Raw genomic sequence first — 57,671 nt, 5'->3', positions numbered from 1 at the left:
TTGGAGGTTTTTTATACGGAAATATGGTTATGCTTACAGGTGGTATTCTAGTAGGCTCTGCGGGCACCATATTAACATTTGCCATGTGTGATGCCATGAACAGATCCTTGGTAAATGTCATTTTTGGAAGTTTTGGAAGCAGTGGCGATGTCTCAGCTAGTGATGGTGCTTCTGAAACCATGAAAGGTTCCATTAAAAAAACAACAGTTAGTGATGCCGCCATTTTAATGAACTATTCCCAAAGAATCATCATTGTTCCAGGATATGGCTTAGCCGTAGCCCAAGCACAGCATGCTATTCATGAATTAGAACAATTGTTAGCCAGCAAAGGAATTGAAGTTAAATACGCCATACACCCGGTGGCAGGACGCATGCCTGGCCACATGAACGTACTTTTAGCTGAAACCAACGTGGATTATGATAAGCTCGCCGAAATGGAAGACGTGAATCCCGAATTTAAAAACACGGATGTGGTTTTTGTGGTTGGTGCCAATGACGTTGTTAACCCTGCCGCACATACAAATCCTTCAAGTCCAATTTTTGGAATGCCTATTCTGGAAGTTGAAAACGCTAAAAACATCATCATAAACAAACGAAGTATGAACCCTGGCTATGCGGGTATTGAAAATGAATTGTTTTACAATCAAAAAACCTCAATGCTGTTTGGAGATGCCAAATCCGTCATTCAGTCCCTAATATCAGAATTAAAGGGCATGTAGGCACTTAAAATCTTAAATTATGTTAAAGCCGTTTCATATCCTGAAATGGCTTTCTTTATTTGTGCACTAACTTTATTTTTTTTTCTATTTTTGTGGTAATAAAAAAACTATGACTTTAAAATTAAAAGGAGATAAAGAAATCAGTAAGATTCTGACTATCAAGCAGAAATCCTTACAAATAAACCTCAATGAAAACATTTACGGAACGTTTGCCGAAATAGGTGCCGGACAGGAAACCGTTCGTAATTTTTTTCGTGCAGGAGGAAGTTCTGGAACCATAGCCAAGGCCATGTCAGCCTATGATAAGGATTTTAGTGACGCCATTTATGGGGTTGAAAGTGATAACCGTTACGTAAGCGAGTCCAGGTTGCGAAAAATGCTTAACCATGAAGTCCGATTGGTTGAAGACCGCATTTCAAGAGAAAAACATCCTGATAAGTTGTTTTTTGCATTTGCAAATACCGTTGCCACAATTGATTTTACCAAGAAATTTAAAGGACATGGTTGGGTTGGCATCAAGTTTCAACTAGACCCATTAGAAGATTACAACGAAATCATTTTGCACGTTAGGTTTAAACAAACCAATGCCCAGTTACAACAAGAAACACTTGGTGTGCTTGGTGTAAACTTGATTTTTGGAGGGTTTTACATGCATGATGATCCCAAGGAAATCGTGAAATCATTGTATGACAATATTGAAAAGGATCAGATTGAAATTGATATGATCAACTTTTCCGGTTGCAGATTTATGTATGTGGATAACCGACTGATGAGTTTGCAACTGGTAAAAAACGAGATGACCGAAGCGGTTATGTTTGGGCCGGACGGTATGAACCTGCTTCCCTCTCAAGAGCTTTACAAAAAAAACATTTTGGCCTTGCGTGGTAGTTTTAGACCGGTCACCAAGGTTAATATGGATATCTATGAAAAAGCCAAAAAATTATTTTTAGCAGAAAAAACCGTAAATAAAGACAATGTTCAAATTGTTTTTGAAATAACCTTAACCAATCTGCGTGCTGAGGGTAAAATAAACGAGCGCGACTTTTTAGACAGGGCTGAATTGTTATGTTCTTTAGGACAAACGGTCATGATTACCAATTTCCAGGAATATTACAGATTGGTGGAATATTTTGCGCAATTCACTAAAGCCAGAATGGCATTAGCCATGGGCGTATACAATCTCATTCAAATTTTTGATGAAAAATACTATCGTCAATTAAGTGGTGGTATTTTAGAGGCATTCGGTAAATTATTCTTTAAGGATCTAAAAGTGTATCTCTATCCACTTAAAAACCATGACACAGGTGAATTTTATACCAGTGAAAACCTAAAAGTCCATCCACGTATGAAAGAGTTGTATAAATTCTTTAAATACAATGGTAAACTAATTGACATTAAAGATTTTAATCCTGATATTTTAGATATCCTGTCACGGGAAGTACTAAAAATGATTCAAGATGGTGAAGAAGGTTGGGAAGACATGTTACCTGAAGGTATTGCCCATATTATAAAAGACCAACGTTTATTTGGGTACACATCGCGAAGAAGGCTTAATAAGCTTTCTTAATCATTATCAAGTATTTGCGCTGCATGGTCTTTGGTTTTGACCTTATCAATTACTTTTGATATGATACCTTGTTCGTCAATGACAAAAGTCGTTCTATGAATGCCATCAAAGGTACGTCCCATAAATTGTTTTGGACCCCATACTCCAAAAGCCTGAATAACTGATTTATCCTCATCCGCTAATAATGGAAATGGAAATGCATACTTATTTTTAAAATTTTCTTGCTTTTTTTGACTATCAGCACTAACACCAAGCAGTTCATAACCTTTTTCTTTTAGCACTTTATAATTATCTCTTAAATTACATGCTTCAACTGTGCATCCGGGTGTATTGGCTTTTGGGTAAAAGAAAACAACCAACTTTTTCCCTTTGTAATCAGACAATGAAATGGTTTGTCCTTGTTCATCTAATCCTTTAAAATTTGGAGCTTTATCCCCTACCTTTAATGTTGTCATAATTTTTAACTTTGTGACCACTAAAATACAATAAATGTCCAAGAAAGAAAACGTTGATTTTGTTATTTCAACGCTTCAGGATTTATACCCTGAAATACCAATACCGTTAAATCATCAAGATCCTTATACTTTATTGATAGCAGTACTGTTATCGGCACAAAGCACCGATGTGAGGGTCAACCAAATAACACCACTGTTATTTGAAAAAGCTGATAACCCGTATGACATGGTAAAACTTTCGGTTGAGGACATAAGGGATATTATAAAACCTGTTGGCTTATCCCCTATGAAAAGCAAGGGCATTCATGGGCTTTCCAAAATTTTAATTGAACAACATGGCGGACAGGTGCCTAAAAGTTTTGAGGCTCTTGAGGCGTTACCAGCAGTTGGTCATAAAACGGCCAGTGTGGTGATGTCGCAAGCCTTTGGGGTTCCGGCCTTTCCCGTAGATACACACATTCACAGATTGATGTACCGATGGAACTTAAGCAACGGAAAAAATGTGGTTCAAACCGAAAAAGATGCCAAGCGGTTGTTTCCAAAAGAACTTTGGAACGACTTGCATTTGCAAATTATTTGGTATGGCAGGGAATATTCTCCTGCACGCGGCTGGGATTTGGAAAAAGATATCATTACAAAGACAATTGGGCGCAAGTCTGTTATTGAGGACTATTATAAATCAAAAAAGTCCTGATGACTAACTATCAGGACTTTTTCAAAGTTTAGTTGAGAAGTGCTTCAAACTTCATCTTATTACAATTAATAACACTTAAAGCCTTAGAATAATTTAGAAGAAAATTAACCGTTTCTTCCTTCGGTTTTAAATTGTTCAATTTTTCAATAGAATCATTAGTGTAAAGTTTTGCCATTAGTTATAATTTTAAGTGAATTAAAATAGTAACGCAGCAAAATTTAATTTATTGTCTAATTCGTCAAAACTATATTGTGTTTTTCTATTATTTTTCTCAAATTGATGAGCGCATATCGCATTCTTCCCAGAGCGGTATTGATACTAACACCCGTTTTATCTGAAATTTCCTTAAAGCTCATATCATTATAAATGCGCATCAACAATACCTCTTTTTGATCCTCAGGAAGCTCATCAACCAAACGTCTTACATCAGTTTCAACTTGATCTTTAATGATTTGTTTTTCTGCATTCAAAGTGCTATCACTCAAAACAGAAAAAATACTGAACTCGCCACTGTTATCAAATTTGGGCATTCTGTTGTTTTTTCTAAAATGGTCAATCACCAAATTGTGTGCTATACGCATGACCCATGGTAAAAACTTACCTTCTTCGTTGTAAGAACCGCGTTTTAATGTACGTATGACCTTTATAAAAGTATCCTGAAAGATATCTTCGGTAATATCCCTATCATATACTTTTGAATAAATAAAACTATATATTTTTTGCTTGTGCCGCGTGATGAGTATTTCTAAAGCACCTTCATCACCGTGAATATAATTGGTCACTAAAGCAGCGTCTTGTAAAATTTCGTGTTGCATATTCATTACTTTAATGCAGAGAAGCTAGCTTCTTTGCTTGGGGTTATCTGTTTAAAAGTAATGTTCTGCTATAGGCGAGAATTGTTTTGATTATATGTCAAATATAACAACAATCATTCCTAAAAAACAAAAAATATGTGTTTTTTTTAAATTATAAATAGCTAACAACGTAATTTTTAGATGCAATTATCGTTAAAATGCTTTTGTGGATTTTGAAAACAAATATATTTACATAGATTAATTACTTGTAGTATCTTTGCAAGATTATTCCTTAAAAACTTATGGCAACAACTCTTTCAGACGTAAATCCAAAGCAAAATATAATTATAAAAGGTGCCAAATTGCACAATTTAAAGAATATTGATGTGGTGATACCAAGAAATAAATTGGTTGTCATTACAGGGTTATCTGGTTCTGGAAAATCAAGTTTAGCATTTGATACATTGTATGCCGAAGGCCAAAGACGCTATGTTGAGAGTTTGTCCAGTTATGCAAGGCAATTCTTGGGCAGACTGAACAAACCAAAGGTTGATTACATAAAAGGCATTGCGCCGGCCATAGCCATTGAACAAAAAGTGAACTCTACCAATCCACGTTCAACCGTAGGGACAACAACCGAAATTTATGATTACTTAAAACTGTTGTTCGCAAGAATTGGCAAAACGTATTCACCAATCTCTGGAAACGAGGTCAAGAAAGACACAGTTTCAGATGTATTGAATTACTTAATGGGCTTTGAGGAAGGTGAACGATTGCTTCTCCTGGCTCCTATCCATTTAGAGACTGGACGCGAAATGACCGATAAATTAAAGGTTTTGCAACAACAAGGCTATGCAAGGATTAAAGTAAAAGATGATGTTATGCGGATTGATGAATCACTGGATATTGATGAATCCATACATGATATCTATTTGGTTGTTGACAGGATTATCATAAAAAATGAAGAGGATTTTCAAAACAGATTGGCAGATGCCGTTCAAACAGCTTTTTTTGAAGGCAAGGGAGAATGCATCATTGAAACATTAAACAGTAATTCCCAACGGCATTTTAGCAATAAATTTGAACTGGATGGGATGACGTTTTTAGAACCAAACGTGCATTTATTCAGCTTTAACAATCCGTATGGCGCCTGCCCAAAGTGTGAAGGTTACGGCGATATCATAGGTATTGATGATGATTTGGTTATCCCTAACACCAGTTTGTCCATTTATGAAAACGCCATTTTTCCATGGCGTGGTGAAAGCATGAGTTGGTATAGGGACCAATTAGTTAATAACTCACATAAATTTGATTTCCCCATTCATAAACCCTATTTTGAATTAACTGCTGAGCAAAAACAATTGATTTGGGATGGCAATCAATATTTTGAAGGCTTAAACTCGTTTTTTGCCGAACTGGAAGCCAAAGCTTATAAAATCCAAAACCGTGTTATGTTATCACGATATCGCGGTAAAACAAAATGTAAAGTTTGTAATGGCAAGCGATTGCGACAAGAGGCTAATTATGTAAAAATAAATGGAGCCACCATAACAGACTTGGTAGAAATGCCCTTAAGTAAATTGGCTATGTTTTTCAGCCAACTGGAGTTAAATGACTATGACACGCAAGTGGCAAGCCGGCTTTTAAAGGAAATTAATAACCGATTGTCCTTTCTATCCAATGTAGGATTGGATTATTTGACATTAAACAGAAAATCCAATACACTGTCTGGAGGTGAAAGCCAACGTATCAACCTAGCAACATCCTTAGGAAGTAGCTTGGTAGGTTCCATGTATATTTTAGATGAGCCCAGTATTGGTCTACATCCTAAAGATACCGAGCGTTTGATTTTGGTTTTAAAACAACTACGTGATTTAGGAAATACAGTCATTGTAGTTGAACATGATGAAGATATTATGAAAGCGGCCGATAGCATTATTGATATTGGTCCCGAGGCAGGCACCTTTGGTGGTGAAGTGGTGGCACATGGTAACTATAATGATATTCTTGCATCAGAATCCTTAACGGCCAAATATCTTAATGGCAGTTTACAGATTGAAGTTCCCAAAAAACGAAGAACATCAAAATACCACGTGGATATTATTGGAGCCCGGGAAAATAATTTAAAAAATATTGACGTTAGCTTTCCATTAGGAATGTTAACTGTAATTACAGGCGTGTCCGGTAGTGGAAAGAGCACCTTGGTCAAAAAAATACTCTATCCGGCCTTACAGAAAAAATTAACAGATTTTGGTGATAAACCCGGACAGTTTACAGCTTTGGAAGGGAACTTCAGCAATATAAACCACATCGAGTTTGTGGACCAAAACCCGATTGGCAGATCCTCGCGCTCAAACCCTGTGACCTACATAAAAGCCTATGATGATATTAGAGCCTTATACTCCAATCAGAAATTAAGTGCTATAAGAGGCTTTCAAGCCAAACATTTTTCATTTAACGTAGATGGCGGACGCTGTGAGACTTGCAAAGGCGAAGGTGAAGTAACCATTGAAATGCAATTCATGGCTGATGTGCATCTGGAGTGTGAAACCTGTAAAGGCAAACGCTTTAAAAAAGAAGTGCTTGAAGTGATGTTCGCCGGTAAAAACATTGATGATATTTTAAATATGACCATTGATGATGCCATTACTTTTTTCGATACGAATAAACAATCAAAAATCAAGCAGAAGTTACAACCCTTACAGGATGTTGGTCTTGGCTATGTCACGCTTGGTCAGAGTTCTTCTACCCTTTCCGGTGGTGAAGCGCAACGTATTAAATTAGCGTCTTTTCTAGGAAAAGGAAACAATAAAGAGAAAGCACTCTTTATTTTTGACGAGCCAACCACAGGCCTACATTTCCATGATATTTTAAAACTGCTGAAATCGTTTAACGCTCTTATAGAAAAAGGGCATTCCATCATTGTTGTGGAACATAATTTGGAACTTATTAAATGCGCCGACCATATTATTGACCTAGGTCCTGAAGGTGGAGAAAATGGTGGACACATTGTTTCTAAAGGCACACCAGAAGATATAGCTAATGACAAAGCTTCTGTAACAGGTCACTATTTAAAAGAGAAACTCCAATAATTTCTCTTCTTACATCTATTTAATAAAACATAAATGCCGTAACACCCATGGTAACGATTGCCAATGGAATTACAAAGCATAAAAATAAGAACGAAATGGCACTGCTTTTAATAAAGCTCAAACCGAAGCCTTGTTCATAAAACCGTTTTACAGCCAGAAGCAAATATAAAAACGTTGATAGTATCACCAAACTTATCGAACCGGCGGACAATTGGAAAAGAAGGTTAGCCAGAATTAAAATGCTAAATACCATAAATAAAAATGAAAAAAAGTAAAAGGTAAATACTAGATGGTATGCAAATGGTCCCTTTCTGTAATAAAACAGCTTTAGCAATAAAGCAAAAATAGGAAGCAACACAAACATAGCTATAGGAATACTGTCATAAAACATTTGTAAGATGGAGCCGCCATTGCGCTGTCTGTATAGTTTAAGACCCTGTGCATATAATTTTCGTTTCACATATCCCGCATCATCAGGCAACCCCATGGCTTTATAAATTTCTGCATTTGGTGCATCTATGGCTATGAGTGAATCCACTTTTTTGGTATTGAAATCAAAAGCAGTAGAGGCGTTCAGCTTTTTTTTATCAATTGAATTTGCTAAAGAATCCAACGTGTTAACATCAATATTTTTATTTGGAATAGCAATGCCATTGTCTTTTAGTTGTTGTGCTAATTCCTTTATTTTAATAGAATCTATAGTGTTTTTTGCTGCTAAAGAATCTGAAACTTTAGATATGTTCAAATCCTGCTTGAAGGCCTTATCAACATTCTGTATTTGGTCTCTGCTAATGATTGAAAATAAAAAGAAAAAAATCACGGAAATAAACAGATACATCTGCGCTGGATGCAAATACAACAACCGTTTCCCTTGCACGAACTGCTTGGCCAAATAGCCTGGTTTAACCATCAAAGGGATGTAGCTTTTAAAAAAGCGCGCATCAAAGGAAAAATAATTGCTTATTGTATTATAGAATAAGACACCAAGCGTGAGTTCGTCATCTTTTTTTTGTCCACAATGCGGACAAAATTGAAACCCTTCTTCATAATCCTTTTCACAGTTTTTACAGGTAACAAGCTTTTGTTTCATTGGAGTTAGTCAGTTTGATATAAAAATATAAAAAACCAACCACATTTCAATAAATGTAAATATTCTGATTTTTAAACACTTATGTTTTTGGCACGCAAATTGAATTCTTATAGCAATAGCGGAAGCCGAAAAGCTAAAGAGTAGGCATCTTTTAAAATTCTATGATTATGAAAACACTACTACTTTTTATGACCAGTTTGTTATTGAGTATAACAACGATATCAGCATCAGATATAAAGCCTAAGAAAAAAGAAGTTCATAAAGAGCTTACAAAACAGTATCGGTTTGTACAACCCATTGTATTTGTAGAACGCGGTATTGAGTTCTCACTATTTCCTGACGGCAGTTTTGATTTTGAAATACAACGAAAACTGTACAACAACTACTCAAATTCAAGAAGAACCACGGTTAATGCGGTTTATGCCACAAGAGGTGTGCAAGTGAAATATACGTCAAATCGTTTTAGAGAACCAATGGTTTTTAAAGACAGATTTGGAAAAATAATCCAAATAGAAAGCACGCCTATTTACTATGACCGTATGGGACATGTTACCCGAATAGGTTCTGTAGATATTGACTACAATAGAGGAACCCGATTGATCTCAAAAGTTGGAGGTTTACGGGTTAATTATAACCATTGGGGACAAATTGTAAATATCAAAGGTTATGTAAATCCTTTAAACAGGCATTTAAATAGTTATTATGCTGCAAACAATGATATGTTTTATGACAACGATTATGACGATAGCTATTTCTACTACAAAAAAGGACACGAACTAAAAAAGTTTAAAAAGAACAGGCATTAGTTTTAAATTGATAGTTAATTGAAAATCCCAAAGCTATTAATTGGTTTTGGGATTTTCAATTTATTTTGAAACCATTTTTCCATCAATAAATTTATGACAGGTACAATTTTTGTTACCATACAAACCCAATAAGTGCAATCTGTACTTTAAACTATCAATAAGTCTATAAAACAACATATCCTTTAGGAGATATCCAAAATTATTTACACTGATAGATACATCGAGTGATTTCACATAATGCCACCATCCCTTAGGTATAAATAAAGCATCTCCAGGTTTTAAAACAACAGAATGAATTTCTGCAGATTTAAATTTAGGGTGTTTATTTTCATCATAATTATTAATATCAACTTCACTAAAAACAGAAGCAGCGTCGTACTTTTTACTTTTATACATGTTTTTGTTGTATTGAGGAGATACTAATAAAACTAATTTTTCACCTTTTATTTGGGCTAATATATTATTTTGTGTATCCCAATGAAAACCTGAAATAGTTCCTGATGGTCCAATCCATGCAAACGTATTGTTTTTTTTAGTAAATTTTGTGAATATAGAAAAATCTATATCTTGTTTTAACTTAGGAAATGTTTTAAAAACGTTAAACAAAGACAAGTAGGTTTTAGTTTTAACTTTAGTTTTTTCTTCCTCTTTTAATTTTTCTATATAAGAAGACAAATCATCTTTCACAAAATGTGTTTCATTTTGAAAGATATTTCCAACTTCTAAAGTGACTTTTGTATTATTTAAATTCGAAAAAAAATCTAAATTCCATTTCCGTTTGGCTTCCCAATTATTTGCATAGCCTTTGAGCACTATTGGTTTTTTTTTACTAAGGTAATTGGTTTTAAAATTTTCAGGATCGAAATTTGTCGTTTCGGGCAAACTTTTGCTCCTCAACAAAATGTCTTCTAGTATATCCATGGTTTTGGTGGTTTATAAAACTAAATTATAATTATTCATATTAACTCACAATAATTCAAAAAGAATTACGATAAATGACATGAAAACAAGGACAAATAAATAATTTACATATACTTGGCAATCAGAACTTTTTAACAACGATTATGACGATAGTTATTTCTACTACAAAAAAGGACACGAACTAAAAAAGTTTAAAAAGAACAGACATTAGTTTTAGTTTGAGTTAGTTAATTGAAAAAATCTCAAAGTCATTAATTAGGTTTTGGGATTTTTGTTATGAATAGTTATTTCCCTTTATTATCAATTCATACCTTAATTCTGTGTCTAAAATTAGTTTTATAAAATCTGTTTTAGTAATTGAAGATAAATGTTTAAACTAATTGAGTTATTAAAATAGTTATCAACTTTTAATTTAAACTGATTATCAATCACTTAATTAATGCTGCTGTTTTTTGGCACGCTGTTTGTAAATAGTAGACTGTACAACAATTAAAATTTACAGTTATGAAAAGAATATTGATATTAGCAGGTTTAATCTTCGCAGGATTAACAGCTTCGGCAACCACAACCAACACAATCAACAACACGATTAATACATCTACTTATATAAATGGTTATGGAAATTCTTTCATATTTGTAGAAGGTGGCATTGAATTTTCAGTGTTTCGTGACGGCCAATTTGATTTTAACATTTTAGGAAATAACAGATCAAACGTTAGTGTTAGCATTGGGTCACCAAACGTAAACTTTAGCTTTAATTCTGGATATGATTATAACGCCTATGTGCAATATGATGAGTACGGTGCCATTATTCAAATAGAAAATGTGCCTATTTATTATGATTATTATGGACGCATCAGTCAAGCCGGAAACGTAAACATTTATTACAACAGTTTTGGATATGTATCTAGAGTTGGTGGATTATACGTTCACTATAACCCATACCACCAGTTTTCATACTGTACAGGATATATTAATATCTATAACAGACATTATGTATACAGACCTTGGCATAATTACTACAGAGTGCCATCAAGAGATTATTGTGTAGTGTACAACAGACCTTACAGACGTTATTATGAGCCCGTGCGTTATAAATACACAAGGCCATACTATAATAATCACAGACGAACCACTGCCGTTGCCAGCAGACGTGGAAGTGCCGTAGTGAGAAATAGAAATTATGCAACTGTTTACAGAAGCAACAATGATAAACGAAGCCATGATTCTCAATTAAGAACGAATACCAGTACTAGACGCGATTACGCTCAAGCTGATAACGCAAGACGCATTGCGAGTAATAATTCAGTAAACAGAACAGCTACAAATCGTAATTATTCAAGTTCTACTATAAACAATTCCCAAGTGGACCATACTAGAAGAACGCAAGAAAACGTTAACAGAACATACAAACCGAACACAGATATAAGAAATCGTGAAGTTATAAGACAGCAAAATAATCGGGTTTCTCAAAAACCAAATCCATCAAATGTTCGTACATATAATAAAGCAAATAATACTAGAAGTTCTCAACAAGTGCAACGGCATACTGAAAGTAGGCAACATGTAGTGCAACCATCAAAAGCACGTACTGCCCCAAGTAAAGCCAGAGCCACAACAAGTAGAAACAATTCTAGTCACAATACAAGATCGGCTAATACAAGAAGACGGTCATAACAATTTTGGTTGGTTAGTTGGAAAGCCCTGCGATACGTTTGCCTCAAAGCAACATCGTGGGGTTTTCTTTTTATCTTATATAAGACAGTAGTTTGTTGATGATAGAAGAGATATCATCCGACAGCTTAAAAGCATACACAACAAAACCATAAAACACACTAATTAGCAATGTTTTTAAGGTAATGTTTATGATAGGGTGAAATGGAAATTCCCAAAAATAAAACATACCAACACTTATCAAAATAAGACCCAAGGTTTTGAGTGTTGCCATAGTAAAAGGTGTCATATTAAAAGCAAACTTAACAAATAGTATTTTAGCAAGGTTATAGGCTAGCACCGCAATGAATGTCGCCAATGCTGATCCGTTGATACCATATAATGGAATAAAGACCATATTCAGTAAAACCGTTGAAATCACTAAAAAAACACCCAACAACAACACCATTCTGTAATAATCACTATTAAACAAAATAGCATTGTTATTTCCCAATAGATTATCAATAACCTTAGCGGTACCAATTAAAATGACAATCAATAATCCACCACCAAACTTATCAGGAATGAGTAAGTACAATTCATTGATATTCAGAATAATCAACAAAAAAATAAACCCACTGATTATAAATAAATTCAATGAAGTCTTTTTATATAAAGCCTTTAACTCAACTTTATTTTTTTCATTTAAAAGCTTGGCCGTAATTGGGCTTATAATTTGGTGCAGTGACCGCAAAGGCACGCCAATAACACTGGCTATATAAATGGCCACACCGTAATACGCCACTTTTTCGATGTCAACATAATAACCAAGCATAAACTTGTCAATTTCCAAAATAAGATTGGCAACAGAGCCTGCTATGATAATCAACGCAGTATATTTTAAAACATTGGGCAGACTTTTAAACTTATTGAATCGTATTACGGGCTGTTTTAAACCAAACGCATAAATGGCCATAATAATCATTCTTAAAAAGTAAACACCCACAATACCGTAAATTAATTGCTCAACATTTAAAAAACCGAAATACAATGCAAATAACAATACTGTGGTGCATAATCTGTGGAAAACTTCCTTCATGAAATTTCCCAAAACACTCTGAAACTGTACACGACTCCAAGCATAAAACACTTCAAAATAAGCAAACGTAATGGCTGAAAAATAAATCAGCCAGACGTAATCCTTGATAATTGGATTTTTTTGTGATAACCAGTCACTGATGGTCTCAAAAGCCAAATGACCAATAAGCCCTACCGGAATGATGACTACCAAAGGCAAAAACAGCATCAACGTTAAAAAGCTATTTTGGGATTGTCTGGTCTTGAATATGGAATAAAACTTGATAATGGTATTATTAGTGCCAAATGCCATTAAAGGCATCATGATATTGGCTGTGGAAAGCATGAAGGTTATCAGGCCAAAATAGGTGTCACTTATAAAATTGGTAAATAAAAACAGAACATTAATGGCGCCAATACCAAATCCTAGATAAGTTGTAATGGTGTTTTTAATAGATTGCGAAGCGACTAGACCCATTATGTTTTTAAAAATTACAATGCTAAAATACTAATTTAAAAAGGAATTAAGCATACCAAATATATCGGTATTTGTATGTTTTACAAGAAGCAATTCATCATAATATCCATCTAAATTAATGTGGACAATTGTTTGGTCAATGATTTTCTACTATACTTTTGTAAACCAATAGGATGCGATTGCAAGGCTTTCCTTTGAAAAGCATCATAATGATTTAAAAGTACCTGCTTAAGCGATTCATAATCGTCATAATAGAAGTAGTTACCTGTGTTGGTTTCTTTTATGATCGTCTCCACATCGGATTGTTTTGGGCCCAGTGCAATAATGGGTCTGTTGGAAACCATGTATTCAAACAACTTACCTGGGATAACGCATTTTGTGTCTTCAGAATCTATTTCAACCAATAATAATATTTGTGATTTTTTTTGATATGTAATTGCTTCTTCATGTGAAACATAACCTACATTATTGATATAATCACTTAAATTATACTTTTGAATAGTCGCCTGTACATTATCACTTAGCAAGCCAATAAAATTAAGTTGCAAATCGTTTGAAAATTGCTTGTATTCATTAACCATCTCCGATAATACCCGCCATAAAACCTCAGGATTCCGCTTGGATAACATTGAGCCTATATGCGATATGGAAAACTTGGTATCCAATTCAATGTTAGACATAGATTCAACATCATAACCGTTGGTAATGACTTCAATGGGCTTATTGGTTATGCTTTGAAATTCTTTTTTAGTTGTTAGACTGGTCACAATAATTTGATCACAAGTATTCAAAACCTGCTTTTCTAAGATCTTGTGTTTTAATTCAGACTTTTTGGTCAGTTTTAATTGTTTATGATACCCGATACTAGTCCAAGGATCTCTAAAATCCGCCAGCCACTTCACTCCTAGCCGTTCCTTTAGCTGCAACCCGATTAAATGCAAGCTATGTGGTGGCCCAGTGGTGATTATGGTTTCAATCTGTTCTTTTATAATGTAATCTGAAAGAAATGCAACTGACGGTTTTACCCAACCGATCCTGGCATCAGGAATAAAAAAGTTTCCTCTTATATAAAGCAATAATTTATCAATCCAACTTTGCTTTTTCTTGTCAGGAATGATACCCTTGCTAATAGTTTTTGATTTATTTTTTGAGAATATGCTTGCAAGCTTATAGGGCTCTGATATAGGATGTTTAATGATTTTTAGGTCTTGTGACACTTCGCTTGATAAGGTGTTATCAACGATGGGGTAATTGGGGTTTTCAGGAACGTATACAATGGGTTCTATCTCAAAATCAGGAAGGTATTTTACAAATTTCAACCAACGCTGTACACCAGGCCCACCTGCTGGTGGCCAGTAATACGTTATGATTAGCACTTTTTTACGTACGTTCATTTACTATTTGTCTAATGCCAAAAACAAGTCCCAGAACAATTAAGACACATACTAAAATTGAACTGGCCAACGCTATTGTACTACCAGTATGCACAACTTTTGGGTCGAATTTAAACTCAATAATATGTTCTCCTGAAGGCACTTTCACACCTCTTAATACATAATCCACATTGCTGATATTTGCCGGAACACCATCAATATATGCATGCCACCCATGTGGATAATAGATTTCAGAAAACACTACAAACCCGTCCTTCCTATTGTTAGACTTGTACTTTAAGTAATTTGGTTTATGATTTATTAATGAAATGTTTGCAGTTGAATCAACAGTGTACTCCAATGAATAATTTTCGCCATGAATCCACTTGCTATTTATAACAGCGGTCTGCTTGGTGTTTAAACTGTCCAAAGCCAGAATTTCCTCATTAGCTGTTTCAACAGGCTTCAATTTTGACACAAACCAAGCATTGCCATTGGCATCTTTATTGGTGTAAGGAAAAACCGTTCCATCTTTGTCTTTGACAATAACATACTTGGTATTTAGCATATTAAGAACATTCATATTATTGTTTGCTACATAAAAATCAAACAACTCACTATACCGTTTTAATTCGGCAGCATTATAACCATTTAGTGAATTATGAAAGTATGAAGGTTTTGAAGGCCCGGAAACCAAATCAAAAACCCTATAATAAGTAGTATCTTTTAAAATCTCTTTGTCAGCTGCATTGGCCTGAAAGGGTTTATTGACTTGCAATGCTGATACAAAATCATCATCGTTCACATACCGTTTATCTACAGAAATCAAATCAAACAAAATCAAACACCCTAAAACAATCAAGGCGGTGTTTTTCTTTAGTTTCTGTTTTAAGAACAAGAAAATAGTTCCCGCTGAAAGCAACACTAAAATCAGTGTTCGTATGGTATCGCTAACAAATAGAGTTTTACGGTCTTCCTTTACGGCATCAATGAAATCCTGACCGTAGTTTTGACGATAAAAGCCATCATTAATTCCCGCAAAATCAAAAGAGGACTTGAAAACCAAAAATAACAAGGCAATGCCACCGGTAATTAACACAGAATACTTTAAGGCACTGAGTGTATCTTTATTATCGTCAGAATGCTTAAAAAGTTTTGAAAGACCAAGAACAGCCAAAACGGGAATACACAGCTCTAAAATAACTTGAATGGATGTAACCGCTCTAAATTTATTGTATAGCGGTACATATTCAATAAAGAAATTGGTTAGAAATCCTAAATTCTTTCCGTAGGACAGCAACAACGAAAATAATGTACCAGCCACCAGCCACCATTTTAAGCGACCTTTAACAAGAAATAAGCCTAAAACAAACAAAAACAAGACAACTGCTCCTATATAAGCCGGCGCTTCTACTATGGGTTGGTCGCCCCAATACATGGGCGCATGCTTTGACTCTTCAAGAGCTTGGGCAGGCGTAGCTCCTAATTTCCTAAAAGCGGTATATGTCATTGAGTCCTTACCAACATCCTCTCCATTGCCCCCACCCATAAATCGTGGGATATATAAGTTAAAGGTTTCCCAAAAGCCATAACTGAATTGCGTAATATAATCCCTATCCAGACCCGAGGTCACCTCTTTAGGAGTCCCGTCAGGATTGATGGTCAACTCGCTTTTACCACGGGTACTTTCCTTAACATATTCTTGTGTTGCCATTATATTGGTGGCGTTGAGTCCAATAGCCAGTATAACGGCAGGAATTAATATCCCAATAGATTTGAAATAATCCAGCAACGCTTTCTTTTTATAAGCATCAATAAAATAAACAATTCCTAAAATAATGACCAAAAACATCAAATAATAGGTCATTTGAAAATGATTGGCAACAAGTTCCAATCCCAAAGCAATGGTAGTGAGTATAAACCCAACAATATATTTTCGTTGGAAAACCAATAAAATACCACTTAAAACCAATGGCATATAGGCAATAGCATGGGCTTTACTGTTATGCCCCACTCCAAGTATGATAATTAAATACGTAGAAAAACCGAAGGCTATGGCACCTAATGCCGCCAATTTAAAGTCGACATTTAAAACCAACAACAGAACATAAAAACTTAACAAATACAGAAATAAATAATCGGCAGGTCGTGGTAAAAACCGAAGTGTTAAATCCAATGATTTGATATAGTTATGTGGATATTTGGCTCCTAACTGATACGTTGGCATTCCTGCAAAAGCGCTATTGGTCCAATAGGTCTCTTCACCCGTTTCAGCACGAAAATCATTTTGTTGCTTGCTCATGCCAATATACTGCATGATATCGCTTTGGAACAATTCCTTTCCTTTTAAAACTGGACTAAAATATGCTAAAGACAGAATGATAAAACCTACAAGAACCAGTAGATGTGGTAAAACTCTTTTTATAGAAAATTGCATGAATTTGTATTAAAAACAATGATTCCGAAAATTAATCAATTTCTTCGTAATCAATATAGTCTCCAACATTTTTATTTGAAGATTTTGTATTTGGCATTTTGTCAATGGTTACCTCTCCCTCTTTTTTTGGAGGTTCTTGCTTGTATTGCGAGCCAAATTGACCTCCAAAATGCTCTTCAGCTTTTTTAGCGACAAATTTTATAAGAAATGGTGAAAACAATCTGGATAAAATCTTAACCCCAAAATAAATTGCTAAAATTATTAACAGCGTTCTAACCAGTCCCGTAGCCGATGCGAATTGCAACATAAAAATAGTTTTATGCAAAAATACAATTCTATGCGTTTAAAAAGGAGCCAAAAATGATAAAAAAACTATAAAATCTCTATATTTGATTTCCCTTTAATGTGAAAATAATGAATAGTCTCACGATTTTACAGTGTTATCAAAATCCAAAACATTAATTATGAAACTCATCAAATCTACTGCATCCATCCTATTATGTTTACTATCAATACATAGTTACAGCCAATACACAGACGTTATCAATTCCAACAGACCGGGCGTATCGCGCAGTGCCTTTTCAGTTGGCACTAATGTGGCTCAATTTGAAGTTGGCCCCTATATCATCAATGAAAAGCGTACACCTGCATTAAAAACAGAGGTTTCAGGTTATGGAATCGATTTTGCGGCACGCTATGGCCTTTTATGGGAACAACTGGAACTTAATATTGAAGGAACCTACCAAAATGACACTAAAACCTATTATTCAAGTATTCCGTTTGATGATAAGCGTTCCAACTTTAAATACCTGACGCTTGGCGCTAAATATTTGATTTATGATCCATATAAGAATTCAGAAGATGACAAGCCAAATCTTTACAGCTGGAAGGCTAACCATAGATTTAAATGGAGCGCCCTAATTCCTGCTGTTTCAGCGTATGCAGGTGTAAACTATGACACCAAAAACAATCCATACACAGCACCTGGCATTGATGGGTTTAGTCCTAAAGTTATGCTCATAACACAAAATAATTTTAATGGTGGTTGGGTATTTGTCATGAATTTAATTAAAGATAGAATTGGCACAGACCAGTCTGATTTTCAATACATACTTACACTTACACATTCCTTTAGCCCCAAATGGGTGATTTTTGGGGAAACACAAGGTATACAAAGTGATTTTTATGCAGACAATCTCTTTAGATTTGGCGGAGCCTATCTTTGGGGAAAGAATTTCCAATTAGATACAGCGCTCACATTCAATACCAAGGATACGCCATCGGTATTTAGTGTGAATTTTGGAGCGTCCTATCGTTTGGATTTTCATCAAGACAAAGAAGAAAGTATTGATAACGGAAATTCCATTAAGGGAACAGGAAAGCGACAATCAAAAAGAAACAAGAAAACCACAGATGTCATTGAAGAATACAACAAAAAGCACAAGCGTAAAGCACAAGATTTTAATTAAATACAAAGACCTATCATTTTAATATGGTTACAATAAAAGAAGTAAAGACCAAGAAAGACTTAAAAGCTTTTGTTAAGTTTCCGTTTAAATTATATAAAGACTCCAAGTTTTGGGTGCCTCCTATCATAAGCCAGGAAATCAAGACATTCAACAAAAAAGAAAATCCTGTTTTTAATGATGCCGATGCGCGTTTCTTTTTAGCCTACAAAAACAATGAAATAGTTGGCCGGGTTGCGGCCATTATCAACTGGTTGGAAGTTAAAAACCAAAATCAAAAGAAAATGCGGTTTGGCTGGTTTGATTTTATTGATGATTTAGAGGTTTCTAAAGCACTCTTTGATACTGTTGAAACCATAGGAAAAGAAAATGGTCTGGAATATACCGAAGGTCCCGTTGGATTTTCCAATCTGGACAAGGTTGGTGTTATGACTGAAGGGTTTGAAAGCATAGCCCCCATGATTACGTGGTATAATTACCCTTATTATTCAAAACATTATGAAGCCGCAGGTTATGAGGTTGAAAAATCATATTCCGAAAGCCGGTTTGCGTTTTCAAACGTCAATCCAGAAACCTTTCTCAAAGCGCAAGAGCTTATTAAACGTCGGTATCAACTAAAGGCGCTGTCATTTACCAAAACATCTGAAGTGATGCCCTATGTTGATAAGATGTTTGATCTGTTTAATAAAACATACTCATCTTTGGCATCCTTTGTTGCTATAACTGATATACAAAAAGAATATTTTAAAAAAAAATTCATAAGCTTTGTCAATCCAGAATATATCAAATTTGTAGTTGATAAAGATGATGAATTAATTGGTTTTGCCATTGTGATGCCGGCTTTCGCTAAGGCGCTGCAGAAAGCCAATGGGCGTTTGTTCCCTTTAGGTTTTAGATATATCCTTGATGCCAAAAAGAATAGTAAAGATGTTATCTTTTATTTAATTGGGATTCACCCGGAATATCAAAACAAAGGCGTACACGCTGTTATTTTTGATGAGTATTACAAGATTTTTAAAGAAAAAGGCATTCAAACTTGTTTTAGAACTCCTGAATTGGAAGATAATATAGCCATTCATCAAATATGGAAACATTTTTCGCCAGAAGTCTATAAAAGACGAAAAACATTTAAAAAACTGCTATAAAAAAAAGCCTCTTTATTTAAGAGGCTTTTTTTTATAAGATTGTGTCATTATTCACCCATAGCTGCCATGACTGCGGCAGATAAACGTTGATAGGTTCCATTTTCAAGTCTTGATCTAATAGCTTCAAAGGCATCTAGCGTAATTTGAACATCTTCCAATGTATGGGTTGCTGTTGGAATTAATCTCAATAAAATCATTCCTTTAGGAATTACTGGATACACAACTATAGAACAGAAAATCCCAAAATTTTCCCGAAGATCTTTTACCAAAGCCATAGCTTCTGGAATACTTCCTTTTAAATAAACCGGTGTTACACAACTTTGTGTGGTTCCAATATCAAAACCTCTTTCTCTAAGTCCGTTTTGAAGAGCATTGGTGTTTTCCCATAACTTGTTTTTAAGTTCTGGCATGGTTTTAAGCATTTCCAAACGCTTGCGAGCACCAACAACCAATTGCATTTGCAGTGATTTAGCAAACATTTGGGAACGGAGGTTGTATTTTAAATAATCAATAATTTCTTGGTCTGCAGCTATAAATGCACCTGTGCCTGCCATAGATTTGGCAAAGGTTGCAAAATACACATCAATATCATCTTGTACACCCTGCTCCTCGCCTGTTCCAGCCCCCGTTTTACCTTGGGTTCCAAAACCATGGGCATCATCCACTAAAAAGCGGAAGTTATATTTTTTCTTTAGTGCAGCTATTTCTTTCAATCGGCCTTGTTCCCCACGCATTCCAAAAACACCTTCAGAAATAACCAAAATGCCACCACCGGTTTGCTCTGCCATTTTAGTAGCTCTATCCAGGTTTTTTTCTAAACTCACAACATCATTATGCTTATAGGTAAATCGTTTTCCCATGTGCAAGCGCACACCATCTATAATACAAGCATGGGCATCAACATCATAAACAATAATATCATTTTTTGAAACTAAGGCGTCAATTGTGGAAACCATACCTTGATATCCAAAATTTAAAAGATAGGCAGCTTCTTTATTTACAAACTCGGCCAATTCCTTTTGCAAGGCTTCATGCAAATCTGTATGGCCTGACATCATTCTGGCACCCATGGGATAAGCAGAACCATAAGCGGCTCCAGCTTCGGCATCAACCTTTCTAACTTCTGGGTGGTTAGCCAATCCTAAATAATCATTGATACTCCACGTAATGACATCTTTGCCTTGAAATTTCATTCGGTTAGAAATTTGACCTTCTAACTTTGGAAACACAAAATAGCCTTCTGCCTGTGAAGCCCACTTACCTAGTGGTCCTTTGTCTTTATAAATCTTTTCAAATAAATCTTTCATTTATAATAAATGTATTGCTATTAAAAATTCAACGTGGCTACTAAAGAAAAGATAAATATAAAACAAGTTCTGTTGTTTTGTCGTAATTCTGTATGCTCTTTTTATCCTTAGTTAGTTGCAGCAAAATTAAATATTTATATTGTTTGTACATAATTTTTACTCTTCAATTATTGATAAAATAAAAAAGAGATAGCAATTGTAGAACAACAAATACTATCTCTTCTAAAAAATCAATGCTTTTTATTTTATATATTCAATACTTTGTGCTGCTTCAACATTAATACTATCAAAAAATCCTTGCTCACTCATCCATTTATCACTGTATATTTTACTCATGTAACGTGATCCGTGATCAGGAAAAATAACTACAATGTTATCATTTTTTTTAAATTTACCATCTTCACCTAATTGTTTAATGGCCTGCATGGCTGCCCCAGACGTATAACCAACAAATAATCCTTCTGTTTTGGCTATTAACCTAGCAGTATGAGCACTATCTTCATCTGTTACTTTTACAAATTCATCGATAACATCAAAGTCTGTGGCAGTAGGAATTAAATTTTTTCCCAATCCTTCAATTCTATAAGGATAGATTTCCTCTTCGTCAAATTCCCTGGTTTCATGGTATTTTTTTATGACTGAACCAAAGGCATCAACACCAATTACCTTGATGTTTGGATTTTTTTCTTTTAAATATTTAGCGGTGCCCGATATGGTTCCGCCAGTTCCGCTACAAGCCACTAAATGGGTGATTTTTCCTTCCGTTTGGTTCCATATTTCAGGGCCTGTGGAATGGTAATGGGCATCAATATTAAGTTGATTGAAATATTGATTGATATAAACAGAACCTTTTATTTCTTCATGCAAACGTTTTGCTACTTGGTAATATGATCTTGGATCATCTGCACTTACATGCGCAGGACATACATAAACCTTGGCTCCCATGGTTTTTAGCATGTCTATTTTATCTGCTGATGATTTTGAACTAACGGCCAACACACAGTCATATCCTTTAATAATGCTAACCATAGCAATACTAAAACCTGTATTACCAGAAGTTGTTTCAATAATGGTATCACCTGGTGATAAAATACCTTGCTTTTCTGCTTGTTCAATAATGTAAAGTGCTATTCTGTCTTTTGAGGAGTGACCTGGATTGAAGGCTTCTACTTTTGCGTAGAAGTTACCTTTAATTTGAGAGGTCATTTTATTAAGTTTAATAAGTGGTGTTTTACCTACTAAATCCAAGACATTGTCAAAAACTTGATTTTTGTGTTTCATAAATGCTTTTTACAAGCTACTTTAATCTAGCTAAAAAATTAATGTAACCTAAAACCAAGCAAAAATAAAACATTTTTTTTTATTAACAATGAATTCCTTCCAAATCTAGTAAAAATGCATATTCCAAAGCGACTTCCTTTATGCTTTCAAAACGCCCAGAAGCTCCGCCATGACCAGAATCCATATCAATATGAAACAATAGTTTACGCGAGTCTTTTTTAAGATTTCTTAATTTGGCTACCCATTTGGCCGGTTCCCAATATTGCACTTGCGAATCATACAAACCTGTAGTAACCAGCATATTAGGATATTCTTGTTCCTGAATATTGTCATATGGCGAATAAGACTTCATATAATTGTAATACTCTTCTTCATTCGGATTGCCCCATTCGTCATATTCGCCCGTAGTCAATGGAATGGAATCATCCAACATGGTTGTTACCACATCAACAAATGGAACAGCCGCTAGCACACCGTGGTATAGTTCCGGATTCATATTAATAACAGCTCCCATAAGCAGACCTCCGGCAGAACCACCATAAGCATATAAATGCTCACTAGACGTATATTTTTCACTGATTAGGTATTTGGAGCAATCTATATAATCATAAAACGTATTGATTTTAGACAACAATTTTCCATTTTCATACCACTGCCTACCCAAATACTCACCGCCTCGTATATGGGCAATGGCATAGATAAATCCTCTATTGAGCAAACTCAACCGAATGGTTGAAAATGAGGGGTCTATGGTTGAGCCATAGGAGCCGTAAGCATAAAGTAAGAGTGGATTTTCACCATTCAACACAATCCCTTTTTTATACACTATGGATATGGGCACCTTAACACCATCTCTGGCAGTAGCCCATATTCGCTTCGATTCATAATTTTCTTTTTTAAAATTATCATCTAAAACTTCTTGTTCCTTTTTTATCTCGCTTTGCTTGGTGTAAAAATTATAGTCTATAACCTCACTAGGTGTCGTTAATGAATTAAAGCTGTACCTTAAAACCTCACTCTCAAAATCAGGATTATTGCCAATAAAAACTGTATATGTTTCAGAATCAAAGGGTAAATAATAATCTTCATTCCCATCCCAACTCATGATTCTAAGATTATTCAAACCATTTTCGCGCTCATTAACAACCAAATAATCCTTAAAAATCTCGATGTCTTCAATCAGGACATGGTCTCTATGCGGAAGAACTTCCTGCCAAAATGCTTTTTTAGTGTTGCTTTCATGGACTTTCAGCAATTTAAAGTTGTTAGCCCCATCACTGTTTGCTATCACATAAAAATGGTCATCATAATGCGCAATGCTATAGTCCAGTTCCCGTATGCGCTCTTGAAATATGGTGAACTCTGCATCTGGTGTATCTGCATTTAAAAATCGATATTCTGAAGTCAAGGTGCTTGAAGACCCTATAATAATGTATTTTTTTGATTTTGATTTGTACACAAATGTATTAAAGGCATCGTCGTCTTCCTGAAACACAACCAAATCTTCATCTGTATTGGTATGTAATTTATGTTTAAGGATTTTATGGGACCGTAAGGTCACATCGTCTTTCATGGAATAAAACAAGGTAATGTTGTCATTGGCCCAAGTGGCACTTCCCGTAGTATTTAAAATTTTATCAGGATAAATTTCTCCAGTAACCAAATTTTTAACCTGAATGGTATATTGTCTTCGGCTTACCGTATCGGTAGAAAAGCAAGCCAGTTTATTGTCCGGGCTGATAGCTATACTACCTAAATTGAAATAGGAAAAGTCCTTTGCCATCTCGTTGCAATCAAACAAAATTTCCTCTTCAGCGTCAAGAGATTCTTTTTTTCGGGTGTATATGGGGTAATCTTTTCCTTTTTCGTAACGTGTGATATACCAATAGCAGTTGAGTTTGAAAGGCACTGTAGTATCGTCTTCCTTAATTCTACCCTTCATTTCTTCAAACAGTGCTTTTTGAAAATCCTCGGTATGGCCCATCATACGCTTGGTATATTCGTTTTCAGCATTTAAATAGTCTATTACATCGGGATTGTCTTTATCATTTAACCAATAATAATCATCAATCCTAATATCACCGTGTACTTCAAGTTTTTTAGGTACTTTTTTTGCTATTGGAGGGAAAATTGTCTGTTTCAATGAAAGTGTGTTTTATTCTAAATATAAGGTGTCAAAAATATAAAAATTAAATAATTTTGTGGGGAATAAAAAAATATAAGATTATGTTTGGAGATATGATGAATATGATGGGAAAACTTAAAGAAACCCAACAAAAAGTAGAGGACACAAAAAAACGGTTGGATACCGTTCTAATAGATGAAAAAAGCAATGACGACAAAGTAAAAGTCACGCTTACGGCCAATAGAACCATTAAATCCATAACGATTGCCGATGAATTATTGGCTGATAAAGAAGAACTGGAAGATTATTTGATACTTACATTGAACAAAGCAATAGAAAAAGCCACAAAAATCAATGAAGCTGAACTTGCTGCCGTTGCCAAGGAAGGCATGCCAAACATTCCCGGATTGGATATGTTTAAATAACCGATTAAACCGTTTAGAATTTTAGACTTCTTAAAATCGACAGCAAATAATCGTGCATGGAATCGGTGTAATCCAAATGCGTAACCATTCTTAGTTTATTGCTCCCCATACCAATAATTAAAATATTGTTGTCTTTTAGTTTTTGAATAAATGTTTTTTCATTGACATCACTGTTCAATTCAAAAATAACAATATTGGTTTCTACCGGCTCAACAGTTTTAATGTAAGTTAAGTTTGATAGCAATTGTTCGATTTCCTTAGCTTTCAGATGGTCTTCTTCTAACCTATCAATATGGTTGTCTAAAGCATACAATCCTGCTGCAGCCAAATATCCAATTTGACGCATATTGCCCCCGAAAATTTTTCTAACTCTAATGGCATGTTTCATAATGTCCGTATCCCCTATCAATACAGACCCCACAGGACACCCTAAGCCTTTACTTAAACACACGGATATGGTATCAAACACCTCTCCATATTGCATTGTGGTCTCATTCTTTGCAACCAAAGCATTCCATAATCGGGCACCATCCAAATGAAATCCTAAATGATGGGCATCACAAATTTCCTTGATCTTTAAAATTTCTTTAAAATCCCAGCACGCTCCTCCTCCTTTATTGGTTGTATTTTCAATCTCAACTAAACTGCTCTGGCTATAATAAAAAGCATCTGGGTTAATAGCTTCCTCAACTTGATTAGCAGTAAACATACCTCTATGTCCATCTATAAGTTTACAAGATACACCGCTATTAAATGATGCACCACCGGCTTCGTAATTATAAATATGGGCGTATTTATCACAAATCACTTGTTCACCCGGATTTGTATGTAGTTTGATTGCCGTTTGATTGGCCATACTTCCAGATGGGAAGAATAAGGCTTTGGGTTTTCCAAACATGTTTGCCAACCGGTCCTCCAGTTCATTAACAGTCGGGTCTTCGCTAAAAACATCATCACCAACTTTGGCATCCATCATGGCTTGTAACATGCCTTTTGTGGGTTTTGTAACGGTATCGCTTCTTAGGTCAATTATCATATTGGCTATTTGTTTGTAAAACTATAAAATTATCTCATTAAATCTTTTTAGATGGATGCATAAATCCTATTTTTGTTCAAAAATTACAGAATATGATAACCCAGGATCAAATCAAATCCCTTAATACCCGCCTAAACAAACTTAGGCACTATCTTTGACATAGATGCCAAACTTATAGAAATACAAAACGAAGAAGAACAAACCTTTGCCCCAGATTTTTGGGATGACTCCAAAACTGCCGAAGCAGTAATGAAATCCTTACGAGTCAAGAAAAAATGGGTGGAAGATTATAATTTAGCCAAGACCTACTTAGAAGATTTGGAGGTTTTGTACGAGTTCTACAAAGAAGGCGAATCGTCTCTCGATGAAGTTGAGAGCAACTACCAAAAACTTCAAACGTTACTTGAAAACATAGAATTTAAAAACATGCTGTCTGAAGAAGGCGACAGCTTAAGTGCCGTTTTGCAAATAACAGCAGGTGCCGGCGGTACAGAAAGTTGCGATTGGGCCAGTATGCTCATGCGCATGTATTTGATGTATGCCGAAAAAAATGGTTTTAAAGTGAAAGAACTAAACTTTCAGGAAGGTGATGTTGCTGGTATAAAAACCGTAACCCTGGAAATTGAAGGCGACTTTGCTTTTGGTTGGTTAAAAGGTGAAAACGGGGTGCACCGTTTGGTAAGAATTTCACCGTTTGATAGTAACGCCAAACGACACACCAGTTTTGCTTCTGTGTATGTATATCCGCTTGTTGATGACAGTATTGAAATTGAAATAAATCCTGCTGATATTGAAATAACCACGGCACGTTCCAGTGGCGCAGGTGGGCAAAACGTCAATAAAGTAGAGACCAAGGTCCAATTGACCCATAAACCTACAGGTATTCAAATATCCTGTTCAGAAACTCGCTCACAACATGACAACAGAGCCAGAGCTTTGCAAATGCTAAAATCACAATTGTATGAAATTGAACTTCAAAAGCAATTGGCTCAACGGGATGATATTGAAGCCAATAAAATGAAAATTGAATGGGGCAGCCAAATACGCAACTATGTGATGCAACCCTATAAACTGGTAAAAGATGTAAGAACAGGCCATGAAACCAGTAATGTTGATGCCGTAATGAACGGAGAGATTGAACCTTTTTTAAAGTCCTATTTAATGATGATGGGACAAAAAGAAGAAAACAATTCGTTATAAAAACACAACTGAAAATGATTACAATATATCACAACAATAGGTGCAGCAAATCAAGAAATGGATTAAAGTTATTAGAAGAATCTGGTAAGGAATTTGAAGTTGTTAATTATTTAGAAACCGTTCCTTCTGAACAGGAATTGAAGAATATAATCACCTTATTAGGAATCAAGCCCATTGATTTAGTTAGAAAAAATGAAGCCATTTGGAAAAATAACTTCAAGGATGAAAATTTATCTGACAATGAAATCATAAGGGCCATGGTTGATAATCCCAAATTAATAGAACGGCCTATTGTTATTAATGATAAAAAAGCCGTCATAGGAAGACCCACGGAAAACATTCTTTCCATCATATAACACCTTTCTTGTTTTATTTAACAGAAAATTAACAAGAACCCATTAAACCTCACACTTGTTTTAAAGTCAAATCAAGAAAACTTTTTAATGTCTAAATTTTACCTAACCACGACCCTATTGCTGACTATATTTTCCCTTTCAGCAAATTCTCAATCATTGAACGAAAGTACAAGTACTGATAAATCATTGATTTTAAATAAAGTAAACAAATCAATACCCAATACTTCAAATTATACCTCCAAAAAATCCGACAATCCTAATACTACTATTAAAGATGTTGTGGTTACAGGAACCGTTTTAGATAAGGAAACCAAGGAACCACTTGAATATGCAACTGTTAGTTTTTTTAATGAACGCACAAACAAAATAGAAACAGGCGGTATTACTGATGCAAACGGTAATTTTAGCATACCTATAAAAGCAGGTATCTATACAATCACTATTGAATATATTTCTTACAAAAAACAAACAATTCCCAATCGGGAAATCAGCTCAAACGAAAATATTGGAACGTTTTATTTAGATATTAACCTTGAAGCTTTAAAAGCCGTTGAAGTTATTGCAGAACGAACCACTGTTGAACTAAAACTGGACAAAAAAATATATAATGTTGGAAAAGATTTAACTGTAAGCGGTGGAACGGTTAGTGATGTGTTGGACAATGTTCCTTCGGTTTCTGTAGATGTTGAAGGTAATGTTGCTCTACGAGGTAATGACAACGTTAGGATTTTAATCAATGGAAAACCGTCTGGCTTGGTAGGTCTAAACTCAACAGATGCTTTGCGCCAGCTACCAGCAGAATCCATTGAACGTGTTGAGGTCATCACATCTCCGTCTGCACGTTATGATGCAGAAGGAACGGCAGGTATCTTAAATATTATCCTTAGAAGAAGTAAGCTCCAAGGACTTAACGGTGCTGTTACCACTAATGTTGGACATCCAAAGGCCGGAGGGATTTCAGGCAACATCAATTACAGAAATGGGGATTTCAATTTTTTTAATACAACAGGCTACAACTATAGCGAAGGCCCCGGAAAAGCTTTTAATGAAAGTTTTTATAATGATGGTTCTTACCTTAAGGAAAAACGTAATTTTGATAGAATTCGAAAAGGCCTAAACACCAATTTTGGAGTAGAATGGTATATCAATGATTCGGCATCCTTGACTACTGCCCTATTTTATAGAAATAGTGATAACGAAAACAATTCTACCAACAACATCTTGGAAATTGATAAAAATGGCATTGAACAAAATAGGTTACGTTTTGATCCAGAAACTGAAGATGACAAAACCGTTCAGTATTCCGTTAATTTTGATAAACAATTCAATGGTGACAGTCAGCATAAATTAACATTCGATTTTCAGGTAGAAAACAGTACAGAAGATGAAAACTCAGATATTGTACAGGATGGTGAAAATGTAGAACGTGTGCGTACGTTGGAAAAACAGGATCGTGTGCTATTGCAGTCAGATTATGTAAAACCTCTAGGCGAAAATGGTCAATTTGAAATGGGGTATCGCGGCAATTTTAACCAATTGGATACAGACTACACACTTCAAAATTTTGTAAACGGAGTATTTGTTCTGAATAATAATGTAAGTAACAATCTTATTTATAGGGAATACGTTAATGCAGCCTATACACAATATGGCAATAAAATAAATGGCAAATTTAACTATTTGTTTGGTTTGCGAATGGAAGATACTAGAATAACCATCAACCAGATTGCTACTAATGATTTGCAACGAAAAAATTACTTAGAGTGGTTTCCTACAGTCAATTTAGCTTATGAGTTTTCCAAAGAAGAAAGCATAACTTTAGGCTATAATAGACGTATTCAAAGACCACGTTCTAGATTTATCAATCCGTTTCCGTCACGCAGTAGTGCCACAAGCCTCTTTCAAGGAAATCCGGATATTGACCCTAGTTTTTCAAATACATTTGATTTAGGTTACCTCAAAAAAATAGGAAAAGCCAATTTAAGTTCATCTATTTATTATGCGCATGAAACCAATGCCTTTAACTTTATTAGTGAGCCAACAGGTGATTATTATATTTTTGAGACCAATCAAACCGTTAATGAAAACGATCCAAATTTTGATAATCTAAACCAGCAATATAACCTAGTGGCCATTCAGCGTCATACACCAATCAATATGGCAACAAATGACCGTTTTGGATTTGAATTTACTTTGAGCTACAGACCATCTAAAAAGTGGTTTATCAACTCCAACTTTAATTTGTTTCAAACAAAACTGCAAGGTACTTATAATGATGTGGTTTATGATAATAACAACCTAAGCTGGTTTGCAAGATTGAGCAATAAATACACATTACCTGGCAAAATAGATTGGCAAACGCAGTTGTTTTACAGAGGCCCAAGTGAAGATTCACAAAACAAGCGTGAAGGTATGATATTTACCAGTATGGCTTTTAGCAAGGACTTGTTTAAGGACAAAGCTTCCATTACATTTAATGTGAGGGATTTGTTCAATACGGCCAAACGTAAAATGACTACAACAACCGAAATCTACTATAGTAAATCAGAATTTCAATGGAGGCAACGCAGTTTTAACCTGTCATTTACCTATAGATTCAATCAGCAAAAGAATCGGGAACGTAACAAAGAAGGACAACGCGGAAATGGCGGTGATGATGATTTTGAAATGGAAGGATAAACTGTTACAAATCCAATAATTATAAACTAAAAAAGGGAGACTAAATCAGCCTCCCTTTTTCTTGATATATATTTTTAAAACTAATTAACAGTAGCTTCTCGTTTTGCTTTTTTCTCAGCCCTAATTTCTTTGTAGCGCTCAATGGATGCACCAAAAATCCAATAAGGAATAACGAAGGTTAATAAAAAAATCATCAACCAAAATCCAATGGTCAATATTGTTAAAAATGCTAAAAATCCTAAATATTGGTCAAATGTGAACATAATTGTAAGTGCCTTTTTTAAATATGAAGCAAATATAATGCAAAGCTTGTATTTATACAATACTAAACCCAAGATTTATCAACAAGGTTTTAGGTTTGGATTTTTCATTACAATAATATGTGAAATTTTTCACAAAATTGAAAGGTTAATCACTTAAAACATCTGTTTTTTAATACTTTTAAGGCTAAAAACAAATAGTTTATTTATGAGATTTTTAATTAAATATTCCGTATTCATTTTCGCTTTAGGCGGACTTACCAACATCTTACATGCACAAGAACAACCGGGCAACACAGAATCTACCTTTGATAAATATGAAGTGTTTAGTCCGTTATTTATGACTGGGCAGGCCAATGCTTATCATAGCGCAACCGGTAATCCTGGTCCAGAATACTGGCAAAATCAGGCCAATTATAATATTAAAGCAACCCTAGATACTATTAACCATACTGTTGAAGGACAAGTAACGATTACTTACATAAACAATAGTCCTTATAAGCTTCATTTTTTATGGTTGCAATTAGACCAAAACACATTTAGAAAAGATTCTCGTGGCTCGCAACTATATCCTGCTGGTGATAGAAATGGTGTACATACCTTTACAAATGGCTATGACCTTAAAAAGGTTGCCATTAAAATGGGTAAAAATACACAAGCTGCAAACTATTTGGTTTCAGATACCCGTATGCAAATTCGTCTTCCAGAAGCTTTGGAGCCTAAAGGACAGGATATGGAAATTACAATTGATTATTCCTTTAAAATACCAGAGCATGGCAAAGACAGGATGGGACGCGTAAAAACTGAAAATGGCTGGGTTTACACCTTGGCGCAATGGTATCCTAGAATGGAAGTTTTAGATGAAGTTGATGGCTGGAATACCTTACCATATTTAGGCACAGGTGAATTTTATTTGGAATATGGAAATTTTGATTATGAGATTACCGCGCCTGCCAATATGGTGGTAGTTGGTTCTGGTGAGCTACAAAACCCTAAAGATGTTTTAACAGATTATGAGCGCAACCAACTTGAAAAAGCCAAAAACAGTGACAAAACAATAACCGTTAGATCACTGGATGATGTGAAAGCTGATAAGCACTTGAAGGCTGACTCAAAAGGCATGCTTACTTGGCACTTTACAATAAACCAAAGCCGTGATGTTGCTTGGGCGGCTTCTAAAGCCTTTATTTGGGATGCAGCACGCATAAATCTTCCTGAAGGCAAAACAGCATTAGCCCAATCAGTTTATCCTGTTGAAAATTCAGGTCAAGACGGTTACGGAAGATCAACTGAATATGTTAAAAACTCTATTGAATTATATTCCAAGGAATGGTTTCCTTACACCTATCCTGTTGCAACCAATGTTGGTGCACATGAAGGCGGCATGGAATATCCTGGCATTGTATTTTGTGATTATCAAAGTAAAAAAGGAGAACTTTGGGGCGTCATTAACCATGAATTTGGCCACAACTGGTTTCCAATGATTGTCGGTTCAAATGAACGTAAATACGCATGGATGGATGAAGGTTTCAATACTTTTATAAACGATGTAGACACCAAAGAGTTTAATAACGGTGAATACGATCATGAAGAAGATTTACAAAGCATTGCAGGAAGACTTTTTAATGACCAATTAGATCCTGTATTTACTGTACCTGATGTCATACATAATCAACAAAATTTAGGCGTTGAGGCTTATTATAAGCCTGGTACTGCACTTAAAGTTTTAAGAAATACCGTTTTAGGTAAAGATCGTTTTGATTATGCTTTTAAAACTTATATAAAACGATGGGCTTTCAAACACCCTACTCCTTGGGACTTCTTTAACACCATGAACTCGGCAGCAGGGGAAGATTTAGGATGGTTCTGGAAAGGCTGGTTTATGAACAATTGGAAGTTAGACCAAGCTGTAGAAGACATAAAATATGTCGACAATGATCCCGCAAAAGGTGCTTTAATCACACTATCCAATAAAAAGAGAATGGTTATGCCCACTACTCTTAAGATTATTCAAGAAAACGGTAAAACGGAAACCGTGAATCTTCCGGTAGAGATTTGGATGACTGGCCAAGAATATGTCTATAACTATCCATCTACTTCAAACATTGTTTCGGTAGAAATAGACCCAAATCACGAAGTTCCTGATATTAATCCGCTTAATAATGTAATGGTTCCGCTTATGGATGCTCCAGAAGGTGTTACAGCCAAAACGGTGATCAATCATTATATTGAAGCAATTGGAGGACGTAAAAAGCTTGAGAATGTTAAAGATATTTCAGAAATTATGTCGGCCAACATAAGAGGAACAGCCATAACCATAACCACAAAGAAAAAAAGCCCCGATAAATATATGATGGCTCTTGATGTTCCATCTTTCAACCAAACCGTTTTAAAATATGTTATGAATGGTGATAATGTATCGGTAATGAGCAGAGGCCAAAATCAAGAATTAAGTGAGGAACAAAAAGAAGCCATTAAAAAAAGTACGACTATATTCCCTGAACTGCAATATGTAAGCAGTGATTATAAAATCAAACTTTTGGGAGTACAAAATATAAATGGTGAAAAATTAAATGTGGTTCAAATTAATACACCTGATGGCGAATATATTAAAGACTACTTTAATGTTGATTCTGGATTGAGGATCAAACAAGAAGTCTCTAAAGATGGAAACACTTCAGTAACATCTTATTCGAGCTATCAAGATGTGAATGGCATTTTGCTTCCTTTTAAACAGATGAGTGATATTTTTGGTCAAGAAATGGAATTAAATATGAAAGAAGCAAAAGTAAATGGTGGTATTGATGATAGTGAGTTTGAATAATAATTTATAATAAGTATCTTATTAAAAAAAGGGTGTTAAAATAACACCCTTTTTTTTAAACTATGTATATAGATATTGTGTTTCCTAATTCAAGTTTGGTTGGGGTGTCATTCTTAAATAAGGCTTAATTTCCTTGTGTCCTTTTGGAAACAGAGCTGGTATTTCTTCATTGGAAATAGATGGTGAAATAACAACATCTTCACCATTGTTCCAGTTTGCTGGTGTAGCCACCTTATGATAAGCAGTTAGTTGTAATGAGTCAATAACACGAAGCAGCTCATCAAAATTTCTTCCAGTGGAAGCTGGATAGGTAATGATAAGTTTTACTTTCTTGTCTGCACCAATCACAAAAACAGATCTTACTGTTAATTTATCATTGGCATTAGGATGTATCATATCATACAGCTCAGACACTTTTCGGTCCTCATCTGCAATAATTGGAAAATTTACGGTGGTATGTTGGGTTTCATTGATATCCTTGATCCAATCGTTATGGGAATCCAAACCGTCAACACTCAATGCCACTACTTTTACGTTTCGCTTATCAAACGCATCTTTATACTTTGCTACGGTACCTAATTCTGTAGTACAAACAGGTGTATAATCTGCAGGGTGCGAAAATAAAATCCCCCAACTATCGCCTAACCATTCATGAAAATTAATAGTTCCTTCTGTTGAATTTGCTGTAAAGTTTGGGGCTTCATCTCCTAATCTAATTGTTGCCATATTTTTATTTTTTTAAGTTGAATTAAATTCCTACTAAATTAATATGTTTAATAGGGATAATAAAATTTTAAATGTTATATATCTGTTAAAAAAACTAATAAATCTAATCATTATTTTACTAATAAAAGCTACAAAACAATTAACTTTGTAACTTAAATTAAATCTTTGTAAAGATGAATTTTAGAATAGAAAAAGATACTATGGGCGAGGTAAAAGTACCTGCCGATAAACTTTGGGGAGCACAAACAGAACGCTCCAGAAATAATTTTAAAATTGGCCCATCAGCTTCCATGCCTTTAGAAATTATTTACGGCTTTGCCTATCTTAAAAAGGCCGCTGCTTTTACAAATTGTGAATTGGGTGTTTTGCCTATTGAAAAGCGGGATTTAATCGCACAGGTATGTGACGAGATTTTAGCAGGAAAACACGATGACCAATTTCCATTGGTCATTTGGCAAACAGGTTCTGGAACACAAAGTAACATGAATGTTAATGAGGTTATCGCCAATAGGGCTCAACAACTGGCAGGAAAAACAGTTGGTGAAGGTGATAAGGTGATTCAACCAAATGATGATGTTAATAAATCGCAGTCATCCAACGATACGTTTCCAACAGGCATGCACATCGCAGTTTATAAAAAAGTAGTTGAAACAACCATTCCTGGTGTTAGACAATTGCGTGATACTTTAAAGAAAAAATCCGAAGCTTTTAAAAATGTAGTGAAAATTGGTAGAACCCACCTTATGGACGCTACTCCTTTAACCTTAGGCCAAGAACTTTCCGGTTATGTTGCGCAACTGGATCATGGTTTAAAAGCCTTAGAAAACACACTGCCACATTTAAGTGAATTGGCGCTTGGCGGTACAGCTGTAGGAACGGGTTTAAATACTCCAAAAGGATACAGCAAGCGTGTTGCAGAATATATTGCTAAATTTACTGAATTGCCGTTTATATCAGCTCCCAATAAATTTGAAGCCCTAGCAGCTCATGATGCCCTAGTGGAAACCCATGGTGCCTTAAAACAATTAGCCGTGTCTTTAAATAAAATTGCGAATGATATCAGAATGATGGCATCTGGTCCACGAAGTGGTATTGGAGAAATTACCATTCCAGCTAATGAGCCAGGAAGTTCCATTATGCCAGGAAAAGTCAATCCTACGCAATGTGAAGCCTTAACCATGGTTTGTGCGCAAGTTATTGGTAATGACGTTGCGGTTTCTGTTGGGGGTTTGCAAGGACATTACGAGCTTAATGTTTTTAAACCGGTTATGGCTGCAAACATTTTACAATCTGCTCAATTACTTGGAGACGCTTGTAAAAGTTTTGAAGAACATTGTGCTGTTGGTATTGAACCTAATCAAGAAGTAATAAACAAGTTATTAAATAACTCATTGATGCTGGTCACTGCCTTAAACACAAAAATTGGATACTATAAAGCTGCTGAGATAGCCAATACAGCCCATAAAAACGGAACTACCTTAAAAGAAGAAGCCATTAATTTAGGCTATGTTACTGCGGAAGAATATGATGAATGGGTAAAACCCGAAGATATGGTCGGTAGCTTAAAATAAGAAACCTTAAAACACAAAAAAACACTTCCGGTTTGGAAGTGTTTTTTTTGGGGAATAATCAACATGAATGATTATTTATTACACTAACTAAAAACAATCTTTATTTTTTTATAAATATATTGGTGTAGTACCAGTCTCCTTCTGCATTTTGTTCAGCTGACACATCAAAATTTGTAAAATCTCCTTCTATATTTTCTCTGTGAGAATCACTTTTTAACCAAGCATTTACAACCGATTCCGCTTGTGTATATCCATAGGCCACATTTTCTGACACGAATTTGGCTCCAGCATTGGCTTTTAAATAATTACTTCGTTCAAAAAAATTATCATGGTTAACCTCATTGTTTACAACCATATATTCGGTATGTGAATAGGCCTGTGATTTAATTATATCCATATGCCCTAAGGGGTTTAATCCCAAACTCAGTCGGTGGTTATTGATTAATTCCAGAATTTGTGTTTCAATAGGTTTTGCTTTGGGAACAACCAATTTTTGGTTGTAGGCATTTGCATTATCATCTAAGCTGTCAGTTGAACAGGAGAAGGTAAAAATGGCCAACATTGCCAATAAAGGCAATCTAGTTAATAATTTCATGGCTAAGTAATTTAGATTTGGTACAATAAATTTATACCTCTAAACTCATAGCGAATGTTAAAGAAATGTTAAAATCGATAAAAAACATGTAGATAATCTGGTTTTTATGTTTTTTATCGATGAAATACAATTTTAAAATTGATTTTTAAGCATTTAATCGATTTATTAAGGAGATAATCGATTTATTTTCCAACTATAATCGTCTTGAAGTTGAAACCTAATTCTATCGTGCAAACGGTTAGGCCTTCCTTGCCAAAATTCCATTTCAACAGGTTTTACTATATAACCGCCCCAATAGTCAGGTCTTGGAATTTCCTTTCCCTCAAATTCATCTTCCAAGCGCAATAGTTCTGACTCAAGAACATCTCTGCTCTCAACAACATGACTTTGATTTGAAACCAAAGCACCTAATTGGCTGCCTCTTGGCCGTGATTCAAAATAACCATCGCTTAAATTCTCAGCTATTTTCTCGGCTTTTCCTTTAATAATGATTTGACGTTCAGCACTGTTCCAAAAAAAGGATAAACAAACATTTGGGTTTTTGGCAATAGCCTTTCCTTTTTCACTGTTGTAATTAGTAAAAAATATAAAGCCTTCATAGGTATAACGTTTCAGCAGCACTACTCTACCCTTTGGGTAACCATCCAAGCCAAAAGTGGATAGTGTCATGGCATTGGTTTCCTCAACATCAAAATTTGCATCAACTTCATGAAACCATTTTTGGAATAATTCCATTGGGTTATCACTAATATTACTCTCAAGAAGCTCTTGTTTCTCGTATGATTTTCTATAGTTGCTTAAATCTTTTTCCATTAGTACAAAATAACAAAAATATAATTTTTAATCCTGATTATCCTTGGCAAAGTTTATCTTTGTCAATGCCCAAAAACTTATGAATGAGATTTGAAGATTCTAAATATTATAATAGTCAAGAAACACATAAAATTGAAATGCCTTATGGTAATTTTTATTTCTGTGACAATTTTTTTATTGCAGAATTACATGAAGGCGAACACTTTGATTGGGAGAAAGTTGATTATATGATGTCAAAAATCATTGAGTTTTATGGACCTAACAGTAAACTGGGCTATATTTCAAACAGAATACATTCGTATTCATCTGATCCTTACTCATGGAATAAAGTCGATAAAAAATATGGGGTAATTGTTGCCAGTGCTATCGTTTATTATAATGATTTTACCTATAAGAGTGCTTCACTTGAAAAGTTATTTTCCAAAAAAAGTATAAAAAGATGCTTTAATTTAGATGAGGCAATCCTTTGGATGAAGAGCTTAAAAGAATTTAATTGAAATTAAAAACCTTACCGTCTTTAGCTAATCTAACCTGTTTGAAAATAGTTTTAGCTTCAGTTTTAAAATCATTCAAATTGTCATACCGTGTAGAATAGTGGCCTAGAATAAGTGTGCCTGCATTGGCTTGCTTGGCAATACTGGCCGCTTGTTTTGCCGTACTGTGCTTGGTTGGGTCTGCTAATTTTTCATGCTTTTCCAAAAATGTGGATTCATGGTATAACACATCAACATCTTTTATAATGGGGACAATATCTTCTTTATAGGCTGTATCACTGCAAAATGCATAGCTTTTGGGTTTTTCAGGAGCTGAGGTAACTAAACTGTTCTTTATTAGCTCACCGTTTTCATTTTCAACATCAAAGCCTTGTTTTAACTTTCTATAATAGGCTATGTTAATGTTATTTGCTTTAACCGCGTTAATATTTAATTTACGTTCGCCTTCTTTTTCCTTGAACAAAAATCCATTGGTATAAACACGATGCTTTAAGGGAATGGTATGGACTTCAACATCATCGTCTTCAAAAATTAATTCTGATGTATCTGATTCAAGTTCATGAAAAATAAGCTTGTAATTAGTCCATGAATCGGCCAGTTTCATTTGCAGTGTAATGACTTCCTTGATACCTTTTGGTCCATAAATATTCAAGTCGGTTTCTCGTGTTAACAATCTGAATGTTGAAATCAATCCGGCCAAACCAAAAAAATGGTCTCCATGTAAATGGGAAATGAAAATGTGTTTGATTCTATTAAACTTGATTTTATGCTTTCTTAGCTGAACCTGGGTCCCTTCACCACAATCAATTAAAAACATATGGTTTTTAATTTCCAAAACTTGTGAGGTCGGGTTTGTTAAAACTCTTGGTGTAGCACTGTAACAGCCTAAAATTGTAAGTTTCATATTAAAATCCTAAGTCCCTTTCCATCTCTTCCATTTCAATGATATCATACGCTTCTTGCATGGTAGGAACCACAATGATTTCATCTGGGGTTTCATCAATATCAATACCATCCGAGACAATGACAAATGACTGTTTTGAACCTCGGTGCGTATTTGATAATTCAAGAAACTCAATGATATCCTGCAAACTTAGTTTCTTTAAACTGGTCAGGTTTACAATGATATTATTGTTTTTTAGTTTTGAGTAAATGTCTTGTATTTTTTTAACCAATTCTACTATGGTTGCTTTCTCTTGCGTAATAATGGAAATATTTCCGTCTTGATCTAAAATCATAGTTTATTGTTTAATTTTTGATGCCAACAAATAAATGACCGCCATTCTTATGGCCACACCATTTTGAACTTGTTCCAAAATGATGGATTGCTTAGAATCCGCTACATCGCTGGTGATTTCCACACCCCTATTTATGGGGCCTGGGTGCATAATGGTAATCTCTTTATCCAAGGAGTCCAATAACTCTTTATTAACCCCAAATTGTTGCGTGTACTCTCTAGTTGATGGGAAATAACTGATATCCATGCGCTCATTTTGCACCCGAAGCATATTGGCAACATCGCACCAATTTAAAGCGGTTCTTAAATTGGTCTCTACTTTTACACCCAATTTATCAATGTATTTAGGTATTAACGTTTTAGGACCACAAACCATAACCTGAGCGCCTTGAAGTTGCAGGGCAAAAATATTTGACAAAGCAACACGACTGTGCAAAATGTCACCCACAATAACTATTTTTTTCCCTTTTACTTCTCCGTATTTCTCCCGTATGGAATACGAATCCAATAAGGCTTGTGTAGGGTGTTCATGGGCGCCATCACCGGCATTGACAATACTGGCCTTGACGTGTTTTGACAAGAATACACCAGCGCCCGGATTTGGGTGCCGCATCACCACCATATCCACTTTCATGGATAAGATATTATTTACGGTGTCAATCAAAGTCTCGCCTTTTTTAACGGAAGATTGAGCAGATGAAAAGTTAATGACATCTGCAGACAGACGCTTTTCAGCCAACTCAAAAGATAATCTGGTTCTAGTTGAGTTTTCAAAAAACAGATTGGCTATGGTAATGTCTCTAAGCGAAGGAACTTTTTTAATAGGCCTGTTGATCACTTCCTTAAAATGATCGGCGGTTTCAAAAATAAGTTGAATATCCTGTTTGTTAAGATATTTGATTCCTAATAAGTGATTAACACTTAATTCGCTCATGGGTCATTATTTATTTATTAAGTAAACTGAGTCTTCCCCGTCATTTTCTTTCCAGTTGACTTTTACTTTTTCATGGTTTATTACATCTACTTGTCGGCCCCTATAATCAGGTTGTATGGGCAAATGCCTGCTAAAACGCCTGTCTATAAGCGTTAATAATTCAATTTCATTAGGTCGTCCAAAGGATTGTATAGCGGTTAATGCTGCTCTTATGCTTCGTCCAGTATACAATACATCATCTATAAACACAACGGTTTTGTCTTCTACTATAAAATTAATGTTGGTTGTATTGGCTTCTAACGGTTTATCGCCTCTACGGAAATCGTCCCTAAAAAACGTGATATCCAAAAGCCCTAATTGAATGTTCTTAATTTTATAATCTTCTTTAAGAATTTTGGCAATTCTATTGGCCAGAAACACCCCTCTGGGCTGTAAGCCAATTAATACCGTATTAGAAAAGTCATTATGTTTTTCAATAAGTTGACAAGCCAATCGATGAAGAATGATGTTTACCTCTTTTGCGTTAAGTAAAACTTTTTGACTCATATACTATCCAAACGTATTTGGAATACAAAGGTAATGCAAAATTTTAAAAATTATGGTTTTTAAAAAAGTTAAATAAAAAAGCCTTCAATTTCTTGAAGGCTTTCGTTTTATAAATGGTTTCCTGTATTTACAGGTTGATTAAAAACTACTTTTTTGTTTTTGATTTAGTGGTTTTTCCATCCATTTTATCCTTAAGCGCTTGCAACTGATCATTAGCATCACCAAGGGTTGGTTTTGCCTCTGCAGCAGTAGCAGCAGCTTTTTTAACAGCAGCTTTTACATTAGCAGCTTCTTCAGCTTTAAATATAGCGGTGTGAGATGCTACAACTCTTTTGAACTCTTTATTGAATTCAATGATTTTAAATTCAGCTTCTTCACCTTTTTTAAGCTTTTTGCCATCTTCTTTTTCTAAATGACGTGTTGGTACAAACGCTACGATATCTTCATTAAATTCTACAGTAGCACCTTTGTCAACGATTTCAGAAATCTCTGCTTTATGAACGGTGTCTAAAGCAAATTCTGTTTCGTATTTATCCCAAGGGTTTTCTGTAGTTTGTTTGTGACCTAAACTTAATTTACGTCCTTCAACATCCAACTCCAATACAACAACATCTAACTTATCGCCTACTGCACAGAACTCACTTGGGTGCTTGATTTTCTTGGTCCAAGATAAATCTGAGATGTAAATCAATCCGTCAATACCTTCTTCCAATTCAACAAATACACCAAAGTTTGTAAAGTTACGTACAATACCAACGTGTTTAGAACCTACAGGATATTTACCTGTAATGTCAGTCCAAGGATCAGCAGTTAATTGTTTGATACCAAGTGACATTTTGCGCTCTTCTCTATCCAATGTTAAGATAACAGCTTCAACTTCATCTCCAACAGATACAAAATCTTGAGCTGAACGTAAATGAGTTGACCATGACATTTCTGATACGTGGATTAACCCTTCAACACCATCAGCTACTTCAATAAATGCACCGTAATCGGCTATAACAACAACTTTACCTTTTACTTTGTCACCTACTTGAACAGTGTCAGCAAGTGCTTCCCAAGGATGTTTGCTTAATTGTTTTAATCCTAATTGGATTCTAGATTTATCTTCATCAAAATCAAGGATTACCACATTTAGTTTTTGGTCTAACTCAACAATCTCATTTGGATGATTGATTCGAGACCAAGAAAGGTCTGTAATATGGATTAATCCGTCAACACCACCAAGATCAATAAATACACCGTAAGATGTGATGTTTTTAACAACACCTTCCAATACTTGACCTTTTTCTAGTTGACCAATGATTTCTTTTTTCTGTTCTTCAATATCAGCCTCAATAAGCGCTTTATGGGAAACCACTACGTTTTTGAATTCATGGTTGATTTTAACCACTTTGAATTCCATGGTTTTATTCACGTATTGATCGTAATCCCTGATTGGTTTTACGTCAATTTGAGAACCTGGTAAGAATGCTTCAATACCAAATACATCTACAATCATACCTCCTTTGGTTCTGCATTTTACAAAACCATTAACGATTTCACCTGTTTCGTGAGCTTTGTTTACGCGATCCCATGCTTTGATTACACGGGCTTTTCTGTGAGATAATACTAATTGTCCTGTAGCGTCTTCACGTACATCAATCAATACTTCTACTTTATCGCCTACTTTTAAGTTTGGGTTGTAACGGAATTCGTTTAAGGAAATAACACCTTCAGATTTTGCATTGATGTCAATAATGGCATCACGATCTGTAATGTGGATTACGGTTCCTTCAACAACTTCATCATCTAACGTGTCAACGAAGTTTTCTGCTACTAGTTTTTCAAATTCCTTAAGTTGTTTGTCATCAACCTCATCAATACCTTCTTGGTAATTGTGCCAGTTAAAGTCTTTTAAGAATTTTTCAGGATTTGCTTGAGCCTCAGATACTACTGGAGCCTCAGTTTTTGGAGTGTCTTCAGTTGGAACTTCAACTGCTTCAACTTCAGCTTGTTTTGCTTTTTCAGCCATGTGCTGATTAAATTTTGTATTCTGTTATGCTTCGGAAGATTGATGCGAATAACACACAGAAGTGTTATTTAATTTTTCAGTTTCATTCCTTTTATCATTCCGACGATTCGCTAAAAGGAGTGCAAAGTTACATATTTTCAGATAAATAGCCTAATTTGATAATAATAAAATCACAGTGTCATTATTTATTGTTTTGTGACTTAAAAAAGCATGAGATTTAATATCTTAGTAGTATTAAAAACAAATATTATGACAGCAAAAGAAAAGTATCAACCAGTACTGGATTTAGGAGAATCCCTACATGTTAAAGATGGTAACGTTACCGAAGAAAACGGGGTCTTAAAAGTCAAAGGCACAACAAAAACGCAATATGAAAAAAACCTGTTGTGGGATAAAATCAAGGAAATTGGTGGACAAAATCCAACTGATATTCAAGCAAACATTATTGTTGAAGACACAAGTGTGTATCATAGGCATACTGTAAAAAGTGGTGAAACCCTAGGTAAAATAGCTAAACATTATTACGGAAATGCTTCCAAGTACAATGATATTTTTAAAGCCAATTCAAATATTTTGAAAAACCCTGATTTAATTTATCCAGGTCAGGAACTCGTAATACCTAATTTATAATCAATCCCAAAACAAAAATTAAAAGGCAATCTTCTTGATTGCTTTTTTATTAATTGTCCAACACCTTATTTACTAACCCCAAAACAGTCTGCAACTGCTCTTCCATTGTCATCTTGGAGTTGTCAATTTCTATGGCGTCATCTGCTTTATACAAAGGGGAATCCGCTCTGGTAGAATCCAAATAATCACGCTCTTGGACGTTTTTTAAAACCGCTTCAAAACTCACATTGTCACCTTTGGCCTTTAACTCATTATAACGTCTTGTTGCCCTGGTTTCAGCAGAAGCCGTCATGAATATCTTTAATTCCGCATTGGGAAAAACCACAGTGCCAATATCGCGTCCATCCATAACAATGCCTTTCTCTTCACCCATTGCATGCTGTTGTTTCACAAGTTGCTTTCTTACTTCTGGAATGGCAGAGACTTTACTGACCAGGTTTGAAACTTCCATACTCCTAATTTCCCTTTCAACATTCACATTGTTTAAATACACCTCCGCAAAGCCCAAATCCGAATTAAATACAAACCTGATTTTAATATCATCAAGTTTAGAAATAAGCTCATCAGCATCAAAATGTTTAGCGTCAATAATTCCTTTGGTCATTGCAAAATACGTTACAGCCCTGTACATGGCACCAGAGTCAATATACACATAGCCCAAATGCTTTGCTAATTGCTTGGCTACCGTACTTTTTCCTGTGGAAGAATATCCGTCTATTGCAATTATAATTTTATTCATAATTTAAGTTGAAGCATCCGAAGTATTTAAAGTTTTGAAGTGCACTAAAGTACTAAAGTGTGATAAAATTAAAAACTTAAGGCACTTATAACTTCTAAATATTTTAGGCACTTTTAATTATTGTAAATCTATTTGCAAACCAAAAAAGTTTGAATTGGCCGCACTTGTATATTTGGCATGCGTGTAACTAAACCGCATTTTATTAAATTTTATTGAAAAACCCGCTGAAAGTCCTGAAAAATTGCGTTGGTCAACAATACGCAGTTCCTCTGCCCGTCTGAAATTATACCCTAAACGAATATTAAATCCGCCTTCTGGAAATAATTCCGCACCTAAGATAGTATGCCTGATTACTTTTCCCAAAAAACCGACTTTTTCAGGTGTTTGATTACCAGATAAATCGGTGGTAACCCGTGCGGGATTGGAAACAGCTATAGGCCATTCTTGTAAGTTTTCAAGTGTTATGTGCCACCGTATCGGGACGTTCTCTAAACGTTGAGACATCCCAAAATCCACTTCAAACGGTAATGGTTCATGTTGTCCGGCATAGGTTGTAATTTGGGTTCCAAAGTTTCTCACTACTAAAGCAGCATTGAAATCCAGATAGTCATCCTTGTAAAGCAATCCTAAGTCCGTAGCTACTCCAAACGAGTTATATTGTTCTAATTTTGATGTTATCAATTTAACGTTAGCACCAAAATAAAAATCGCTATATCCTATTTGTAACGCATACCCAAACGATAAAGCTGCCTCATTTCCGGTAAAAGAGCCTGTGGAATTACCGTTTTCATCATAACCATCAAAAGTTCCGTAATTGATATATGTTACCCCAGCGTGAAAAGTTTGTGTACGCCTATCAACTGTGTAAGCATATGAAGCCGTACCGTAGCTTATTCCACCCAAATAGCTGGTATAGTTTAAGGCTAGTTGATTATCCATATCTACATTTATTGTAGCTGGGTTATAAAGGCCTTGGGCCACATCATAATCTACATTGGTCAGGACCTTTCCGCCAAGTGCTGCTTGACGGGGTGATGATACCAAATTCAAAAACTGATAGGTTGATTCACCTCCAACTTGCGCCGTGGCCAGAACACTAATGAGCAGACAAAAAAGAGTAATGGTTTGTTTCAGCATATTTACGGTACAAAGTAAGTAAATCTATCTTAGAACGAAAGTGGGCATGAAATATTTTAATCAAAAAAAACCTCGAACTTAATCGAGGTTAAATCATTATAGTTTCTTAGCGTTCTGCACCTTTTGATTGGTCAGGGCTATTTTAATGACATCACTCATATCGGTCACATAGTGAAATGTTAACCCTTTTAAGTAATCAGGTTTGATTTCCTCAATATCCCTTTTATTGTCCTCACAAAGCAAAATCTCTTTAATTCTGGCACGTTTGGCCGCTAAAATTTTTTCCTTAATTCCACCAACAGGAAGCACTTTACCACGTAAGGTAATTTCGCCTGTCATGGCTAAACTTTTCTTGACTTTTCGTTGTGTGAATAAGGATACCAACGATGTTAACATGGTCACCCCTGCACTTGGTCCGTCCTTTGGTGTGGCGCCTTCGGGCACATGGATATGCACATTATATTTATCAAAAACTTCTGGATTGATTCCAAATTCATCAGCATTTGATTTGATGTATTCCATGGCTATAGTGGCAGATTCCTTCATTACCGTTCCTAAATTTCCTGTAATGGTTAGATTGCCTTTCCCTTTTGAAAGAATGGATTCTATAAACAAAATATCGCCACCTACACGGGTCCAGGCCAATCCGGTTACCACACCGGCCACATTATTGTTTTCGTATTTATCACGCTCCATTTTTGGCGCACCCAATACTTCTATGATATCGTCATTTGATACTTTAACATTATAATCCTCTTCCATGGCAATGTTCTTGGCCGCATAGCGCACCATTTTAGCCAACTGCTTTTCCAAGCTTCGTACACCAGATTCTCGGGTATAGCCTTCTACAATTTTTTCTAATTGGGGTTTGGCTATTTTTAAATCCTTATCCGTCAAACCATGTTCTTTTAATTGCTTAGGCAACAAATGGCGTTTGGCAATCTCTACTTTTTCTTCAATGGTGTAACCCGTTACGTTAATGATTTCCATCCTATCCAACAAAGCTGGCTGAATGGTTGACAAACTATTGCATGTTGCAATAAACATGACTTTGGACAGGTCGTACCCCATTTCCAAAAAGTTATCGTAGAAATCATTGTTTTGCTCTGGGTCAAGCACTTCCAACATGGCTGAAGATGGATCGCCTTGGTGCGAATTTGATAACTTATCAATTTCGTCCAACACAAAAACAGGATTGGAGGTACCAGCTTTCTTCAAACTTTGGATGATACGTCCCGGCATGGCGCCAATGTAGGTTTTTCTATGACCTCGTATTTCAGCTTCATCACGCAAACCACCTAATGACATCCGCACATATTCTCTGCCAAGTGCTTCTGCGATGGATTTTCCAAGCGATGTTTTACCAACACCTGGAGGGCCATACAAACATAGGATTGGCGACTTCATATCATTGCGCAATTTTAACACGGCCAAGTGCTCAATAATTCTGCGCTTAACATCTTCCAATCCAAAATGGTCTCTGTCTAGAATCTTGCGGGCACGTTTTAAATCAAATTTATCTTTACTGAACTTATCCCAAGGTAAATCCAAAAAAAGGTCCAGATAATTACGTTGTATGGAATATTCAGCCACTTGCGGATTCATCCGTTGTATTTTGGCAAGCTCCTTATCAAAATGATCGCCTACTTTTTTACTCCAGTGTTTTTTCTTGGCCCGTTGCTTCATCTCCTCTATTTCCTCATCATAACTCACACCGCCCAATTCTTCTTGAATGGTTTTCATTTGCTGATGCAGGAAATACTCACGCTGTTGTTGGCTCATATCCATTTGAACCTTGGACTGAATGTCATTCTTAAGCTCCAGTTTTTGAAATTCAATATTCATGAACTTAAGTGTAGCCAACGCACGTTTCTTTAAGTCATTGATTTCCAGTAAACTTTGTTTTTCGTTTACAGAAAGGTTCATATTAGAAGACACAAAATTCACCAAAAACGAATTGCTCTCTATGTTTTTAATGGCAAAAGACGCTTCGCTGGGAATATTGGGACTATCCTTGATGATTTGTAAAGCCAGATCCTTAATGGAATCTATAATAGCCACAAATTCCTTGTTGTTTTCTGCAGGCCGTGCTTCAGGAATTTCCCGTATGGTGGCATTCATATAAGGTTCCTCAGTGATCACCTCAGCCACCTTAAAACGTTTTTTGCCTTGAATAATAACCGTCACATTACCATCGGGCATTTTTAAAACCCGCAAAATTCTGGCAACGGTTCCCGTGCCATGAATGTCTTTGGCTGTTGGGTCTTCAATAGACTCATCTTTTTGCGATACCACACCAATCACTTTATTGCCTTTGTTGGCATCATTAATCAATTTGATTGATTTATCACGTCCAGCCGTTATGGGAATCACTACGCCTGGAAACAACACAGTGTTTCGCAATGGTAATATGGGTAAGGTTTCGGGCAGGTTTTCTTTGTTTATTTCTTCTTCATCTTCAGGGGTCATCAAGGGTATTAATTCTGAATTTTCATCAAACTCTTGAAATGACAAACTGTCAAGACTTATAAAATCGGATTTCTTCATATATATTTTCAAGTCAATATGTCATTAAATGACTATTGGTTCTTTTTTATAATTGTTATCTAAAAAATTAAATTTTTGTAAATCAATACTTTAAACAATAAATAGACGATTTACTATAACTATAATTTCAATTGCCATGCCATAATGAAGTGCCACTAAATTTTTCCTGTTTTTTTCAATACAAATAATAACACGATGGGTATGGCCAGTAAAGCAATCATCATTAAATTTTCTTCAAATAGCCAGGACGCCAAAATCAAGGTAATGACATAACCGCCAACAGCGCCTCCAAAATGAGCATCGTGACCAATGTTGCCAATCCTGTTTTTCATACCATAAATAGAATAGAGTAAATACCCTATTCCGAAGATATAAGCAGGAATTGGTATAGGAATAAAAAAGATATACAAACTCATACCAGGCTGTAATAAAATGGCCGAATAAATAATGCCCATAACGGCGCCACTCGCACCAACCGCACTGTAATGGTATTCGTCCTTATGAAAGTAAAGCGACAGCAAACTACCCAATAACAAACTGCCCACGTAAATAATCAAAAAACTTACAACGCCTAAATAACCGATAACCACATTGGCAAAAAAGTACAAGGAAAACATGTTAAAGAACAAATGGGCCGTATCGGCATGTAAAAAACCACAGCTAAATAACCTGAACTGTTCGCCACGTCTTACAGCTCCAACGTGGAACTTATATTTTTCAAAAAACCCAAAATCACTGAAACCTTTGTACGAAATAATGACGTTGGCCGCTATGATAATTATGGTAACTATATCTAATTTGCCCATAAGGTGTAAACGTTTAAATAATTTATAACATATATTTCCTGTGAATAAACTATTTGATAACTAGGTCACAGGTAACCTACCAATAAAATTTCTCATGCGGTTTGTGTATATTTGCCTGACAAATTTTATATCGGTTTGTTGGTGCAAATTTAAAATTAATTCATGCAATTTCTTGTTTATATACTTGTTTATCCATTTCTATGGGTAATTTCCATACTTCCCTTTAGGTTACTGTACGTATTTTCAGATTGTGTTTATGTACTGGTTTACTACATTATTGGCTACAGAAAAAAGGTTGTGGATGCCAATTTAAAACTTGTGTTTCCTGATAAAACCGATGGTGAAATCAACCATATTACAAAAAAATTCTATCACCATTTATGTGATATGTTCTTGGAAATGATAAAAACCATGACCATTTCCAGTAGCGAATTAAAAAAACGATTTAAAATTAACAATCCTGACGAGTTCAAACGCTTGGAAGCCCTTAACAAAAGTATCATCCTTATGTTTGGGCATTATGCCAGTTGGGAATGGTCCATTGTTATTGAAAACTATATTAATTTTAAAGGATTGGCCGTTTATAAAAAATTGGCGAATCCGTATTTTGATAAATTGGTTAGAAATATTCGCTCAAAATTCAATACCACGCTTATCAGCACAAAGGAAACCATTGCTTACATAAATGATTTGGAGCATAACAATGTAAAAAGCATTACCGGGTTTTTAAGTGATCAGTCTCCAAAAGTTACTAGTGAAGTGTATTGGCAAGATTTTATGGGCATTAAAGTACCATGTTTTACGGGAGCTGAACGAATAGCCAAAAAATTGGATTTCACTACGGCTTTTTTAAAAGTGAGCAAAGTAAAACGCGGCTATTATGAAGCTGAGATTTTAACCTTGGCTGAAAATTCATTAGGCTACCAAGATTACCAATTAACGGATATGTTTTTGCGCGAGGTTGAAAAACAAATTCATGAAGCCCCAGAATATTATTTTTGGACCCATAAGCGGTGGAAACACGCTAAATAAATAGTCATTGCGAAAGTAACGAAGCAATCTGTTTCTTAGTTTTTCACATGAGATTACTTTGTCGCTAAGCGCTCCTGGTAATCGTTATATTTTTGCTATCTCGCCAATTTCATTAATAAAATCATCTGCCAATGCATCTGCTTCGGCTTGCGATTTGGCTTCCGTATAAATCCTGATAATAGGTTCTGTGTTGCTTTTGCGTAAATGTACCCAGCTTTCAGGAAAATCAATTTTCACACCATCAATCGTGGTTAATTGTTCGTTTTGGTAACGCTTCTCTATTTCCTTTAAAATACCATCCACATCCAGTCCTGGGGTCAATTCGATTTTCTTTTTGCTCATAAAGTAATTGGGATAGGTTTTTCTCAATTCACTCACCGTCATGTTTTTATCGGCCAACAAACTTAAAAATAATGCCACGCCAACCAAGGCGTCCCTTCCATAATGCGATTCTGGATAAATAATACCACCATTGCCCTCGCCACCTATGACTACCTTATTTTTCTTCATCAACTTTACCACATTCACTTCCCCAACGGCACTAGCTTCATACATACCACCATGTTTTACAGTGATATCACGCAAGGCCCGTGTAGAGCTCATATTGCTCACTGTATCGCCTGGCGTTCTGCTCAATACATAGTCGGCACAGGCTACCAAGGTATATTCTTCACCAAACATCTCACCATTTTCATCCATAAAAGCCAGCCTATCCACATCAGGGTCAACCACAATACCAAAATCAGCTTTGTGCTTTTTAACGGCTTCAGACAAATCGGTTAAGTGCTCTTTCAATGGTTCTGGATTGTGTGGAAAGTGTCCATTTGGCTCACAGTACAACTTGATAACATCAACACCCAAGCGTTCCAAAAGCAACGGGATAGCAATACCTCCCGTTGAGTTTACACCGTCCACAACCACTTTAAATCGTCTTTCTTCAATGGGTTTTACAGTAACCAAGGGTAAATCCAACACTTCAATAATATGTAGATCAATGTAGGCTTTGTTTTTTGTTATTTTCCCCAAGCTATCCACATCGGCAAAGGTCATTGCATCACTTTCGGCAATTTCCAGAATTTTGGCGCCTTCATCGCCATCCAAAAACTCCCCTTTAGTGTTCAATAATTTCAAGGCGTTCCATTGTTTGGGGTTATGGCTAGCCGTTAAGATAATCCCACCATCTGCATGTTCCATAGGAACGGCCAATTCCACCGTTGGTGTTGTCGATAATCCTAAATCAACTACATGAATACCCATGCCCACCAACGTATTCATAACCAATTTCTGAATCATCTCACCAGAGATTCGGGCATCTCGCCCAACCACAACTTTATAATGCTCTTTATTGCGCTGTTGTTTAATCCATGTGCCATATGCTGCGGCAAATTTAACGGCATCAATAGGTGTTAAATTATCGCCTACTGTTCCACCAATGGTACCCCTGATTCCTGAAATTGATTTTATGAGTGTCATATGTCTTTTTTTAAATTCGAAAACAAATATACAATTACAAAATTGTAATTCTTAAATCGTAATTCGTAAATTTCACAAATGAATTACTTAGCTCATATATATCTTTCTGGCGACAATGACCTGGTAACCATTGGTAATTTTATTGCTGATGGCATTAAAGGAAAGAATTACAAAAAGTACCCAACGGATATACAAATAGGTATTTTGCTGCACAGAAACATTGATACATTTACCGATGCTCATGAAACCGTTAGAATGAGCACCAAACGATTACATGAAAAATACGGACATTATTCAGGAATAATTGTGGATATGCTTTATGATCATTTTTTGGCGAAAAACTGGAGCAAGTATTGTGACGATTCTTTAGAAACTTATGTGGAATCTTTTTATGATTCCTTGGAAGACCATTACGATGTGCTGCCGCTTCGTATTCAAAAAATGATGCCTTATATGATAGCTGATAATTGGTTAGTGAGCTACGCTTCTATTGAAGGCATTACCAAAGCGTTGGAAGGCATGAATAGGCGAACAAAAAACCGTTCGAGCATGAATGAAGCAGTTAATGAATTGGAAACGTTTTATACAGCTTTTGAAAACGAATTCACGCTCTTTTTTGGAGAGCTCATTACATTTTCCAAACAAAAACTAAAAGAAATTGAACTTAAAACCAACTCAAAATGAAACGAATTATTTTTACTTTTTTATTTATTTCATTGTGCTTTTCTTGTAATAAAAAGAATGAAACACCAAATACGTCAACTAGTAACAGAGGGCTCCTCTCCCATCATGCCATGGTGGTTTCTGCTCGTGTGGAAGCCTCACAAATAGGAGCTGATATTTTAAAAAAAGGCGGTAATGCGTTTGATGCCATGGCTGCAACCGGTCTAGCCCTGGCTGTTGCGTATCCGTTTGCTGGTAACCTGGGCGGCGGCGGTTTTATGGTTTATAGACAATCAAACGGCGATATTGGCAGTCTCGATTTTAGGGAAAAAGCACCTTTATCGGCTTCAAAGAACATGTACCTAGACGAGCAAGGCAATGTCATACCTGATAAAAGCACACTAGGTTCATTGGCCATTGGTGTTCCTGGAAGTGTTGCCGGTATGTTTGAAGTCCACAAAAAATTTGGAAAGCTGCCCATGAAAGATATTTTGGAACCTGTAATTGCTCTTGCTAAAAAAGGTGTGGTTGTCACCAAAAACCAAGCTGAAAGGTTTAATTATTACCAATCCAAATTCCGTTTGGTCAATAAAGACTCTCTCTTGTTCTACAAAGTTTGGAAAGAACAGGATACCATAAAATACCCTGCTTTGGCAAAAACCTTGGAACGTATCTTAAAAAATGGCGAAGATGAGTTTTACAAAGGCGAAACCGGCAAAATACTGGTTAAATTTATTCAAGACAATGGAGGCCTAATTACAGAAGAGGATTTGGCTAAGTATAAAGCCAAATGGCGAACTCCCATTACATTTAATTATGATGATTTAAAAATTATTTCCATGCCACCACCATCCAGTGGCGGAATCTGTTTGGCACAAATCATGAAAATGATAGAACCCTATGATCTGCACGAATATGGACATAATTCATTGAAGAGCATTCAAGTGATTACAGAAGCCGAACGTCGTGCTTATGCTGACAGAAGTTACTATTTGGGTGATCCGGATTTTGTGTCCATTCCAGGAAAAGCTTTGATTAGTGATGCGTATTTAAAAGGCCGAATGGCTGATTTTTCATTTGACAAAGCTACCTTATCAAGTGATGTAACGCATGGCAATGTTGAAGTTGTTGAAAGTAATGAAACAACTCACTATTCAATTATTGATCAATTTGGTAATGCTGTTTCTGTTACCACTACTCTTAATGGTGCCTACGGTTCCAAATTATATTGCTCAGAACTCGGGTTTTTCCTAAATAACGAAATGGATGATTTTAGCAGCAAACCGGGCGTACCCAATATGTTTGGGCTTATTGGTGCTGAAGCCAACAGTATTCAGCCAGAAAAACGCATGTTGAGTTCCATGACTCCAACAATCATTGAAAAAAACGGGAGTTTATTTATGTCTGTTGGAACACCAGGAGGCTCCACTATCATAACCTCGGTTTTGCAAACCATCCTTAATGTTCATGAATACAATATGACCATGCAAGAGGCTGTTGACGCCCCTCGGTTTCATCATCAATGGCTTCCGGATGAGATTGAAATGGAACCGCATTCGTTTGATGAAAACTTAATCCATCAGTTGCAAGACAAGGGATATAACATCAATGAAAAAAATTCTCCAGTAATTGGCAAGGTAGATGGAATCATGGTTTTATCCGATAAAACGCTTGAGGGTGGTGCAGATCATCGAGGGGATGATACGGCTGTCGGTTTTTAATTCAATTCCATAATTGAATCAATTCTATTTAATATTTTAGCGCTGGTTTATAGAATGTTATGATTAAAATATCTATACCCTAAACTTATGAAAGTAAAAAAAACATTTAAAATAATTACTGGGTTTATTGTGTTTTTAACACTGCCTAGTATTTTGTTTTTTGTGTTTATGTTTTTCAAATACAATGATGACCTTCCTACCGGTGAACAAGGCCAACAAGCAGATGCATTAGCCTACAACATGTTGGACGCCTTAAATTATGATGCCTATAAGAACACCAATTATTTGGAGTGGACATTTAAAAGGAAACACCACTATAAATGGAAGAAAAATGAAAGCCTATGTTCAGTGTATTGGGAAGACTATAAAGTGGATTTAAACTTAAACGACAAAGCTTTAAGCAAAGCCTATGTCCACGGATTCAATATTGAAAGTGATATGGGCAAAGATCTGATTAAAAAAGCTATTTCATATTTCAATAACGATTCTTTTTGGTTGGTTGCACCTTATAAAGTGTTTGACTATGGTACAGAACGACGCTATGTAACTCAATATAATGGCGACCCTGCATTATTGGTGACTTACACCAAAGGAGGCTCAACACCTGGCGATTCGTATCTTTGGTTATTTGATGAAAGCGGCAAACCCAAAAGTTTTAAAATGTGGGTATCAATCTTACCACTAAAGGGTTTGGAATCTTCATGGAGTAATTGGACAACAACCGAAAGTGGTGCCATGCTTCCTACATTTCATAATATTTTCTTCTTGGGAATTGAAATCACCAACATTAAAGGAACATATTAAATAATCTTAACTAGACTTTTGTCCTACAAACTGTTGTGTTTTTAATTTAAACAATACATTAAACGTGGTTAAGCTTCCGTAAATACGTGTAATATATTGCTGCAAATCTATTTTTTCCTGTTCATCCAAGTTGCTGGAGTTTACTTTTTGTTCCATAACCCGCAAACGATCCCGCACCATGGTGATTTTATGGAAAAATGTATCAATAGGTATTTCACTTGCTTTTAAACTGGTATCACCCGGCTCCAATATAAGTTTGCCGCCCTTCCATTTGTCAGCAATTGGGACTATTTCTGTGACATCGCTCCATTTTTTAAGGATTTCGGTTAGGCTACGTTCCACATCAAAAAAACTAACCGTATCCACATCATCTTCAGCAGCTTCAATAATTTCAAACTCTGAATCTAAATCAATGGTTTCCAAACCGCTTTCAATAAAAGTCACCCAGTAATGTTTTGATGATACATTGGTCACAACGCCTTTTCCGTAATCTGCATGTTTGATCCTAGAGCCTATTCCTAATATCTTCATATTTATTTTTTTAAATTCATATCACAATGATACTAAACTTTCGATAAAAATTCTTTATAAAAGCATTAAATCAAAAACAAATAGAATATTAAATAATTGTTAAAAACTGCTATTTAAAAAATCTTCACAACCTGTTTTTTTAAAGGGTATTGCCCATTAATAATTTCAAAATAAAGACACAGACCCACCTAAAAAAAACTCTCTTAAAAAAATAAACAAATTAATTTTGTTGTGGTATTAAAAAAAAAGGGGTGTTCACAAAAAACATCCTAAAAGCCTGTAAATTGTTGTGTTTTAAACCCTTTGCAACTTTAATTTAAATAGCATAATTTAGTGAAAAACCTATAAAAATTCAGTCTATGAAAAAAATTTGCTACTGTTTGTTTTTGTTAGCTAGTATTACCTTAGCAAACAATAATATTGATTTAAGTAATTCTGATCCTCAGGTAGGTGATGTCTTGATTATTAATAAAACCAATGCTAACGGTTATAAGCACATTTTCTTTCCTAACTTAAATATTATATCCAAAAGAGGTGGCTTAGCCAATTACAATATTGTTGAAGGAAATCACGCCATAATCAAAAAGGTTGAAACCAATAAAATTGGGGATGTTTATGTCCATTTAGTGAGAAAGAACGGTAAAAAATTCTTTGGTTGTATAAAAAAGGTAAGAGCTAACTATACAAAATCATTGGAAAGTGGTGAATTGTCAATATTAAAAACTTAAATTAAATATTCTTTCTGAAATGCTCTGGTATATCAGAGCATTCTTTATTTAATCTATAAAAAATGCTGGATTGACTTAACAAAAATTTAGCAACTAAAATTGTACCTTTGCACTTTTGCTGATTTATGAGCCATTTTGAAGAACATATTGAGGTTAAAGGCGCTAGAGTGCATAACCTTAAAAATATTGATGTCACCATTCCCAGGGAAAAACTAGTGGTTATCACAGGATTGTCTGGCAGTGGTAAATCCTCTTTGGCTTTTGATACCATTTATGCTGAAGGCCAACGTCGGTATATAGAAACCTTTTCAGCCTATGCAAGACAATTTTTAGGAGGTTTGGAACGTCCTGACGTTGACAAGATTGATGGATTGTCACCAGTTATTGCCATTGAGCAAAAAACAACCAGCAAGTCACCACGCTCTACGGTTGGAACCATTACGGAAATCTATGATTTCTTACGGTTGTTATATGCAAGGGCAAGTGATGCCTATAGTTATAACACTGGCGAAAAAATGGTAAGTTATAGTGATGAGCAAATCAAGGAGCTCATCATCTCTGATTTTAAGGGAAAACGCATCAATATATTGGCACCCGTTGTACGTTCCAGAAAAGGGCATTATAGAGAACTTTTTGAGCAAATTGCCAAGCAAGGTTTTGTTAAAGTAAGAACCGATGGTGAGATTAAAGACCTTACCAAAGGCATGAAACTGGACCGATACAAAACCCATGATATAGAAATAGTAATTGATAGATTGGTTATTGATAGTACGGCTGATAATGACAAACGCTTAACGGAATCCATCAATACGGCCATGTACCATGGAGAAGATGTGCTTATGGTAATAGACCAAGACACACAACAAACCAGATATTTTAGCAGAAACCTGATGTGTCCAACTTCAGGGATATCATACCCAAATCCAGAGCCTAATAATTTTTCATTTAACTCACCAAAAGGTGCTTGCCCTAATTGCAATGGTATTGGCACCCTATATCAAGTAAATGAAAAAAAAATCGTTCCAGATGATTCGCTTTCCATAAAAAATGGTGCTTTGGCACCACACGGCCCTGAAAAAAACAGCTGGATTTTCAAACAACTGGAAACCATAGCGCAACGCTTCAATTTTAAATTAACAGATCCCTACAAAGATATTCCAGAAGAGGCCAAGCACATGATTTTATACGGTGGTAATGAGAAGTTTTCTGTAGAAAGCAAAACATTGGGAGTTACCAGGGATTATAAAATTGATTTTGAAGGTGTGGCTAACTTTATAGAAAACCAATACAAAACAGCCGATTCCACATCGTTAAAACGCTGGGCAAAAGATTACATGGACAAAATAACCTGTCCGGAATGTGAAGGGTCCAGATTGCGAAAAGAATCCCTCTACTTTAAAGTAAACGATAAAAATATTGCAGAGTTGTCGAGTATTGATATTGTTGAACTTGCCAAATGGTTTGACACGTTACAGAATCAGTTATCTGAAAAACAATTAAAAATAGCTGAGGAAATTATCAAGGAAATAAAAGCACGACTTCAGTTTTTATTGGATGTGGGATTAGGGTATTTATCACTTAACAGAAGCTCAAAATCCTTGTCCGGTGGTGAAGCGCAACGCATCAGATTGGCAACTCAAATTGGCTCGCAATTGGTAGGCGTATTATATATTTTGGATGAACCAAGCATCGGGCTGCATCAACGTGACAACAACAAACTTATCAATTCGTTGGTATCCTTGCGTGATATTGGAAATTCGGTCATTGTGGTTGAGCACGATAAGGATATGATTGAACGCGCTGATTATGTTATTGATATTGGCCCAAAAGCAGGAAAGCACGGTGGTGAAATAATCAGTATTGGAACACCTGCAGAATTAAAAACACATAACACCTTAACGGCTGACTATTTAAACGGAACAAAAAAAATTGAAGTCCCAAAAAAACGCCGCAAAGGAAATGGTCATTCCATTACACTTAAAGGCTGCACGGGCAACAATCTAAAAAATGTAACGGTTTCATTTCCGTTAGGCAAAATGATTGGTGTAACAGGTGTTTCCGGCAGTGGAAAATCCACATTGATCAATGAAACACTCTACCCTATTTTAAACGCGCATTATTTTAACGGTGTTAAAAAGCCCATGCCATACAAAAGCATTGAAGGATTAGAACACATTGATAAAGTAATTGATGTTAACCAATCCCCTATTGGAAGAACACCCAGGAGCAATCCTGTAACATATACAGGGACTTTTAGTGAGATACGAAGCTTGTTTGCCAAAATACCAGAAGCCATGATACGTGGTTACAAGGCAGGCAGGTTTAGTTTTAACGTAAAAGGAGGCCGTTGTGAAACCTGTCAAGGTGGCGGATTGCGGGTGATAGAAATGAATTTCCTACCAGACGTTTATGTAGAATGCGAGACCTGTCAAGGTAAGCGGTTTAACCGAGAAACCTTGGAAATTCGGTACAAAGGAAAATCCATTAGCGATGTGTTGGATATGACCATTAATGAAGCCGTGGACTTCTTTGAGCATATCCCTAAAATACATAATAAGCTTAAAACCATTAAGGATGTTGGTTTGGGCTATATTACCTTAGGGCAACAAAGCACCACCTTATCTGGTGGCGAAGCCCAGCGCATAAAATTGGCAACAGAATTGAGTAAAC

Annotated in this window: 49 protein-coding genes (2 of these 49 running past the window's edge); 22 read left to right on the top strand and 27 right to left on the bottom strand. The window is 35.5% G+C overall.

The genetic code is table 11. From position 1 onward, the window contains the following. Together IEW94_RS12080 and IEW94_RS12075 are read left to right on the top strand one after the other, a co-directional pair. Nucleotides 1-719 carry the 3' portion of an NAD(P)(+) transhydrogenase (Re/Si-specific) subunit beta gene (locus tag IEW94_RS12080; protein ID WP_188653384.1) on the top strand. 679 nt of this gene lie to the left of the window's left edge, so 719 of the gene's 1,398 nt are visible here — the last part of the coding sequence; its start codon lies off the left edge, out of view; the stop codon is at nucleotides 717-719. A 109-nt stretch (nucleotides 720-828) separates the two neighbouring features. Continuing rightward, nucleotides 829-2,286, top strand: coding sequence for a TonB-dependent receptor (locus IEW94_RS12075; protein WP_188653382.1), 1,458 nt, complete (start codon nucleotides 829-831; stop codon nucleotides 2,284-2,286). Here the strand turns inward: IEW94_RS12075 and bcp are convergent. Beyond that, complete coding sequence (gene bcp, locus IEW94_RS12070; RefSeq protein WP_188653380.1) at nucleotides 2,283-2,741, bottom strand: thioredoxin-dependent thiol peroxidase; 459 nt, start codon at nucleotides 2,739-2,741, stop codon at nucleotides 2,283-2,285. The two genes, IEW94_RS12075 and bcp, sit on opposite strands and share 4 nt — an antisense overlap. Nucleotides 2,742-2,775: 34 nt before the next feature. Here bcp and IEW94_RS12065 point away from each other — a divergent pair, with 34 nt between their 5' ends. Further along, complete coding sequence (locus IEW94_RS12065; protein WP_188653378.1) at nucleotides 2,776-3,435, top strand: endonuclease III domain-containing protein; 660 nt, start codon at nucleotides 2,776-2,778, stop codon at nucleotides 3,433-3,435. Nucleotides 3,436-3,665: 230 nt separating this feature from the next. Here IEW94_RS12065 and IEW94_RS12060 read toward each other — a convergent pair whose 3' ends face one another. Next, nucleotides 3,666-4,250, bottom strand: a complete 585-nt coding sequence (locus IEW94_RS12060) for an RNA polymerase sigma factor (protein ID WP_188653376.1) — start codon at nucleotides 4,248-4,250, stop codon at nucleotides 3,666-3,668. Between the two features lie 281 nt (nucleotides 4,251-4,531). On the opposite strand from IEW94_RS12060, the gene uvrA (IEW94_RS12055) reads away from it, so the two are divergent. After that, nucleotides 4,532-7,321 carry an excinuclease ABC subunit UvrA gene (uvrA, locus tag IEW94_RS12055; RefSeq protein ID WP_188653375.1) on the top strand — a complete coding sequence of 930 codons (2,790 nt, stop codon included), beginning with the start codon at nucleotides 4,532-4,534 and terminating at the stop codon, nucleotides 7,319-7,321. A gap of 19 nt (nucleotides 7,322-7,340) precedes the next feature. Here uvrA (IEW94_RS12055) and IEW94_RS12050 read toward each other — a convergent pair whose 3' ends face one another. Continuing rightward, the gene (locus tag IEW94_RS12050) at nucleotides 7,341-8,411 is read right to left on the bottom strand and encodes a DUF3667 domain-containing protein (protein ID WP_188653373.1); all 1,071 of its coding nucleotides are present in this window, start codon (nucleotides 8,409-8,411) and stop codon (nucleotides 7,341-7,343) included. A 167-nt stretch (nucleotides 8,412-8,578) separates the two neighbouring features. On the opposite strand from IEW94_RS12050, the gene IEW94_RS12045 reads away from it, so the two are divergent. Continuing rightward, nucleotides 8,579-9,217 (top strand): hypothetical protein, encoded by a 639-nt coding sequence (locus tag IEW94_RS12045; RefSeq protein ID WP_188653371.1) that lies wholly within the window; start codon nucleotides 8,579-8,581, stop codon nucleotides 9,215-9,217. Between the two features lie 60 nt (nucleotides 9,218-9,277). Here the strand turns inward: IEW94_RS12045 and IEW94_RS12040 are convergent, their stop codons facing one another. Next, nucleotides 9,278-10,138 (bottom strand): cupin-like domain-containing protein, encoded by an 861-nt coding sequence (locus IEW94_RS12040; RefSeq protein WP_188653369.1) that lies wholly within the window; start codon nucleotides 10,136-10,138, stop codon nucleotides 9,278-9,280. Nucleotides 10,139-10,642: 504 nt separating this feature from the next. Here IEW94_RS12040 and IEW94_RS12035 point away from each other — a divergent pair. Further along, the gene (locus tag IEW94_RS12035) at nucleotides 10,643-11,815 is read left to right on the top strand and encodes a hypothetical protein (protein ID WP_188653367.1); all 1,173 of its coding nucleotides are present in this window, start codon (nucleotides 10,643-10,645) and stop codon (nucleotides 11,813-11,815) included. Nucleotides 11,816-11,885: 70 nt separating this feature from the next. On the opposite strand, the gene IEW94_RS12030 is transcribed toward IEW94_RS12035, so the two are convergent. The 4 genes from IEW94_RS12030 to IEW94_RS12015 all read right to left on the bottom strand — a co-directional run bounded on the left by IEW94_RS12030 (nucleotide 11,886) and on the right by IEW94_RS12015 (nucleotide 17,463). After that, nucleotides 11,886-13,346 carry a lipopolysaccharide biosynthesis protein gene (locus IEW94_RS12030; protein ID WP_188653365.1) on the bottom strand — a complete coding sequence of 487 codons (1,461 nt, stop codon included), beginning with the start codon at nucleotides 13,344-13,346 and terminating at the stop codon, nucleotides 11,886-11,888. 110 nt (nucleotides 13,347-13,456) lie between these two features. Beyond that, nucleotides 13,457-14,740 carry a glycosyltransferase family 4 protein gene (locus tag IEW94_RS12025; protein WP_188653363.1) on the bottom strand — a complete coding sequence of 428 codons (1,284 nt, stop codon included), beginning with the start codon at nucleotides 14,738-14,740 and terminating at the stop codon, nucleotides 13,457-13,459. Next, nucleotides 14,727-17,156 carry a YfhO family protein gene (locus IEW94_RS12020; RefSeq protein WP_188653361.1) on the bottom strand — a complete coding sequence of 810 codons (2,430 nt, stop codon included), beginning with the start codon at nucleotides 17,154-17,156 and terminating at the stop codon, nucleotides 14,727-14,729. The genes IEW94_RS12025 and IEW94_RS12020 overlap by 14 nt, the downstream gene beginning before the upstream one ends. A 31-nt stretch (nucleotides 17,157-17,187) precedes the next feature. Next, entirely contained in the window at nucleotides 17,188-17,463 is a 276-nt protein-coding gene (locus IEW94_RS12015; RefSeq protein WP_188653359.1) for a DUF4834 family protein, read from the bottom strand. A 157-nt stretch (nucleotides 17,464-17,620) separates the two neighbouring features. Here IEW94_RS12015 and IEW94_RS12010 point away from each other — a divergent pair, with 157 nt between their 5' ends. Further along, on the top strand, nucleotides 17,621-18,625 hold the full coding sequence (locus IEW94_RS12010) for a transporter (protein ID WP_188653357.1): 1,005 nt from the start codon (nucleotides 17,621-17,623) through the stop codon (nucleotides 18,623-18,625). 23 nt (nucleotides 18,626-18,648) lie between these two features. Further along, entirely contained in the window at nucleotides 18,649-19,767 is a 1,119-nt protein-coding gene (locus IEW94_RS12005) for a GNAT family N-acetyltransferase (protein ID WP_188653355.1), read from the top strand. A gap of 47 nt (nucleotides 19,768-19,814) precedes the next feature. On the opposite strand, the gene capB is transcribed toward IEW94_RS12005, so the two are convergent. From capB to IEW94_RS11990, 3 genes are all read right to left on the bottom strand, one after another. After that, nucleotides 19,815-21,074, bottom strand: coding sequence for a cysteate-C-fatty acyltransferase (gene capB / locus IEW94_RS12000; RefSeq protein WP_188653353.1), 1,260 nt, complete (start codon nucleotides 21,072-21,074; stop codon nucleotides 19,815-19,817). Between the two features lie 240 nt (nucleotides 21,075-21,314). Then, nucleotides 21,315-22,355: a cysteate synthase gene (capA, locus tag IEW94_RS11995; protein ID WP_188653350.1), complete on the bottom strand. Its 1,041-nt coding sequence runs from the start codon at nucleotides 22,353-22,355 to the stop codon at nucleotides 21,315-21,317. A gap of 82 nt (nucleotides 22,356-22,437) precedes the next feature. Further along, a complete protein-coding gene (locus tag IEW94_RS11990) occupies nucleotides 22,438-24,498 on the bottom strand; it encodes a S9 family peptidase (RefSeq protein WP_188653348.1) in 2,061 nt (686 codons plus the stop codon). An 83-nt stretch (nucleotides 24,499-24,581) separates the two neighbouring features. On the opposite strand from IEW94_RS11990, the gene IEW94_RS11985 reads away from it, so the two are divergent. After that, nucleotides 24,582-24,905: a YbaB/EbfC family nucleoid-associated protein gene (locus IEW94_RS11985; protein WP_188653346.1), complete on the top strand. Its 324-nt coding sequence runs from the start codon at nucleotides 24,582-24,584 to the stop codon at nucleotides 24,903-24,905. 13 nt (nucleotides 24,906-24,918) lie between these two features. On the opposite strand, the gene IEW94_RS11980 is transcribed toward IEW94_RS11985, so the two are convergent. Continuing rightward, a complete protein-coding gene (locus IEW94_RS11980; RefSeq protein ID WP_188653344.1) occupies nucleotides 24,919-25,941 on the bottom strand; it encodes a threonine aldolase family protein in 1,023 nt (340 codons plus the stop codon). Between the two features lie 92 nt (nucleotides 25,942-26,033). Between IEW94_RS11980 and prfB the strand changes: the two genes are divergently transcribed. The 3 genes from prfB to IEW94_RS11965 all read left to right on the top strand — a co-directional run bounded on the left by prfB (nucleotide 26,034) and on the right by IEW94_RS11965 (nucleotide 30,176). Then, a protein-coding gene (prfB, locus tag IEW94_RS11975) for a peptide chain release factor 2 (protein WP_188653342.1) occupies nucleotides 26,034-27,141 on the top strand; the annotation gives its coding sequence in 2 pieces (ribosomal slippage) (nucleotides 26,034-26,096 and nucleotides 26,098-27,141; 1,107 coding nt in all). Nucleotides 27,142-27,155: 14 nt separating this feature from the next. Further along, nucleotides 27,156-27,497, top strand: a complete 342-nt coding sequence (gene arsC / locus IEW94_RS11970; protein WP_188653340.1) for an arsenate reductase (glutaredoxin) — start codon at nucleotides 27,156-27,158, stop codon at nucleotides 27,495-27,497. Between the two features lie 87 nt (nucleotides 27,498-27,584). Continuing rightward, nucleotides 27,585-30,176 carry a TonB-dependent receptor gene (locus IEW94_RS11965; protein ID WP_188653338.1) on the top strand — a complete coding sequence of 864 codons (2,592 nt, stop codon included), beginning with the start codon at nucleotides 27,585-27,587 and terminating at the stop codon, nucleotides 30,174-30,176. A gap of 80 nt (nucleotides 30,177-30,256) precedes the next feature. Here IEW94_RS11965 and IEW94_RS11960 read toward each other — a convergent pair whose 3' ends face one another. Then, nucleotides 30,257-30,439 (bottom strand): hypothetical protein, encoded by a 183-nt coding sequence (locus tag IEW94_RS11960; protein WP_188653336.1) that lies wholly within the window; start codon nucleotides 30,437-30,439, stop codon nucleotides 30,257-30,259. 205 nt (nucleotides 30,440-30,644) lie between these two features. Here IEW94_RS11960 and IEW94_RS11955 point away from each other — a divergent pair, with 205 nt between their 5' ends. After that, nucleotides 30,645-33,260, top strand: a complete 2,616-nt coding sequence (locus tag IEW94_RS11955; RefSeq protein WP_188653334.1) for a M1 family metallopeptidase — start codon at nucleotides 30,645-30,647, stop codon at nucleotides 33,258-33,260. Between the two features lie 84 nt (nucleotides 33,261-33,344). Here IEW94_RS11955 and IEW94_RS11950 read toward each other — a convergent pair whose 3' ends face one another. After that, complete coding sequence (locus tag IEW94_RS11950) at nucleotides 33,345-33,986, bottom strand: peroxiredoxin (RefSeq protein ID WP_188653332.1); 642 nt, start codon at nucleotides 33,984-33,986, stop codon at nucleotides 33,345-33,347. 173 nt (nucleotides 33,987-34,159) lie between these two features. On the opposite strand from IEW94_RS11950, the gene fumC reads away from it, so the two are divergent. After that, nucleotides 34,160-35,557: a class II fumarate hydratase gene (gene fumC, locus IEW94_RS11945; RefSeq protein WP_188653330.1), complete on the top strand. Its 1,398-nt coding sequence runs from the start codon at nucleotides 34,160-34,162 to the stop codon at nucleotides 35,555-35,557. 100 nt (nucleotides 35,558-35,657) lie between these two features. On the opposite strand, the gene IEW94_RS11940 is transcribed toward fumC, so the two are convergent. Together IEW94_RS11940 and pdxH are read right to left on the bottom strand one after the other, a co-directional pair. Beyond that, the gene (locus tag IEW94_RS11940) at nucleotides 35,658-36,152 is read right to left on the bottom strand and encodes a CAP domain-containing protein (RefSeq protein WP_188653328.1); all 495 of its coding nucleotides are present in this window, start codon (nucleotides 36,150-36,152) and stop codon (nucleotides 35,658-35,660) included. 165 nt (nucleotides 36,153-36,317) lie between these two features. Beyond that, nucleotides 36,318-36,965, bottom strand: a complete 648-nt coding sequence (pdxH, locus tag IEW94_RS11935; RefSeq protein ID WP_188653326.1) for a pyridoxamine 5'-phosphate oxidase — start codon at nucleotides 36,963-36,965, stop codon at nucleotides 36,318-36,320. An 83-nt stretch (nucleotides 36,966-37,048) separates the two neighbouring features. Here pdxH and IEW94_RS11930 point away from each other — a divergent pair, with 83 nt between their 5' ends. Beyond that, nucleotides 37,049-37,462, top strand: coding sequence for a hypothetical protein (locus IEW94_RS11930; protein WP_188653324.1), 414 nt, complete (start codon nucleotides 37,049-37,051; stop codon nucleotides 37,460-37,462). On the opposite strand, the gene IEW94_RS11925 is transcribed toward IEW94_RS11930, so the two are convergent. The 5 genes from IEW94_RS11925 to rpsA all read right to left on the bottom strand — a co-directional run bounded on the left by IEW94_RS11925 (nucleotide 37,455) and on the right by rpsA (nucleotide 42,190). After that, nucleotides 37,455-38,363, bottom strand: coding sequence for a ribonuclease Z (locus IEW94_RS11925; protein ID WP_188653322.1), 909 nt, complete (start codon nucleotides 38,361-38,363; stop codon nucleotides 37,455-37,457). The genes IEW94_RS11930 and IEW94_RS11925 overlap by 8 nt on opposite strands. Nucleotide 38,364: 1 nt before the next feature. Further along, nucleotides 38,365-38,697: a ribonuclease Z gene (locus IEW94_RS11920; protein ID WP_188653320.1), complete on the bottom strand. Its 333-nt coding sequence runs from the start codon at nucleotides 38,695-38,697 to the stop codon at nucleotides 38,365-38,367. 3 nt (nucleotides 38,698-38,700) lie between these two features. After that, nucleotides 38,701-39,630 carry an aspartate carbamoyltransferase catalytic subunit gene (locus IEW94_RS11915; RefSeq protein ID WP_188653318.1) on the bottom strand — a complete coding sequence of 310 codons (930 nt, stop codon included), beginning with the start codon at nucleotides 39,628-39,630 and terminating at the stop codon, nucleotides 38,701-38,703. Between the two features lie 6 nt (nucleotides 39,631-39,636). Beyond that, the gene (gene pyrR, locus IEW94_RS11910; protein WP_188653316.1) at nucleotides 39,637-40,176 is read right to left on the bottom strand and encodes a bifunctional pyr operon transcriptional regulator/uracil phosphoribosyltransferase PyrR; all 540 of its coding nucleotides are present in this window, start codon (nucleotides 40,174-40,176) and stop codon (nucleotides 39,637-39,639) included. A gap of 145 nt (nucleotides 40,177-40,321) precedes the next feature. Then, on the bottom strand, nucleotides 40,322-42,190 hold the full coding sequence (gene rpsA / locus IEW94_RS11905; RefSeq protein ID WP_188653314.1) for a 30S ribosomal protein S1: 1,869 nt from the start codon (nucleotides 42,188-42,190) through the stop codon (nucleotides 40,322-40,324). 249 nt (nucleotides 42,191-42,439) lie between these two features. Here rpsA and IEW94_RS11900 point away from each other — a divergent pair, with 249 nt between their 5' ends. After that, complete coding sequence (locus IEW94_RS11900) at nucleotides 42,440-42,820, top strand: LysM peptidoglycan-binding domain-containing protein (RefSeq protein WP_188653312.1); 381 nt, start codon at nucleotides 42,440-42,442, stop codon at nucleotides 42,818-42,820. Between the two features lie 49 nt (nucleotides 42,821-42,869). On the opposite strand, the gene cmk is transcribed toward IEW94_RS11900, so the two are convergent. The 4 genes from cmk to IEW94_RS11880 form a co-directional block, all read right to left on the bottom strand. Continuing rightward, nucleotides 42,870-43,559: a (d)CMP kinase gene (gene cmk / locus IEW94_RS11895; protein ID WP_188653310.1), complete on the bottom strand. Its 690-nt coding sequence runs from the start codon at nucleotides 43,557-43,559 to the stop codon at nucleotides 42,870-42,872. A gap of 117 nt (nucleotides 43,560-43,676) precedes the next feature. Then, nucleotides 43,677-44,696 carry a type IX secretion system protein PorQ gene (porQ, locus tag IEW94_RS11890; RefSeq protein ID WP_188653298.1) on the bottom strand — a complete coding sequence of 340 codons (1,020 nt, stop codon included), beginning with the start codon at nucleotides 44,694-44,696 and terminating at the stop codon, nucleotides 43,677-43,679. A gap of 96 nt (nucleotides 44,697-44,792) precedes the next feature. Next, on the bottom strand, nucleotides 44,793-47,243 hold the full coding sequence (gene lon / locus IEW94_RS11885) for an endopeptidase La (protein WP_188653296.1): 2,451 nt from the start codon (nucleotides 47,241-47,243) through the stop codon (nucleotides 44,793-44,795). A gap of 155 nt (nucleotides 47,244-47,398) precedes the next feature. Beyond that, a complete protein-coding gene (locus tag IEW94_RS11880; protein ID WP_188653294.1) occupies nucleotides 47,399-48,049 on the bottom strand; it encodes a rhomboid family intramembrane serine protease in 651 nt (216 codons plus the stop codon). Nucleotides 48,050-48,211: 162 nt separating this feature from the next. Between IEW94_RS11880 and IEW94_RS11875 the strand changes: the two genes are divergently transcribed. After that, a complete protein-coding gene (locus IEW94_RS11875; protein WP_188653292.1) occupies nucleotides 48,212-49,081 on the top strand; it encodes a lysophospholipid acyltransferase family protein in 870 nt (289 codons plus the stop codon). An 84-nt stretch (nucleotides 49,082-49,165) separates the two neighbouring features. Here IEW94_RS11875 and glmM read toward each other — a convergent pair whose 3' ends face one another. After that, nucleotides 49,166-50,554 carry a phosphoglucosamine mutase gene (gene glmM / locus IEW94_RS11870; protein ID WP_188653290.1) on the bottom strand — a complete coding sequence of 463 codons (1,389 nt, stop codon included), beginning with the start codon at nucleotides 50,552-50,554 and terminating at the stop codon, nucleotides 49,166-49,168. A gap of 78 nt (nucleotides 50,555-50,632) precedes the next feature. On the opposite strand from glmM, the gene IEW94_RS11865 reads away from it, so the two are divergent. The 3 genes from IEW94_RS11865 (at nucleotide 50,633) to IEW94_RS11855 (ending at nucleotide 53,742) form a co-directional block, all read left to right on the top strand. Next, nucleotides 50,633-51,238 carry an acyl carrier protein phosphodiesterase gene (locus IEW94_RS11865; protein ID WP_188653288.1) on the top strand — a complete coding sequence of 202 codons (606 nt, stop codon included), beginning with the start codon at nucleotides 50,633-50,635 and terminating at the stop codon, nucleotides 51,236-51,238. Next, complete coding sequence (gene ggt, locus IEW94_RS11860) at nucleotides 51,235-52,938, top strand: gamma-glutamyltransferase (protein WP_188653286.1); 1,704 nt, start codon at nucleotides 51,235-51,237, stop codon at nucleotides 52,936-52,938. Before IEW94_RS11865 ends, ggt begins: the two co-directional genes overlap by 4 nt. Before the next feature lie 87 nt (nucleotides 52,939-53,025). After that, complete coding sequence (locus IEW94_RS11855; protein WP_188653284.1) at nucleotides 53,026-53,742, top strand: hypothetical protein; 717 nt, start codon at nucleotides 53,026-53,028, stop codon at nucleotides 53,740-53,742. Nucleotides 53,743-53,748: 6 nt separating this feature from the next. Here the strand turns inward: IEW94_RS11855 and IEW94_RS11850 are convergent, their stop codons facing one another. Continuing rightward, nucleotides 53,749-54,273 carry a DUF8685 domain-containing protein gene (locus IEW94_RS11850; RefSeq protein WP_188653282.1) on the bottom strand — a complete coding sequence of 175 codons (525 nt, stop codon included), beginning with the start codon at nucleotides 54,271-54,273 and terminating at the stop codon, nucleotides 53,749-53,751. A 359-nt stretch (nucleotides 54,274-54,632) separates the two neighbouring features. Between IEW94_RS11850 and IEW94_RS11845 the strand changes: the two genes are divergently transcribed. Together IEW94_RS11845 and uvrA (IEW94_RS11840) are read left to right on the top strand one after the other, a co-directional pair. Continuing rightward, a complete protein-coding gene (locus tag IEW94_RS11845; RefSeq protein ID WP_188653280.1) occupies nucleotides 54,633-55,001 on the top strand; it encodes a hypothetical protein in 369 nt (122 codons plus the stop codon). 125 nt (nucleotides 55,002-55,126) lie between these two features. Then, nucleotides 55,127-57,671, top strand: the 5' portion of a protein-coding gene (gene uvrA / locus IEW94_RS11840; protein WP_188653278.1) for an excinuclease ABC subunit UvrA. 287 nt of this gene lie beyond the right edge of the window; the window shows 2,545 of its 2,832 coding nt (coding positions 1-2,545); its start codon is at nucleotides 55,127-55,129; its stop codon lies off the right edge, out of view.

The sequence above is a fragment of the Yeosuana aromativorans genome (genome assembly GCF_014646655.1).
Lineage (GTDB): Bacteria > Bacteroidota > Bacteroidia > Flavobacteriales > Flavobacteriaceae > Yeosuana > Yeosuana aromativorans.
Note: the sequence above shows the minus strand (reverse complement) of the source record. Positions and strands in the feature narration are given on the sequence as shown.

What these genes read in the sequence shown, in the direction of transcription:
- IEW94_RS11980 (WP_188653344.1), bottom strand. Translation starts at nt 25,941, where the DNA reads ATGATAATTGACCTAAGAAGCGATACCGTTACAAAACCCACAAAAGGC.
- IEW94_RS11955 (WP_188653334.1), top strand. Translation starts at nt 30,645, where the DNA reads ATGAGATTTTTAATTAAATATTCCGTATTCATTTTCGCTTTAGGCGGA.
- fumC (WP_188653330.1), top strand. Translation starts at nt 34,160, where the DNA reads ATGAATTTTAGAATAGAAAAAGATACTATGGGCGAGGTAAAAGTACCT.
- pdxH (WP_188653326.1), bottom strand. Translation starts at nt 36,965, where the DNA reads ATGGAAAAAGATTTAAGCAACTATAGAAAATCATACGAGAAACAAGAG.
- IEW94_RS12045 (WP_188653371.1), top strand. Translation starts at nt 8,579, where the DNA reads ATGAAAACACTACTACTTTTTATGACCAGTTTGTTATTGAGTATAACA.
- IEW94_RS12060 (WP_188653376.1), bottom strand. Translation starts at nt 4,250, where the DNA reads ATGCAACACGAAATTTTACAAGACGCTGCTTTAGTGACCAATTATATT.
- IEW94_RS11985 (WP_188653346.1), top strand. Translation starts at nt 24,582, where the DNA reads ATGTTTGGAGATATGATGAATATGATGGGAAAACTTAAAGAAACCCAA.
- porQ (WP_188653298.1), bottom strand. Translation starts at nt 44,696, where the DNA reads ATGCTGAAACAAACCATTACTCTTTTTTGTCTGCTCATTAGTGTTCTG.
- IEW94_RS12040 (WP_188653369.1), bottom strand. Translation starts at nt 10,138, where the DNA reads ATGGATATACTAGAAGACATTTTGTTGAGGAGCAAAAGTTTGCCCGAA.
- IEW94_RS11960 (WP_188653336.1), bottom strand. Translation starts at nt 30,439, where the DNA reads ATGTTCACATTTGACCAATATTTAGGATTTTTAGCATTTTTAACAATA.
- uvrA (WP_188653375.1), top strand. Translation starts at nt 4,532, where the DNA reads ATGGCAACAACTCTTTCAGACGTAAATCCAAAGCAAAATATAATTATA.
- IEW94_RS12020 (WP_188653361.1), bottom strand. Translation starts at nt 17,156, where the DNA reads ATGCAATTTTCTATAAAAAGAGTTTTACCACATCTACTGGTTCTTGTA.
- IEW94_RS12035 (WP_188653367.1), top strand. Translation starts at nt 10,643, where the DNA reads ATGAAAAGAATATTGATATTAGCAGGTTTAATCTTCGCAGGATTAACA.
- IEW94_RS11900 (WP_188653312.1), top strand. Translation starts at nt 42,440, where the DNA reads ATGACAGCAAAAGAAAAGTATCAACCAGTACTGGATTTAGGAGAATCC.
- rpsA (WP_188653314.1), bottom strand. Translation starts at nt 42,190, where the DNA reads ATGGCTGAAAAAGCAAAACAAGCTGAAGTTGAAGCAGTTGAAGTTCCA.
- IEW94_RS12015 (WP_188653359.1), bottom strand. Translation starts at nt 17,463, where the DNA reads ATGTTGCAATTCGCATCGGCTACGGGACTGGTTAGAACGCTGTTAATA.
- IEW94_RS11915 (WP_188653318.1), bottom strand. Translation starts at nt 39,630, where the DNA reads ATGAGCGAATTAAGTGTTAATCACTTATTAGGAATCAAATATCTTAAC.
- IEW94_RS12050 (WP_188653373.1), bottom strand. Translation starts at nt 8,411, where the DNA reads ATGAAACAAAAGCTTGTTACCTGTAAAAACTGTGAAAAGGATTATGAA.
- IEW94_RS11950 (WP_188653332.1), bottom strand. Translation starts at nt 33,986, where the DNA reads ATGGCAACAATTAGATTAGGAGATGAAGCCCCAAACTTTACAGCAAAT.
- capA (WP_188653350.1), bottom strand. Translation starts at nt 22,355, where the DNA reads ATGAAACACAAAAATCAAGTTTTTGACAATGTCTTGGATTTAGTAGGT.
- IEW94_RS12065 (WP_188653378.1), top strand. Translation starts at nt 2,776, where the DNA reads ATGTCCAAGAAAGAAAACGTTGATTTTGTTATTTCAACGCTTCAGGAT.
- IEW94_RS12025 (WP_188653363.1), bottom strand. Translation starts at nt 14,740, where the DNA reads ATGAACGTACGTAAAAAAGTGCTAATCATAACGTATTACTGGCCACCA.
- IEW94_RS11920 (WP_188653320.1), bottom strand. Translation starts at nt 38,697, where the DNA reads ATGATTTTAGATCAAGACGGAAATATTTCCATTATTACGCAAGAGAAA.
- pyrR (WP_188653316.1), bottom strand. Translation starts at nt 40,176, where the DNA reads ATGAGTCAAAAAGTTTTACTTAACGCAAAAGAGGTAAACATCATTCTT.
- IEW94_RS11925 (WP_188653322.1), bottom strand. Translation starts at nt 38,363, where the DNA reads ATGAAACTTACAATTTTAGGCTGTTACAGTGCTACACCAAGAGTTTTA.
- glmM (WP_188653290.1), bottom strand. Translation starts at nt 50,554, where the DNA reads ATGACACTCATAAAATCAATTTCAGGAATCAGGGGTACCATTGGTGGA.
- IEW94_RS11930 (WP_188653324.1), top strand. Translation starts at nt 37,049, where the DNA reads ATGAGATTTGAAGATTCTAAATATTATAATAGTCAAGAAACACATAAA.
- IEW94_RS11865 (WP_188653288.1), top strand. Translation starts at nt 50,633, where the DNA reads ATGAATTACTTAGCTCATATATATCTTTCTGGCGACAATGACCTGGTA.
- IEW94_RS11880 (WP_188653294.1), bottom strand. Translation starts at nt 48,049, where the DNA reads ATGGGCAAATTAGATATAGTTACCATAATTATCATAGCGGCCAACGTC.
- lon (WP_188653296.1), bottom strand. Translation starts at nt 47,243, where the DNA reads ATGAAGAAATCCGATTTTATAAGTCTTGACAGTTTGTCATTTCAAGAG.
- IEW94_RS11855 (WP_188653284.1), top strand. Translation starts at nt 53,026, where the DNA reads ATGAAAGTAAAAAAAACATTTAAAATAATTACTGGGTTTATTGTGTTT.
- IEW94_RS11875 (WP_188653292.1), top strand. Translation starts at nt 48,212, where the DNA reads ATGCAATTTCTTGTTTATATACTTGTTTATCCATTTCTATGGGTAATT.
- IEW94_RS12030 (WP_188653365.1), bottom strand. Translation starts at nt 13,346, where the DNA reads ATGGGTCTAGTCGCTTCGCAATCTATTAAAAACACCATTACAACTTAT.
- IEW94_RS11965 (WP_188653338.1), top strand. Translation starts at nt 27,585, where the DNA reads ATGTCTAAATTTTACCTAACCACGACCCTATTGCTGACTATATTTTCC.
- bcp (WP_188653380.1), bottom strand. Translation starts at nt 2,741, where the DNA reads ATGACAACATTAAAGGTAGGGGATAAAGCTCCAAATTTTAAAGGATTA.
- cmk (WP_188653310.1), bottom strand. Translation starts at nt 43,559, where the DNA reads ATGAATAAAATTATAATTGCAATAGACGGATATTCTTCCACAGGAAAA.
- capB (WP_188653353.1), bottom strand. Translation starts at nt 21,074, where the DNA reads ATGAAAGATTTATTTGAAAAGATTTATAAAGACAAAGGACCACTAGGT.
- arsC (WP_188653340.1), top strand. Translation starts at nt 27,156, where the DNA reads ATGATTACAATATATCACAACAATAGGTGCAGCAAATCAAGAAATGGA.
- IEW94_RS12010 (WP_188653357.1), top strand. Translation starts at nt 17,621, where the DNA reads ATGAAACTCATCAAATCTACTGCATCCATCCTATTATGTTTACTATCA.
- IEW94_RS11940 (WP_188653328.1), bottom strand. Translation starts at nt 36,152, where the DNA reads ATGAAATTATTAACTAGATTGCCTTTATTGGCAATGTTGGCCATTTTT.
- IEW94_RS11845 (WP_188653280.1), top strand. Translation starts at nt 54,633, where the DNA reads ATGAAAAAAATTTGCTACTGTTTGTTTTTGTTAGCTAGTATTACCTTA.
- IEW94_RS12075 (WP_188653382.1), top strand. Translation starts at nt 829, where the DNA reads ATGACTTTAAAATTAAAAGGAGATAAAGAAATCAGTAAGATTCTGACT.
- IEW94_RS11850 (WP_188653282.1), bottom strand. Translation starts at nt 54,273, where the DNA reads ATGAAGATATTAGGAATAGGCTCTAGGATCAAACATGCAGATTACGGA.
- IEW94_RS12005 (WP_188653355.1), top strand. Translation starts at nt 18,649, where the DNA reads ATGGTTACAATAAAAGAAGTAAAGACCAAGAAAGACTTAAAAGCTTTT.
- ggt (WP_188653286.1), top strand. Translation starts at nt 51,235, where the DNA reads ATGAAACGAATTATTTTTACTTTTTTATTTATTTCATTGTGCTTTTCT.